Origin of the sequence: Streptomyces sp. NPDC059002 (assembly GCF_042740435.1) — a bacterium.
Lineage (GTDB): Bacteria > Actinomycetota > Actinomycetes > Streptomycetales > Streptomycetaceae > Streptomyces.
In genome coordinates, this window is sequence record NZ_JBHYJI010000015.1 from 56,049 (window position 1) to 112,529 (window position 56,481).

The following is a 56,481-nucleotide window of genomic DNA, read 5'->3' on the forward strand; positions in this document are numbered from 1 at the left end:
TGCGGTCGATCCTGCCCAACGCGGCGAACGAGATCATCTCCCTCTTCAAGGGCACCTCGATCGTCTCCGTGATGGCGATCGGCGAACTCTTCTACCAAGTGCAGGTCATCTACGGCCGCAACGGCCGTGTCGTACCGCTCCTGATGGTCGCCACCGTCTGGTACATCCTCCTGACCAGCGCGCTCTCCGTCCTCCAGCACTACGTCGAACGTCACTTCTCCAAGGGGGCCACGCGATGAACGCCATGGTCGAACTCCGTTCCGTACGCAAGTCCTTCGGGTCGCTGGAGGTGCTGAAGGGCGTCGACCTGGAGGTGCGCACCGGCGAGGTCACCGTCGTCCTCGGCCCCTCCGGATCCGGCAAGTCGACGCTCCTGCGCACCATCAACCACCTGGAGAAGGTCGACGGGGGCTGGGTCAGCGTCGACGGCTCGCTCGTCGGCTACCGGCGCTCCGGCGACAAACTGTACGAGCTGCGCGAGCGCGAGGTACTCAAGCAGCGCACGCAGATCGGCTTCGTCTTCCAGAACTTCAACCTCTTCCCGCACCTCACGGTCCTGGAGAACATCGTCGAGGCCCCCATCTCCGCGCTGAAGCGGCCCCGCAAGGAGGCCACGGCGAGCGCGCAGGCGCTGCTCGCCAGGGTCGGCCTCGCCGACAAGGCCGACGCCTACCCCAAGCAGCTCTCCGGCGGCCAGCAGCAGCGCGTCGCCATCGCCCGCGCGCTCGCCCTCGAACCGAAACTGCTCCTCTTCGACGAGCCGACCTCCGCGCTCGACCCGGAACTCGTCGGTGAAGTCCTCGACGTCATCAAGGACTTGGCGCGCCAGGGCACCACGATGATCGTCGTCACGCACGAGATCGGCTTCGCCCGCGAGGTCGCCGACACGGTCGTCTTCATGGACGACGGGCGGGTGGTCGAGCAGGGCGCTCCAGCCGACGTACTCGACAAGCCACAGCACGAGCGCACGCGCGCGTTCCTCTCCAAGGTCCTCTAGGAGCCCCTGAATGCATTCCCGACGCACCACCCTTGCCGCCGCCCTCGCCGTGCTGGTCGCCACGCCCCTGCTCGGTGCCTGCGGCGGCGACAGCGACGCCGCGACCGGCGGCGGCAGGCCCGGCATCAAGAAGGTCGGCGCCATCAACATCGGGCCCGAGCAGCACCGCGTACGCGGCAAGAAGGTCGCGGCGATCGCCGCGCTCGTCCCCGAACAGATCCGAAAACGCGGCACGTTGCGGCTCGGCGGCGGCGCCGACTCGACCGCGCCGCTCGGCTTCTACGCCACCGACGACAAGACCCGCATCGGCTCCGAGGTCGACCTCGCGATCCTGGTCGCCGACACGCTCGGCCTGAAGCCGCAGTTCTCGCAGGTCTCCTGGGAGAACCTCTTCGTCGGCCTGGACAGCGGGAAGTTCGACGGCGTCTTCAGCAATGTCACGGTGACCGAGGAGCGCAAGGAGAAGTACGACTTCGCCACCTACCGGCTCGACAACATCGCCTTCGAGGCGAGGAAGGACGCGGACTTCACGGTGAAGGGGCCCGCCGACGTGGCGGGCAAGTCCGTCGCCGTCTCCTCCGGCACCAACCAGGAGAAGATCCTCGTCGACTGGAGCAGGAAGAACGAGAAGGCCGGGCGCGAACCGGTCGACATCAAGTACTTCCAGAAGGACTCCGACTACTACCTGGCCCTCCAGTCCGGGCGCATCGACGCGTATCTCGGGCCCAGTCCTTCCGTGTCGTATCACGTGGCGTCCGCGGGCCAGACGAAGACCGTCGGGGTGCTGTCCGGCGGGGGTGCCGGGGTGCAGGGGGAGATCGCCGCTACCACGGCGAAGGGGAGCGGGCTTGTCGACGCGTATGCCGCGGCGCTCAATCACGTGATCGAGGACGGGAGTTACGCGAAGGTCCTGAAGCGGTGGGGGCTTTCTGGTGAGGCCGTCTCCAAGTCGCGGATCAATCCGCCGGGGTTGCCCAAGCCGTAGTCAGCCGTAGTCGTTCGGCTGCCGGTCCGCTGGGGCTTGTTGCGCAGTTCCCCGCGCCCCTGAAAGGGGGTGCCTTCCCCGCCAGAAAGGTTTAGTTGATGACCCACCATGTACCCGGCCGTGGCCCCCTTCATCTCGCCGCCGCCATGGATCACCCCGGTGCCTATGAAGCCGCCCCGTACGCCGAATTGGCGTTGCTCGCCGAGGGCGGGGCGTTGGACTTCGTGACGCTCGGGGACTCCTTCGCGCGGCCCGGACTCGACGCGCTCGCCGTGTTGGCGAGGGTCGCGCCCGCCACCGGTCGGATCGGGCTCGTGCCGACCGTGACGACCACGCATACCGAGCCGTTCCATGTGCAGGCCGCCGTGGCGACGCTGGACTGGGTCAGTCACGGGCGGGCCGGGTGGGCGGTCGACGTGTCGGCGACGGAGGCCGAGGCGCGGCTGTTCGGGCGGCGGAGTGCCGCGTCGCGCGACGAGTTGTGGCAGGAGGCGGCCGAGGTCGCCGATGTGGCCGCTCGGCTGTGGGACAGCTGGGAGGACGACGCGGAGATACGGGACGTGCCGACCGGGCGTTTCATCGACCGCGACAAACTGCACTACGTCGACTTCGAGGGGCGCGGCTTCTCGGTGCGCGGCCCCTCCATCGTGCCGCGGCCGCCGCAGGGCCACCCCGTGGTCGTCGTCGACGCCACCGAGCCGCGGGCCAGGGAGGCCGCGGCCCGGCACGCGGATGTCGCCCTGGTGCGGGCCGCGTCCGCCGCGCAGGCCGATGCCGCGCGGGCCGAACTGCGCGGGCTGGCGGCCCGGTTCGGGCGGGACCCGGACGCGCTGCGGGTGTTCGCCGCCCTCGTCGTCGACCTCGGCGGCGGGGAGTACGCCGCGGAGCCGGGGCACGGGGGAGGGCCGCTGCCCACCGCCGACGGGCCGGCCTACCGGGGCGGGCCCGTGGACCTCGCCGAGCTGATCGCCGACTGGCATCGCGCGGGGGCCGTCGACGGCTTCCACCTCGCGCCCGTCGAGCCGCGCCGTGACCTGGAGCGGCTCGTCAACGGCACCGTCGCGCTGCTCCAGCACCGCGGCCTGTTCCGCACCTTCTACCCGGGCAGCACGCTCCGGGAGCACCTGGGCCTCGCCAGGCCCGCCAACCGTTACGCCGCGCTCGCGGGGGAGCCCTCATGACCGAACGTACCCAGCACCGGCAGATCCATCTGGCCGCCCACTTCCCCGGCGTCAACAGCACCACCGTCTGGACCGACCCCAGGTCGCGCTCGCACATCGACTTCGCGTCCTTCGAGCACCTCGCCCGCACCGCCGAACGCGGCCTGTTCGACTTCTTCTTCCTCGCCGAGGGGCTGCGGCTGCGCGAGCACAAGGGGCGCATCCACGACCTGGACGTCGTCGGGCGGCCCGAGTCGCTGACCGTCCTGACCGCGCTCGCCGCCGTCACCGAGCGGCTCGGCCTCGCGGGCACGGTCAACGCGACCTTCAACGAACCCTATGAACTCGCCCGCAGGATCGCCTCGTTGGACCACCTCAGCGCGGGCCGCGCCGCCTGGAACGTGGTCACCACGTCGGACGCCTTCACCGGCGAGAACTTCCGGCGCGGCGGCTATCTGGACCGCGCAGACCGCTACACCCGGGCCGCCGAGTTCCTCGCGACGGCCCGCGAACTGTGGGACTCCTGGACGCCCGAAGGACGCCAGCGTTCCTTCGCGCACCACGGGGAACACTTCGCGATCGAGGGCGAGTTCACCGTCCCGCGCTCCCCGCAGGGCCACCCCGTCGTCATCCAGGCCGGGGACTCGCCGGAGGGACGCGAGTTCGCCGCGTCGGCCGCCGACATCATCTTCACGCGGCACGGCACGCTGGAGGCGGGGCGGGAGTTCTACGCCGACGTGAAGCGACGCCTGGCCGGGTACGGGCGGGAGCCCGACGACCTGAAGATCATGCCCGGGGTCAGCTACGTCCTCGGCGACACCGCGGCCGAGGCGCAGGAGAAGGCCACCGAGATCCGCCGCAAGCAGGTCTCCCCGCAGAACGCGATCCTCGCCCTGGAACAGGTCTGGGGCGTCGACCTCTCCGCGTACGACCCGGACGGGCCGCTGCCCGACATCGACCCGGACCCGGACTCGGAGCTGGTGCAGGGCCGCGTGAAGATCAAGGATCCCCTCGCCGTCGCCGCGAAGTGGCGGGCCCTGTCCGAGGCCAAGGGCCTGTCCATCCGGCAGACCGTCATCGAGACGACCGCCCGCCAGTCCTTCATCGGCACCCCGGACGCGGTCGCCGCCGACCTCACGGAGTTCGTGGCCACCGGTGCCGCCGACGGCTTCATCCTCGTCCCGCACCTCACGCCCGGCGGGCTCGACGACTTCGTCGACCGGGTGGTGCCGCTGCTCCAGGAGCGGGGCGTGTACCGCACGGAATACCAGGGCGCGACGCTGCGCTCCCACCTCGGGCTGCGCGAGCCCCTATGGAAGGGTTGATCACCATGAGCACCGAACACGACGCCGTCGCGGACGCCGACGCCGTACAGGACTGGAAGCAGTGGCACGAGCGGCGCACGGAGAGCGTGTCCGCCCCCTACGGGCCGCTCTCCCTCACCGGCACGCACTGGCTCGCGGACCATCCGGAGGGCAGGCTCCCTGGGCTGCCCGGGCAGTGGGCCGAGACGCCGGACGCGGTCGTCCTGACCGCGGGCGCCGACGACGGGCTGACCGTCGACGGGCGGCCCGTGACCGGGGAGGTCCGGCTGACCGCCGACAGCGGCCCTGTCCCGGACGCGCGCGTCGCGCACGGCGGGCACCGGCTCGTCGTGCTCCGGCGCGAAGGGCTCTGGGCGGTACGGGACTTCGACCCGGACGCCGCCGCGCGCCGCGCCTTCAAGGGCATCGAGGCCACGCCGTACGACGCGCGCTGGGCCGTGCCCGGGCGCTTCACGTCGTACGGCGAGGACCGCACCGTCACGGTCGGCAACGCGGACGGCAAGCGGCGTGGCCTCGGTCTGGGCGGTGAACTCTCCTTCCGCATCGGGGGAGTCGAGCACTCCTTGCAGGTGACCGTGGAGGCCGATGTTCCCCAAGCTCTCGGCTCCGCTCGAGCAGGGGAGGCCCCATTGCTGTGGGCTGTCTTCGCGGACACCACGAGCGGCACGTCGAGCTACCGCTTCCGCTTCCTGCGGCCCGCCGCGCCCGACGCCGAGGGGCGCACCACGGTGGACTTCAACCGGGCGCTGCTGCCGCCGTGCGCCTTCGCCGACCACTTCCTCTGCCCCTTCCCGCCGCCCGGCAACACCCTCGGCACCGAGATCGCGGCGGGGGAGCGGAACCTTCTCGACCGCTGAGACGTCAGACCGCAGGGACGCACGAACGGCGGCCCACGACGCACGGCCGATGACCCCAGCCCCGGTGGCGTACGACAGGTACGAACCCATCGGGGCCGGTCGACGTGTATCGGTCGGCGGCCGAAAGACGCCCTTGTGCGGCTTGTCCCGCCCCCCAATACTCCCGAGCAGCGCTTGTCAGGAGCACGGCGTATCCGGAATGAGGGCTTGCTCTTTGGCTGCGCCTCACGGGTCCTCAACCCACAAGGACCCACTGACTTCCCTCGGGAGGAACCAACGTGAGGATCAAGCGCACCATCCCCCGCAGTGGCATAGCGAGACGGACCTCCATGCTCGCCGTGGCCACCGGACTCGTGGCCGCCGGAGCGCTCGCCGTACCCGCGGCCAGCGCGCACGACGGCGTGGCGACCTTCAGCGCGGCGCAGCTGGAACAGGCCAGCGACGCCGTGCTCGACGCGGATGTCGCGGGCACCTCCTGGGGTGTCGACGCGAAGACCAAGCAGGTCGTCGTCACGGCCGACAGCACGGTCTCCAAGGCGGAGATCGCCGAACTGAAGGCGGCGGCGGGCAGCAACGCGGGCGCCCTGAAGATCGAGCGCACACCGGGCAAGTTCCAGAAGTACATCTCCGGCGGGGACGCCATCTACGCGTCCAGCTGGCGCTGTTCGCTCGGCTTCAACGTGCGGGACAGCAGTGGCGCCTACTACTTCCTGACCGCAGGGCACTGCACCGACGGTGCGGGCACCTGGTGGGCCAACTCGGCGAAGACCACCGTGCTCGGCACCACGTCGGGCTCCAGCTTCCCGACCAACGACTACGGCATCGTCAAGTACACCAACACCTCGATCACCAAGTCCGGCACCGTGGGCAGCCAGGACATCACGCGCGCGGCCGACGCCACGGTCGGGCAGAACGTCTCCCGGCGAGGCTCCACGACCGGTATACACACCGGGCGGGTCACCGCGCTGAACCAGACCGTCAACTACGGCGGCGGCGACGTCGTCTACGGCATGATCAAGACCACGGTCTGCGCCGAGCCCGGCGACAGCGGCGGCCCGCTGTACTCGGGTTCCACCGCACTGGGTCTGACCTCCGGCGGCAGCGGCAACTGCTCCTCGGGCGGCACGACCTTCTTCCAGCCGGTCACCGAGGCGCTGCGCGCGTACAACGTCAGCGTCTACTGAAACCGCTGAACCGAACGGCGCGCACGCACGCAGCCAGCAGCGGGTGAGCCCCCGTCCGGCCACCGGACGGGGGCTCACCCTTGCCTCCCGTCACCCTCTCCCTTTGTGTCCGTCACGGGGTTACCTTCGAAGAGCACGCCCAACACGCCCAATTCGGACCCTGGGGGGCCGGCATGGTCGAGGAGCTGGTGGCAGCGGGAGTGACCGCCGGGGCTGTCGGAGCGGTCTACGCGATGGCGGCGGCGCGCGTCGTCAAACAGTACGAACGCGGCGTGGTGCTGCGCCTCGGCAGGCTGCAACGGTCGGTGCGCGGACCGGGGTTCACCATGATCGTGCCGGTCGTCGACCGGCTCCGCAAGGTCAACATGCAGATCGTGACGATGCCGGTGCCCGCGCAGGACGGCATCACCCGCGACAACGTCACGGTCCGGGTGGACGCCGTCATCTACTTCAAGGTCGTCGACGCCGCCGAGGCGGTCGTGCAGGTGGAGGACTACCGCTTCGCGGTCTCGCAGATGGCGCAGACCTCGCTGCGCTCCATCATCGGCAAGAGCGATCTCGACGACCTGCTCTCCAACCGCGAAAAGCTCAACCAGGGCCTGGAGTTGATGATCGACTCCCCGGCGATCGGCTGGGGCGTGCAGATCGACCGCGTCGAGATCAAGGACGTCTCCCTTCCCGAGACCATGAAACGCTCCATGGCCCGCCAGGCCGAGGCCGACCGGGAACGCCGCGCCCGCGTCATCAACGCCGACGCCGAACTGCAGGCCTCCAAGAAGCTCGCCGAGGCCGCCCACGAGATGTCCGAGGAACCCGCCGCCCTCCAACTCCGCCTCCTGCAGACCGTGGTGGCCGTCGCCGCCGAGAAGAACTCCACCCTCGTCCTGCCCTTCCCCGTCGAACTCCTGCGCTTCCTCGAACGCGCCCAGCAGAACCCGCAGCAGCAGCCCCAGGGCGAGGCGCGGAGTGAGATGCAGGGTCCTTCGCAGGGCCCCGGGCGGCTGCCGGAATCCGGAGTGCGGGAGGCGGAAGTCGGAGAGCTCGGCCGCTCCACGGGGTCGAGAACCGGACAGGACTAGACGTCACAGGCTGGCGACCGCCCCCTCGCACGCGGTGTTTGCAACGGGAACCGACGTGGTGAGACAGAGATCGCTCAACGGCCCGGGGGCGCACGGCCGTTGTCGTGCGCGCGTCCTGAAGTAGACCTTGTGTGCTACCGGAGGGCATCGGGATAGTGGGCGAGGCCAATTTGGCATGGACGCGGCTTCTCCAGCGTGGAAATTCCGTGCCGCGTAAGCCCTGCGGCCCGTCAGGCCCCACACCGGACGGGTCGTTCCCCCCACAGGAGGTCGTGAGTTTTGAAGCACCGACGCATACCCAAGCGGCGTGCCGCCGTGGCAGGCGCGGGCATCGCCGCGCTGGTCGCCGCGGGAATCACCTTCCAGACTGCGAACGCGAGCGAGAACTCCCCGGAGCCCACGCCGGACACCCTCTCGGTGGCCAAGGCCGGAAAGCTCGCCTCGTCCCTGGGCAAGGAACTCGGCTCGGACGCCGCGGGCACGTACTACGACGCCAAGGCCAGGACGCTCGTGGTGAACGTCCTCAACGAGGGCGCGGCCAAGGCCGTCGAGTCGGCGGGCGGCAAGGCCAGAATCGTCGAGAACTCCCTGGCCGAGCTGAAGAGCGCCCGGGCGACCCTGGACGACAAGGCGGCCGTCCCCGGCACCTCGTGGGCGATGGACCCGGCCTCGAACAAGATCGTCGTCACGGCGGACCGCACGGTCAAGGGCGCGCGGCTCGACAAGGTCAGCTCGATCGTGAAGGGCCTCGGCGGCAAGGCCGAGCTCAAGCACAGCAAGGGCGAGTACAAGGCGTTCATCGCCGGCGGCGACGCGATCTGGGGGAGCGGCGCGCGCTGCTCGCTCGGCTTCAACGTGGTCAAGGGCGGCGAGCCCTACTTCCTGACGGCGGGCCACTGCGGCAACGCGGTGCAGAGCTGGTCGGACTCGCAGGGCGGCTCGGAGATCGGCACCACCGAGGAGTCGAGCTTCCCGGGCAACGACTACGCCATCGTCAAGTACACGGGCGACACCCCGCACCCGAGCGAGGTGAACCTCTACGGCGGCACCCAGGCGATCAGCAAGGCCGGGGACGCCACGGTCGGCGAGAAGGTGCAGCGCAGCGGCAGCACCACCCAGGTCCACGACGGTGAGGTCACCGCCCTCGACGCCACGGTCAACTACCAGGAGGGACAGGTCGACGGCCTGATCCAGACCACCGTCTGCGCCGAGCCCGGCGACAGCGGCGGCGCGCTCTTCGACGGCGAGACGGCGCTGGGTCTCACCTCGGGCGGCAGCGGCGACTGCTCCTCGGGCGGCGAGACCTTCTTCCAGCCGGTGCCGGAGGCCCTGTCGGCCTACGGAGCGGAAATCGGCTGAGCCTGCACGAAGCTTTATGCCCCGCCCTCGCAAAAGTGGGGGCGGGGCTTTTTTCGGATTACTTGTGAAAACTTTCACAAGCGCGCAAGGGTCCAAAGTCCCTGAAGATACGCGCAGGTCAAGACGGGTCCAGAAGGCCCCTCCGAGATTTCGGAGGGACCTTCTGCCCGGAGGGTGAGGCCCTTTTCGGCGCCTCGCCGGGTGCGCGCAGGTGTGGAATTGAGGAAGCAGAGAAAAGGTCTCAACGAAGGAGTACCTGCCATGCAGGCCAAGGAGATGGTGGACGGGCTCGTCCAGGGGGCCCTCGCGGCACTCGAGCGGTTCGAGTCGTACGACCAGGAACAGGTCGACCACATCGTCAAGAAGGCCTCCCTCGCCGCGCTGAGCCAGCACGGCGAGCTCGCGCGGCAGGCGGTCGAGGAGACGGGACGCGGCCTCTTCGAGGACAAGGCGGTCAAGAACCTCTTCGCCTGCGAGCACGTCGTCAACTCGATGCGCGGCCTGAAGACCGCGGGCGTCATCTCCCGCGACGAACTGAACGGCATCACCGAGATCGCCGAACCGGTCGGCGTCGTCTGCGCGATGACCCCGGTGACCAACCCGACGTCGACCACGATCTTCAAGGCGCTCATCGCCCTGAAGACCCGCAACCCGATCATCTTCGCCTTCCACCCCAGCGCCCAGAACTGCTCCGCCGAGGCCGCGAGGATCGTGCGCGACGCCGCGATCGAGGCCGGTGCGCCGGAGAACTGCGTGCAGTGGGTCGAGGAGCCCTCGATGGAGGCCACCGGCCTCCTCATGAACCACGAGGGCGTCTCCACCATCCTCGCCACCGGCGGCAACGCGATGGTCAAGGCCGCCTACTCCTGCGGCAAGCCCGCGCTCGGCGTCGGCGCGGGCAACGTCCCCGCGTATGTCGCACGCAGCGGCAAGCTGCAGCGGGCCGTGCACGACATCGTGCTCTCCAAGTCCTTCGACAACGGCATGATCTGCGCCTCGGAGCAGGCCGTCATCCTCGACAAGGAGATCTACGAGGAAGGGCTCGCGGAGTTCCAGCGGCTCGGCGCGTATGTCGTCTCGGCGGCCGAGAAGACCAAGCTGGAGGAGTTCGTCTTCGGCACCACCGCCTTCGCCAACAACTGCTCGGGCGCCAAGCTGAACGCCGCCGTCGTCGGCAAGTCGCCGCAGTGGATCGCCGAACAGGCCGGGTTCTCCGTCCCCGACGGCACCTCGGTCATCGTCGCCGAGTGCGCGGAGGTCGGCGAGGGCGAGCCGCTCACCCGCGAGAAGCTCTCCCCGATCCTGGCCGCGCTGAAGGCGGAGACGACCGGGCACGGCCTCGAACTGGCCGCCCAGATGGTGGAGTTCCACGGCCTCGGGCACAGCGCCGCCATCCACACCGAGGACGAGGAGCTCGCCGAGGAGTTCGGCAAGCGCGTCAAGGCGATCCGCGTCATCGTCAACGCGCCCTCCACCTTCGGCGGCATCGGCGACGTCTACAACTCCTTCCTCCCCTCGCTCACTCTCGGCTGCGGCTCCTACGGGCACAACTCGGTGTCCAACAACGTCTCCGCGGTCAACCTCGTCAACATCAAGCGGATCGGACGGCGCAACAACAACATGCAGTGGTTCAAGGTCCCGCCGAAGATCTACTTCGAGCGCAACTCCCTGCGGTACCTGGGGGAGATGGAGGGCATCAGGCGCGTCTCGATCGTCACCGACAAGACCATGTCGACGCTCGGGTTCGTCGCCCGCGTGACCGACATCCTCGCGGCGCGGCCCGAGGCCGTCACCGTCCAGGTCATCGACAACGTCGAGCCCAACCCGGAGCTTTCGACGGTGCGGGCGGGAGCCGCGCAGATGCGGGACTTCCAGCCGGACACGATCATCGGCCTCGGCGGCGGCTCGCCGATGGACGCGGCGAAGATCATGTGGCTGATGTACGAGCACCCGGAGATCGAGTTCGCGGACACCAAGGAGAAGTTCTTCGACATCCGCAAGCGGGCCTTCAAGTTCCCCGGGCTCGGCAAGAAGGCGCAGATGGTGGCCGTCCCGACCACCTCGGGCACCGGCAGCGAGGTCACCCCCTTCGCCGTCATCTCCGACCCGGAGGCCGCGCAGAAGTACCCCCTCGCCGACTACGCGCTCACCCCGAACGTCGCGATCGTCGACCCGGTCCTGCCGATGAAGCTCCCGGCGACCGTCACCGCCGACTCCGGCTTCGACGCGCTGACCCACGCCACCGAGGCGTACGTCTCCGCCTACTCGAACGACTACACCGACGGGCTCTGCCTCCAGGCCATCAAGCTCATCTTCGAGAACCTGGAGCGGTGCGTGGTGAACGGGGCGAAGGACCCCGAGGCGCGCGAGAAGATGCACAATGCCTCGACGGTCGCGGGGATGGCCTTCGCCAACGCCTTCCTCGGACTCGTCCACGCCATGGCGCACACCCTGGGCAACACGTTCCACGTCGCCCACGGCCGCACCAACGCGCTGCTGCTGCCGCACGTCATCCGGCACAACGGGACCGTCTCGGGCAAGGCGACCCCGTGGCCGAAGGCGGAGGTCTACCGGGCACCCGAGCGGTTCCAGGAGATCGCCCGGATGCTGGGCCTTGCGGCCGCGACGCCCGAGGAAGGGGTGGAGTCCTATGCCCGTGCGGTGGAGGAGCTGCGTACCAAGTGCGGGATCCCCGCGTCCTTCCAGGAGGAGGGTGTGGATGAGGCCGCCTTCATGGAGGCTCTGCCGCAGCAGGCGATGAACGCGTACGCCGATCAGTGCGCGCCGGCCAACCCCCGTATGCCGATGATCGACGAGATGCAGCAACTCATGCGGCAGGCGTACTACGGCGCGACCAGCCACTGACGAGCCGCAGGTTCAAACTCACCGTTTGGGCCAGTACCACAGAGGTTCGTCCAAGAGGCTCTCCCGGCCCGCCACCGTCGTTTGGCCCGACTCCTTGAGCAGTTCTATGGAGTTGACGTCGACACGGTGGCGGGCCGCGCCCTTGCCCACCGCTTCCGCGAGGGCGTCCGCGTGGGTCACCAGGACCACCTGCGTGTCCTTCGTCGCCGTGAGGATCAGGTCGGCCAGGGGGCGCAGGAGGTCGGGGTGGAGGCTCGTCTCCGGCTCGTTCAGGACGAGGAGGGACGGGGGACGGGGCGTGAGGAGTGCCGCGGTCCAGAGCAGATAGCGCAGCGTGCCGTCGGACAGCTCGGCGGGGCCCAGGGGGCGCAGGAGTCCGCGCTGGTGGAGCTGGAGCTCGAAGCGGCCGCCGTTGTCGACGACGCGGACCCGGCTGCCCGGGAAGGCGTCGTCCACCGCTTCGTCGAGCGCCGCGTCGTCGCCGATCTCGAGGATGGTCTGCAGGGCGGCGGCGAGGTCCGCGCCGTCGTGGCCGAGGACGGGGGTGCGGGTGCCGATGCGGGCGGCGCGGGCGGGCGCTTCGGCGTCGGTGCGCACATGGTCGTAGAACCGCCAGGAGCGGATCAGTTCGCGCAGCCTGAGCAGGTCGGGTGCCAGCTGCGGGTCGGCGAACTCGCTGAGCATGCTGTCGTACGGCCGGATGCCCTGGGTGCGGTGCCAGCCGCCGTCGGCCGTGCGGGTGCGCACGGCGGGGCCCGCGCGGTCGCAGAGCAGCGCCGCGGTCCGCAGGACGGGGCCCGCCCAGGTGGACTCGCGCTTGATCTCGGGGTCGAGGGCGAACATGGACGGCTCGCCGTGCGGTCCCGCGCCGTTGGACTGGGGGACGCCGAAGTCGACCGCGTACCCGAACTCGTCGCCCGCGAAGCCGAGGCGCAGGGTGGCGGGCTCCGCCTTGCGCTCGCCCGCCCACATCGCGGAGGGCAGGCCGCCCTCGCGGGCCAGGGCCGCGACGGCGCCGCCCGCGGCGGAGTCGGCGAGCAGGCGCAGGGCGCGGTACAGGCTGGACTTGCCCGTGCCGTTGGCGCCCGTGATCACGTTCAGCCGGTCCAGCGGGACGATCAGTTTGCGCAGGGAGCGGTAGTTCTCTACGGCGAGTGTGCGGATCATGCGTTCCAGCCTCGCACCCGGGTCTGACAATTCCCCTCGGGAAGCCCTCCGCTCATGTCTCCGGCTGTACGTCCGGGGCGTCCGGCGCGAGGAAGCGGCCCATCGGCAGGACCGGGCGGCCCCACGTGGACGCCATCACCTGGCCCGCGAGCAGGTAGAGCGCCCCGGCGCTCGCGCCGAGCCCGAACCAGCCCGCGACGCGGTTCCAGCCGACCGAGCCGGTGAAGCCGTTGCAGGTCATCGCCACGAACACGACGAGCACGCAGGTGAAGGTGAGCAGCAGCGCCAGATGGATGCGGAAGCTCGCGAGCCACAGCACGAAGACCACGAACACCCAGGGGAGCGTGAACAGGCCCATGGTGTCGCCGCGCAGCGAAGGGTCGAGGCCGGGAAGCACCCAGAGCAGCATCAGCGCCTTCGCCATCCAGAAGAGCCCGAAGCCGCCGAAGACCGTGGCGTGCCAGGTGTCGCCGCGCTGTGCCTGGAAGAGCCCCGCGAGCAGCTGGGCGAGGCCGCCGATGAAGAAGCCGACCAGGGGGACGACCGAGTGCAGGAGCTTCTCGGGGAAGACGCCCGCGTCGATGCCGGTGGCGATCATGGTGACCACGATGAAGCCGGTGAGCCCGAGCGGGCCCAGCTGGGCCTGTGCGGTGGGCTCCATGCGTTTGACGGAGACCGCCTGGGCCGCGGGGCCCGTGCGGTGCGGGAAGTTCACGCGATGCCCTTGCCGTAGCTCGTGCCGGTCAGGTCGATCGAGCCGTTGTTCTTGTTCTTGTTGCGGGCGGACAGGGCGAGGGTGACGACGACGCCGAGGACGGCCCAGGCGGAGAGGACGAGGAGCGGTCCGGTGACCGCGTTGCCCTCGAAGTACGCGATGGAGCGCGCCACCCAGGTGCCCGCGCCCGGCGGCAGCCAGGGCCCGATCGCCTCCCAGAAGGGCGGCAGCATCGGCAGCGGGAAGGCGCCGCCCGCGCTCGGGTTGCCCGCGATGACGACGAGCAGGACGGCGAGGCCGATGCCCACGATGCCGGTGAGCGACTGCAGGGCGAGCGTGATCGCGCCGACCCCGAAGATCACCAGGGCGCCGAGGCCCCACAGGCCCATGATGCTGCCGGGCAGGGCGCCGAGGATCGGCCCGATGATGATCGCGCCGCCGAGCCCGCCGACGATCGAGTAGAGCGCCATGGTGCCGAGCCTGATGACCGCGCGTGGCACGTTGGCGGCCCGGGAGCCCGCGCTGATCGCGAGGATCGACGCGCACAGATAGCCGCCGACGCACCAGCCGACGACCAGGTAGAAGGACGAGAGTCCGTTGAAGTCCTGGTTCGACGCCGGGGCCACGTCGATGGTCTTCACGGCGCGCTTCTCGGCCCCTTCGACCTTGGCGGTGAGCTCGGTCAGGGTCCTGGAGAGGGCGGTGCCGCCGCCGGAGGCGACCAGGAGGGTGTCGGTGGTGCCCCGCGGGTCGACGATCAGGGCGCCGTCGATGTCGCGGTTCATGATCTGGTGGCGGGCCGTGGCCTCGTCCTCGACCACGCGGGGGTCGAGCGGTTCGCCGGGGAGCTTCTTCAGCCCGTCGGCGGTCTGCTCGGCCGCGGGGCCCGGGGCGACCACTCCGAAGGGCACGTCCGTCGGTTTCGGGTTGTGCAGGGCTCCTACGTAGGAGGCGATGAACAGCAGTTGCAGGGCGAGTACGCCGATGACGAGCAGGGCTGCTCGCGGAGTGACGGCGCTCTTCAATTCGTCGGCGAACCTCATGCCCCCACGCTCGGGGGCGCGGGGCGTTCCCGCAGGTGGGATGGTCCGAACGGACGACAGGAGGGGGCCGGGGGCGCCTCCGGACAGTTAATCGAACACTCGTGTCGTACGTGAGTTCGAAACTGGTCTATGGTGGAGGCGGGGGATGCGAGATCGGATCGATTCAGGGTTACAGGAGGTGCGTGTGCCCGGGTTCACGCATCTGCACACCGTCTCCGGGTTCTCCCTGCGCTACGGCGCCTCGCACCCGGAGCGGCTCGCCGAACGCGCCGCCGAGCGGGGCATGGACGCCCTCGCGCTCACCGACAGGGACACCCTCGCGGGCACCGTCCGGTTCGCCAAGGCCTGCGCGAAGGCGGGGGTGCGGCCGCTGTTCGGGGCCGAACTGGCGGTGGGGGAGCCCGCCCCCGCACGGGACGAGCGGCGAAGGGCCCCCGTGCGCGGCGGTGCCTTCATCGACGAGTCGACCCCGCGCGTGACCTTCCTCGCCCGCGACGGCGCCACCGGCTGGGCCGCGCTCTGCCGCCTGGTCACCGCCGCGCACCGCGCGGCTGACGGGCAGCCCGTCCTGCCGTGGCGGGAGAACCACGGCGAGGGCCTGACCGTGCTGCTCGGGCCCGCCTCCGACGTGGGGCGCGCGCTCGCCGCGGGCCGCCCCGACCGGGCCGCCCGGCTCCTCGCCCCCTGGCGCGAGCGCTACGGCGACGCGCTGCGCCTGGAGTCCGTCTGGCACGGCCGCGAGGGCACGGGGCCCGGATCGCTGCGCCTCGCCGCGCGCACCGTCGGCTTCGCCGCCGAGCAGGGCGTACGCCCCGTCCTGAGCAACGCCGTGCGCTACGCCGACCCCGGACAGGGGCCCGTCGCCGACGTCCTGGACGCCGCGCGCCGCCTCGTCCCCGTCGACCCGACCAAGGAACTCGACGGCGGCGAGCGGTGGTTGAAGGGTGCGGGCGACATGCTGCGCGTCGCCGAGCGCGTCGTCGAGGCCGCGGGCTTCCGCCGCGACACCGCCCACCGCCTGATCGAACAGACCGGGGCGGCCGCCGCCGAGTGCCTCGTCGACGCCGAGGACGACATCGGCATCGGGTCCGTGCACTTCCCCGAGCCGCGCCTGGTCGGCGCGGGCCGCCGCACCGCGCAGCGCGTGCTCGCCTCGCGGGCGGCCGCGGGCATGGTGCGGCGCGGCTACGACCGTGCCGCGGGGGCCCGCGCGTACTGGGAGCGGATGCACCACGAGCTGGACATCATCGCCCACCACGGCTACGCCTCCTACTTCCTCACCGTGGCCCGGGTCGTCGACGACGTACGCGACCTGGGCATCCGGGTCGCGGCGCGCGGCTCGGGCGCCGGATCCCTGGTCAACCACCTCATCGGCATCGCGCACGCCGACCCCGTCGAGCACGGCCTTCTCATGGAGCGGTTCCTGTCCAAGCGGCGGCACGTCCTGCCGGACATCGACATCGACGTCGAGTCGGCCCGCCGCCTGGAGGTCTACCGCGCGATCATCGGCCGCTTCGGCACCGAACGGGTCGCCACGGTCGCCATGCCCGAGACCTACCGGGTGCGGCACGCCGTGCGCGACGTGGGCGCGGCCCTGTCCATGGACCCGGCCGACATCGACCGGATCGCCAAGGCCTTCCCGCACATCCGCGCCCGCGACGCCCGCGCGGCGATGGAGGAGCTGCCGGAACTGCAGCAGATCGCAGAGGAGTTGGGGGACCGCGACCGGCTGTGGGAGCTGGTCGAGGCGCTCGACGCACTGCCGCGCGGTGTCGCCATGCACCCGTGCGGGGTGCTGCTCTCCGACGCCTCGCTGCTCGCCCGTACGCCCGTCGTGCCGACCAGCGGCGAGGGCCTGCCCATGGCGCAGTTCGACAAGGAGGACGTGGAGGACCTCGGCCTGCTCAAGCTGGACGTGCTCGGCGTGCGGATGCAGTCGGCGATGGCGCACGCGGTGGCGGAGGTCGAGCGGGCCACGGGGGAACGGGTGGACGTGGACGCGGTGCCGCCGGGCGATCCGGCGACGTATCAACTCATCAGGTCCGCCGAGACGCTGGGGTGCTTCCAGATCGAGTCGCCCGGCCAGCGGGACCTGGTCGGGCGGCTGCAGCCGGCGACCTTCCACGACCTGGTGGTCGACATCTCCCTGTTCCGTCCCGGGCCCGTCGCCGCCGACATGGTGCGGCCCTTCATCGAGGCCAGGCACGGCCGCGCGCCGATCCGCTATCCGCACCCCGACCTCACGGAGCCGCTGAAGGAGACGTGCGGCGTCGTGGTCTTCCACGAGCAGATCATCGAGATCGTGGACATCATGACCGGCTGCGGGCGCGACGAGGCGGACCGGGTGCGGCGCGGGCTCTCGGACCCCGCGTCGCAGGGGCGGATCCGCTTCTGGTTCGCGCAGCACGCGGCGGCCAAGGGGTACGACGCCGAGACGATCGCCCGCACCTGGGAGATCGTCGAGGCCTTCGGTTCGTACGGCTTCTGCAAGGCGCACGCGGTGGCCTTCGCCGTGCCGACGTACCAGTCGGCGTGGCTGAAGGCCCATCATCCGGCCGCGTTCTACGCCGGGTTGCTCACGCACGACCCCGGGATGTACCCGAAGCGGCTGCTGCTCGCGGACGCGCGGCGGCGGGGGGTGTCGATCCTGCCGCTGGACGTGAACCGGTCGGCGGTCGCTCACCGTATCGAACTGGTGTCCGAGCCTCGGGGGGTCTGGGGTCTGCGGCTCGCCCTCTGCGACGTGCACGGCATCAGCGACGCCGAGGCCGCGCGGATCGCCGACGGGCAGCCCTACGCCTCGCTCGTCGACTTCTGGGAGCGGGCCAGGCCCTCGAAGCCGGTCGCGCAGCGGCTCGCACAGGTCGGCGCGCTCGACGCGTTCGGCGCCAACCGCCGTGATCTGCAACTCCACCTGGCCGAACTGCGGCGGGGCTCGCGCGGCGCGGCCGGGGGCCAGCTCCCCCTGGCGGGCGGGCGCAGGACCGCGCCCGCGGGCCTGCCCGACCTCGACGACACCGAACGGCTCAGCGCCGAACTCGGCGTGCTCGGCATGGACTCGTCCCGTCATCTCATGGGCGACCACGAGGAGTTCCTGCGGGAACTCGGCGCGCTCTCCGCGCGACGCCTGCGCGAGGCCGAACACGGCGCGACCGTCCTGGTCGCGGGTGCCAAGGCCGCCACGCAGACCCCGCCGATCCGCTCCGGCAAACGCGTCATCTTCACCACCCTGGACGACGGTACGGGCCTGGTCGACCTGGCCTTCTTCGACGACGCGCACGAACGGTGCGCGCACACCGTCTTCCACTCCTGGCTGCTGCTCGTACGCGGCGTGGTGCAGCGCCGCGGGCCGCGCAGCCTCAGCGTGGTCGGCTCCGCGGCGTGGAACCTCGCCGAACTGGTGGAGGTGCGCAGGGAAGGCGGCCTCGACGCGGTGGCGCTGCGCCTCGCGGAACCGGACCCGGCGCGGGGCCCCGCAGCGGGCGACCCGGTCGACGGGCGGCGCATCCGCATGGCCACGGGGTACGAGATGCACCCCTGGGCCGATCTGCGTCCGGCGGGCGAAGGGGCGTCGGCGACACGGAAGTTGTGGCATCAGAGTCCGGGGAGTGCGGGGTGAGTGCGGTGGGCTTCGGCGGAGGCGACGAGGTCGGGACGGACGCAGGAGTGAACGCCCTCCCTGCAGGGGTGAACCCGCTCCCTGCAGGAGTGGACACCCTCTACGTACGCTTCCTGCTGCCTCCCATGTACGAAGCCGTCCTGCCCCAGCTCCTCGGCCTGCTCGGCGAGTTCACCCCGAGGGTCGAGGCGCTGCCGCCCGACGCCGCGCTCGTCGACGTGCGCGGCGCGCGGCGGTACTTCGGGCGGGGTGCCGTCGAACTCGCCGCGCTGATCAGGGTGCGGGCACTCGCGCTGTACGGCGTGGAGTGCGCGATCGGCGCCGGGCCCGGGCCGATGCTGGCCCGGATGGCCGCGCGCGGTGCCGCCCCCGGCGTGACCCGCGCGGTGCCCGAAGGAGCGGACGGCGTACGGGAGTTCCTCGCGGAGCGGCCGGTCGGCGAGCTGCCCGGCATCGGTCGTGCCACCGCCCGCACCCTCTGCGAGTACGGCCTCGACTCCCTCGGCAAGGTCGCCGCCGCGCCCCTGTCCACCCTGCAGCGGCTCGTCGGCGCCCGCGCGGGCCGCGAACTGCGCGAGAAGGCCCGGGGCATCGACCGCACCCGGGTCGTACCGAACGCCGTGGCGCGCTCCCTCTCCGCCGAACGGCCCTTCCCCCGCGATGAGTTGGACCCCTTCCGGCACCGTCGCGCGCTGCTCTCGATCGCCGAGGAGATCGGTGCGGGGATACGCGGCGATGACCAGGTGTGCCGCGCGCTGACCCTCACCGTGCGGTACGCGGACCGGACCACCACCACCCGGACACGGACGCTGCCCGAGCCGACCGCGCACTCCGTCGCGCTGACCACCGCCGCGTACCGCATGTACGAGGCGCTCGGCCTGCAGCGGGCCCGGGTGCGTGCTGTCGCCCTGCGTGCGGAGGGGCTCGGGCCCGCGGAACGTGCCGCCCATCAGCTCACCTTCGATCCGGCGGACGAGAAGGCCCGCCGGATCGAGGAGGTCGCCGACCGGGCGCGGGAGAGGTTCGGGCCCGGTGCGATCGTGCCGGGGACGTTGAGCGCTTCGCTGGAAGGGCGGTATCGAAGCTGCGGGTCGGATGTGGCTGGTCGCGCAGTTCCCCGCGCCCCTTACGGGGCTCACACGTCCCTGCGCCGCACCACGACCACCGTCACCACCGCCGCGACCAGCGGCCACGTGGCGAAGACGGTCCATGCCTCCGCGATCGTCTCCGGGTAGCTGCCCTGGGGGTAGTCCATCGCGGGGTTCTCGACCAGTGCCGTCCACGCGGTGTGCGGCATCGCGTTGCCGATCTCCTTGACCCAGCGGTAGGTCTCGCCCCCGAAGAGCGCGGGCAGCAGCAACAGCGTCACCAGGGCCGTGACGACGGAGCCCGCCGCGTGCCGGACGAGGGAGCCGATCGCCATGCCGACCAGCGCGCACAGCGGGGCGAGCAGTGCGGAGGCCACGACGGCGCGCAGCGCGCCGGGGGCACCGATCGACAGGCCGATGGTGTCGCTCAGGACGGCCTGGGTCAGCCAGAAGGAGCCCGCCGCGGCGACCGCGCCGAGCGCGAGCATGACCGCCGTCACGACGGCGATCTTGGCGAGGACCACCGCGCGGCGGTCGGGGACGGCCGTGAACGTCGTACGGATCAGCCCGCTGGTGTACTCGCCGAAGACCGCGATGGCGCCGACGCTGCAGGCCACGACCATCAGGATCTGGTAGGCGGGGTCGACGAACGCGGTGTGCATCGGGTCGATCTGGAAGGCTCCGTCCGGGGACGTGGACGGCTGGCGTGCCAGCAGATCGGCGTTGGAGCGGGCGGAGTTGACGTTGATCCCGATGACCACGAGCGTGCCGACGCCGAGGATCCAGGGGGTCGAGCGCAACGACCACAGCTTGATCCACTCGGCGGCGACGAGGTCGGCGAAGCGGGCCCGCGTGCTCCGATCCCGCGTACTCATGGACGTATTCGTAGACGTGCTCATCGGGCTTCTCCTGCGGCGTACTCGACGCTGTCGGCGGTGAGTTCCATGAACGCCTCCTCCAAGGAGGCGGAACGGGGGGTGAGTTCGTGCAGCGGGACCCGGTGCGCGAAGGCGAGCTGGCCGATGCGGTCGGCGGGCAGCCCGGTGACCGTGAGGGCGTCCCCGGCCCCGTCCGCCGGCTCCACCGCGGCCCCCTCCGCGACGAGCACCGACGACAGGGCGGCCGCCTCGGGGCTGCGTACGCGCACGCTCAGGCGGGTGCCGCGCGCGGCGAACTCGGGGACGCTCTCCGCGGCGATCAGCCTGCCCCTGCCGATGACGACCAGCTGCTCGGCGGTGTGCTCCATCTCGCTCATCTGGTGGCTGGAGACGAAGACCGTGCGCCCCTCGGCCGCCAGGCGTGCGAAGAGCCCGCGCACCCACAACACCCCTTCCGGGTCGAGCCCGTTGAGCGGTTCGTCGAAGAGCAGCACCGGAGGGTCGCCGAGCAGCGCGGCGGCGATGCCGAGCCGCTGCTTCATGCCGAGCGAGAAGCCCCCGACGCGGCGCCCCGCCGCCCGGGCGAGCCCCACCTCGTCGAGCACCTCGGCCACCCGCCGCCGCGGGATGCCGTTGCCGCGGGCCAGCGCCGACAGATGTGCCCGCGCGGTGCGTCCGCCGTGCACGTCGCCCGCGTCGAGCAGCGCGCCGACGTGCCGCAGGCCGCGCGGGAGGTCATGGAACGGGCGGCCGTCGAAGGTGGCGGTGCCGCCGCTCGGTCCGACCAGGCCGAGGAGCATCCGCAGCGTGGTGGTCTTGCCCGCACCGTTCGGCCCGAGGAAGCCGGTGACGCGGCCCGGGTGCACGGTGAAGCTCAGGCGGTCCACCGCGGTGGTGTCGCCGTAGCGCTTGGTCAGTTCATTGACTTCGATCACCCGGCCCACGGTGCCCCGCACGGGGTGGCGGCGGCATCGGTCCCGTGGCCACAAACCGGCGGGCCAGGGGTAGCCCACGGGCGTACGTCCCCAGGCCAATACCCAGGTCAGGGGGTGTGCGCCTACGATTCAGGGCATGTATGCCAAGCCGGACACCCCACCGCAAGGGCACCGACTGCCGTACGCGTGGACGGTCGCGGCCTGGTGCGGGGCGCTCATGTACCCCGTCGCCCTCTACTTCGCGATGATCGGCGGGCGCAGCGGCTTCACCACGCTGACGGTCGTCCCGCTGATCGTCCTCACCGCCCTGACCGGCCTGCTGCTGCGCAGCAGCCCGCTGCCCGCGCTCGCGCTGCTGCTCCTGGGCTGGGCCGTCGCGCGGACGCAGATGCAGAACTCGGAGATCCTGTATCTCCAGGCGACCCTCGGCGACCTGGCCGTCGGCTGGATCGCGGCCACCCGCCCGCGCCGCATCTCGGTCGCCGCCGTGGTCCTGGCGTTCGGCGCGCAGCTCGCCACCAACTTCCCGTCCATGGGGCCGAGCCCGGAGCGGATCGCCCAGTTCGGCGGGCTCATCGGCCTTGCGGCGGGCACCGCGTGGCTGGCCGGTGACTCCGTGCGCGAGCGCAGGGAGCACGCCGCCGAGCTGAGCGCCCGCGCCGCCACGGAGGCCGTCACCGCCGAACGGCTGCGCATCGCACGGGAGTTGCACGACATGATCGCGCACAGCATCGGCGTCATCGCCATCCAGGCGGGCGTCGGGAGCCGTGTCATCGACACCCAGCCCGCCGAGGCGCGCAACGCGCTCAGCACCATCGAGGCCACCAGCAGGGAGACGCTCGCCGGACTGCGGCGCACGCTCGTCGCGCTGCGCGGCTCGTCCGAGCCGGACGCGCCGCTCGACCCGGCCCCCGGCCTCGCGGGCCTCGACCGCCTCGTCGCCTCCGCCCTGGACGCGGGTGTCCGCGCCGATGTGCGGCTGCGCGGCGAACGGCGGCCGCTGCCCGCCGACATCGACCTGGCCGCGTTCCGGATCCTGCAGGAGGCACTCACCAATGTCGTACGGCACGCGGGGACGGGGGAGTGCCGGGTGACCCTCGCGTACGGCACGGACGAGGTGCGCGTGGAGGTGGAGGACGACGGCGGCGGCGGGCTCTGCGCGGGCACGGGGTACGGCATCGTCGGCATGCGTGAACGCGTCGGCCTGCTGCACGGCAGCTTCACCGCGGGACCGCGCCCCGAGGGCGGCTTCCGTGTGGCGGCCCGGCTGCCCGCGCCCACGTCCGCGCACACGGTGGCGGAGGCCCGATGACCGGCGGTCCTGCGGCGGCCGACGGCACCGTCCGCGTGGTCCTCGCCGACGACCAGCCGCTGGTGCGCGCGGGCCTGCGCGTGCTGATGGCCGACACCCCGGACATCGAGGTCGTCGGGGAGGCGGGCACGGGAGCGGACGCCGTCCGACTGGCCGCGGACGTACGCCCCGACGTCGTCGTGATGGACATCCGCATGCCCGGCATGGACGGCATCGAGGCCACCCGGCTGATCAGAGGGGAGTCCGCGGGGCCGCGCGTGCTCGTCCTGACCACCTTCGACGACGACAGCTACGTCTACGGCGCGCTGCGGGCCGGGGCGAGCGGGTTCCTGGTCAAGGACATGGCACTGGAGGACATCCTCGCGGCGATCCGGGTGGTCGCGGCCGGGGACGGGCTGATCGCGCCGAGCGTCACACGGCGCCTGATCGCGGAGTTCGCGGCCCGCCCGGAACCGGGGCCGCCGCCGTCGGCGCGTCCGGTGGAGGGCATCACGGAGCGCGAACGCGAGGTCCTGACACTGGTCGGCCGCGGCCTGTCCAACGGCGAGATCTCCGCCGAGCTCTTCATCACCGTGGCGACGGTCAAGGCGCATGTCGCCCGGCTCTTCACCAAGCTGGACGCCCGGGACCGGGTCCAACTGGTCATCATCGCGTACGAGTTGGGTCTGGTGGCGGCGCCCCGGTGACGGGCGGCGGGGGGGGCTCTGAGGGGGTCTGCCGCGCCCTCGCGCGGGGGACCGTGCCAGCGATCGCTGGAACTTTTTACTGACGCGTAACTTCCCCCTGCAAGGGCCGCCCCCTAGCTTGGCATGCGCACGGCACATCCTCGTGATCCGGATCACAGGGCTCACACCCCCCGCAACTCCCTTGGGCCGCAAGGAGATCACACGATGCTGCCCTGGAGACGAGCGCTGCGCGCGCTCGCCGCCGCCCTTCTCGTCACGGGCGCGGTCACCCTCACCCCCGCCGCCACGGCCGCGGCCGACCCGGCGTCGTCCGCGTCGTCCGCTTCATCTGAGGTGTCGAGCGGCTGGAACGACTACGCCTGCAAGCCGTCCGCCGCCCACCCGCGCCCGGTCGTCCTCGTGCACGGCACCTTCGGCAACTCCGTCGACAACTGGCTCGTCCTCGCGCCCTACTTGGTCAAGCGCGGCTACTGCGTCTTCTCGCTCGACTACGGCCAGCTGCCCGGCGTGCCCTTCTTCCACGGGCTCGGCCCCATCGACAAGTCGGCCGAGCAGCTCGACGGCTTCGTCGACAAGGTGCTCGCCTCGACGGGCGCGAAGAAGGCGGACCTCGTCGGCCACTCGCAGGGCGGCATGATGCCCCGCCACTACCTCAAGTTCCTCGGCGGCGCCGACAAGGTGAACGCCCTCATAGGGCTCGCGCCGGACAACCACGGCACCACCCTGCTCGGCCTCACCAAGCTGCTTCCGTACTTCCCCGGTGTCGAGGACCTGCTCACCATGAAGACCCCGGGGCTCGCCGACCAGGTGGCGGGATCGGCGTTCCTGACCAAGCTCAACGAGGGCGGGGACACGGTGCCGGGCGTGCGCTACACCGTCATCTCCACCAAGTACGACGAGGTGGTCACCCCGTACCGCACCCAGTTCCTCGACGGCCCGAACGTCCGCAACGTAACCCTCCAGGACCTGTGCCCCGTCGACCTGTCGGAGCATGTGGCGACAGGCATCCTCGACCGCGTCGCCCACCACGAGGTGGCCAACGCGCTCGACCCGGAACACGCGACGCCGAGCACGTGCCTGTCGTAGCACGTGCCCGGCGCCGGGCCCGACTCAGCGGCCGTGGCGGCCCGCCGCGCGGCGGCGGGTCGTGGCGAACATCGCGGCGGCGCCGACGGCGAGGGCGGCCGCACCACCGATCGCGATGTACGGGGTGGTGCTGTCCCCGCCCGTCTCGGCGAGGTTGTCGTTCGCGGTGGTGACGGGCTTCTCGGCGCCGCCGTTCACCTCGGGCTCGTTGCCGGGCGCCGCGTCCGCGGGCGCGGCCGCGGTGGCCTCGGCGCCCGTCCCGGCGTCGGCGTCGCCGTGGCCGTGGTGCTCGACCGTGGACTTCTCGGCGCCCGCCGCGATGTCCTCGTCGGAGGGGGCGGAGGCGGCCGGGGCGGCAGCGGAACCCGAACCGCCGCTGTCCTTGCCGAAGACGACGTCCGAGCAGGTGTAGAAGGCCTCGGGGGAGTCCGAGCGCTGCCAGATCGAGTAGATGAGGTGACGGCCCGACTTCGCGGGGATCTTCCCGTCGAAGACGTAGTCGCCGTTCTCCATCTTCGGGTCGGTGACCTTGACGAAGGGCTTCGCCTCCAGGTCCGACCACTTCAGGGGCTTCGTCGGGTCGTACGAGTCCTTCGTGACGTACAGCTCGAAGGAGCCCTTGTGCGGGGCGGTGCCCTTGTAGCGGAAGGTGTGGTTGCCCGCGGCGAGCCTGGTCGAAGGCCAGTCGGCGCGCGGCAGGTCGAGGCCCTTGTACTTGTCGTTGCCCGCGCTGCAGAGCTTGCCGTCGGGGATGATCTCCTTCGACTTGCCCGCGGCGTTGGCGATGTTCACGCCGTTCCAGTCGTAGAACGCCTGCGCACCGCTGGCCGCGACGGCGGCCTTGCAGGCGGCCGACTTCGGGGACTCGGGCCCCTCCTGGAAACAGGCGGAGACCCGGCTCACCGGGTCCGTCATCGAGCCGTGCGCGGCGGCGGGCGTGACCGAGAGAGCGGTCAGGGCGAGCGGGGCGACGCCTGCGGCGGCGATGGCGGCGACCTTGCGGCGGCGAGCAGTCATGGGGTGGTTCTCCTCAGCGACGGTTCAGGGGGCGCCGGGGCCTGGGGGACCTCGTCGGCGACCAGAAAACTAGCCCCTGAAATCCGCGAAATCGCCTGCTGGGGGCGGGTGATGGAGATCCTTATGGTCGCTTTAAGGGAGGGCTAACCGGGGGCTCAGGCTGGGGCATGGGGTGCCCCTGTTTGACCAGTACGTGAGGTATGGGCCAGTCCATGGGAGTCCGTGGGATTCCGTGGGAGTCCGTGGAAATCCCTGGGAGTCCGGGGGAGTTCGCCGCCCCGCGCCGGGAGCGCGCCGCCTCGCGCGCCCCACGCGGCCCGCCTAGGCTGCTGGCGCCGGGCGGTGATCGCCGGGCGAGGGGAAGGGGAGAGGACGGGGCATGCCAGGGGGCGGGAGCGGGTTGGCCGTCGGCCGGGGGGTCGGGATGACTCCGCTCGGCGGTGGCCGGTGGCGCGTGACCCGGCCCTGGCCGGTCGGGCTGCGTCCGTATCTGCACAGTTACGCCGGTTACTGGGAGGCGAAGGTCTCGCCCTACCGGGTCCGGCTCGTGCCCACCGGCCGGGCCGTCGTGGTGATCAGCCTGGGGGTGCCGTTCGCCCAGATCCGCCGACTGCGGGAGGCGCACCCCGCGGCCGTGGTGGGGTCGCTGGTCACCGGTCTCGAGGACGGGCCCCGGGTGTGCGACCACCCCGGCGGCCAGGAAGCGATCCGGCTTGAGCTGACGCCGCTCGGGGCCTACCGTCTGTTCGCCGTGCCGATGCGGGAGTTGACCAACCAGGTGGTCGAGCTTCAGCACGTCCTCGGACCCCGGGCGGGCGAGCTGGTGGAGCGGCTCGCGGCCGCCGGCGACTGGGGAGCCCGGTTCGATCTGCTGGACGCCGCGCTCCTCGCCCGGCTCGCGCACGGCCCGGCCCCCGCACCCGAGGTGAGCCACGCCTGGCGGCTCCTCTCCCGGTCGGCAGGGGCGATCCCGGTCGCCGCGATCGCCGCCGAAGTGGGCTGGAGCCACGGCTACTTGGCCCGCCGCTTCACCGAACAGATCGGCCTGACGCCGAAGATGTCCGCGCGCGTGCTGCGCTTCCACCGCGCGGTGGGGCTGCTCTCCCGCGAGTCGATGGACCTCAACGCGGTGAGCGCCACCTGCGGTTTCTACGACCAGGCCCACCTCAACCGCGAGTTCCGCGCCCTGGCCGACATCACCCCGGGCCAGCTGGCGGCCGCGCGCGTGGCGGAGGGCGCCCTCCCTCTTTAGGGCTGTTTCAGGGCGGTGCGCGGCGAGGTCAAATTTGTCCAAGCCAGCCCGCCCGCGCGTCACTAGGGTCCCCGACAGTGATCTTCAGGCCGGAGGCCTGGGGCCAGTACTCCGGTGCATCGCACCGTCACGTCAGGGGGACCCCGATGTCGCAGCAGAATCAGCCCGCACGCCGCGGGCGTTGGGAGCGCTACAAGGTCACGGGCCCGTTCTCGCCCCAGGACCTGGCCGCGCTGTGGGGGGCCATCGCGGGCGTCGTGCTCCTTGCCGTGCTCCTCGGCTGGGCGCTCGACATGAAGGGCGGTGTGGTGATCGTCGCCGCGATCCCGTTCATCTCGTCCTGGTTCGACTCCAAGCGCATCCTGTTCCAGTTCGACGCCGCGGGCGCACGGGTCGGCAACGTCCTGCTGCCCTGGCGCGACGTCACCCAGTTCGTCGTCGCCATGCCTCCGAACGGCGAGCACGCCCTGATCGGCGCACGGCTGCGGCAGGACGCGATGCTGCCGGCCGGGGCGCAGGTCTCACCGGCGAACCCGGACATGCCCGCGCCGCTGTACGTGGCCGTCCAGCGGCACAAGTTCGACCTGACCAAGATGGTCACCAAGGCCCGCAAGTACGCACCGGCCCACATCCGGATCGTGGTCGCCGAGCCGTCCGGGGAGCGGGTCGCGTCCTGAGCCCGGACCGTTGCTGCGGCGTGGACCGCGCCTTCGACGTCGACCGCGCCTACGACGTCGACCGCACCGCCGAGATGTCGAACTGCAGACGGACCCTCTCGCTCACCATGGTGCCGCCCGCCTTCAGGCGCTGGTTGTAGACCAGGCCCCACTCGGTGCGGTCGATGGTGGTGGTGCCGTCGAAACCGGCCCGTTCGTAGCCGAAGGGGTCCAACACCGAGCCGAGATAGTCGAGTTGCAGGTCGACGGGGCGGGTGACGTCGCGGATGGTGAGGTCACCCGTCATGCGGAAGCTCTGCCCGCCCTCGTGGCGGGCGGAGGTGCTGCGGAACACCATCTCCGGGTAGCGGCGCGCGTCGAAGAAGTCGGCGCCGACGAGATGCGCGTCGCGCTGTTCCACGCCGGTGTCGACGCTCCCGACCCGGATGACGAGTTCGGCCCGCGACGCGGCGGGCCGGGCGCCGTCGAAGTACAGCGAGCTCTCGTAGTCGGCGAAGGCGCCGCGGACGGTCGTGACCATCGCGTGCCGTACGGAGAATCCGATGCGGCTGTGCGGGCGGTCGATGGTCCATGGCCCGGTCAGCGCGCGCAGCGCCGGGTCGAGCGCGTCGTCGGCGGTCCCGGCGTGCGCCGTCTCGACGGTGGCGGTCTGGCGACGGCTGAAGATGCCCACGAGGTCGTAACCCTCCTTCGGAAATGATCACTCACTGTTATCACGGTGGGCGCGGGAGCCACCCAGCGAGATGGGCGGCCTCGTCCGGGTTCCATGGCATCGACGGCAAGGATGCACAGGATCGACATGATGTGGAGGCACCCTCGGGCGGCCCGGCGTCACGCACGGTGACAGTCGTGCCGCGCTCGAAGCGGATCCGGAGTTCTCAGCCCAGCCACCGGTACCGCCGCTCAGGACGCCCCGTCCCCCCGTAGCGGAGCGACACCTCGGCCCGTCGCGTCTCCACGAAGAACTCCAGATAGCGTCGCGCGCTCACCCGCGACAGCGAGCCCGCCCGCGCGCACTCCGAGGCCGAGAGGCCGTCCGGATGCCTGCGCAGGGTCTGTTCCACCAGCTCGGCGGTGTGCGCCGCGAGGCCCTTCGGCAGTTCGCGCGAGCCCGGCGGGCGGGTGCCGAAGATCTGGTCGACGTCCTCCTGCCGAGCCTCCTCCAGGCCGTCCAGGCGCGCCCGGAGCGCCGCCACATGCCTCAACTGCTCCTGCAGCGCCGCCTGGTTGAAGGGCTTGATCAGATAGTGCAGGGCGCCCGCCCGCAGCGCGGCCCTGACGATCTCCGCGTCCCGCGCCGCCGTGATGAAGAGCGCGTCCACCGGCTGCCGCGACGGATCCCGCTCCTCCGCCGCCCGCAGCTCGCGCAGCACCGCGATCCCGTCCATGTCGGGCAGATACACGTCGAGGAGTACGAGATCGGGGCGCAGCCGCTCCACCGCGTCGACCGCGTCGGCGCCGCTGTGGGCGACGCCGACCACGGTGAATCCGGCCACCGAGGCGACATATCGACTGTGCAGCTTGGCGACCATGAAGTCGTCGTCCACGACCAGCACCCTTGTCATCGCGGCAGGGTATGGGCGCGACCACAACGACCACAACGTCCGTTGATTCCGGAAGAGAGACAGGTTGTTAACGCGCGGGCAACATGTGGGCCACTTCACACCCGACTACGTACCGACAGGTGGTGGCACACGTGCGCCTGCGCACACCCCTCGCCCTGCTCGGGGCCGCGCTCCTCGTGCTCGTGGCGCCGCCGCTGCTCACCACGGGCAGCGGCGCCGAGACCGGCACGCAGATCCCCGGCCTGCGCTTCATGGTCCCCAACACGCCGGGCGGCGGCTACGACATCACCGCCCGCACCGCCGCGAAGAACGCCGAGGACGCCGGACTCACCCACAACATCGAGGTGTTCAACCTGCCCGGCGCGGGCGGCACCGTCGGCCTGACCCGGCTCGTCGGCGAGCACGGCAACGGCAAGCTCGCCATGTCCATGGGCCTCGGCGTGGTGGGCGCCGCACGCTCCAACCACTCCCCGAAGACCCTCGCGGACACGACCCCCATCGCCCGGCTCACCGAGGAGCAGGACGTCGTCGTGGTCGCCAAGAACTCCCCGTACAAGACCATCGGGCAGCTCGTCGACGCCTGGAAGAAGAACCCGGGCAAGCTGCCCGTGGGCGGCGGCTCCTCGCCCGGCGGGCCCGACCACCTCGCGCCGATGCTGATGGCGCGCGCCGCGGGCATCGCCCCCAAGGAGGTCAACTACGTGCCCTTCGACGGCGGCGGCGAACTCCTCGCGTCGATCCTCGGCAGCAAGGTCGCCTTCGGCGTCTCCGGAGTCGGCGAATACCTGGACCAGATCAAGTCGGGCGAGCTGCGGCTGCTCGCCGTCACCGGGCCGAAGCGGGTGAAGGGCCTGGACGGGCCCACCCTCAAGGAGTCCGGCTACGACGTGAACTTCACCAACTGGCGCGGCATCGTCGCCCCGCCGGGACTCAGCGACGCCGAACGCAAGAAGCTCACCGGGCTGATCAGGAAGCTGCACGCCTCCAAGGAGTGGCGCGAGTCCCTGAAGAAGAACGGCTGGGACGACGCCTTCCTGACCGGCGACACGTTCGGCGACTTCCTGGCGGCCCAGGACCGGCGCGTGGTGTCCGTACTGAAGGAGCTGGGCCTGTGACCACCACCGGACTCCCCGAACAGGGAACGCGGAGCCGCCGCTCCTGGCTGCGCGAACACTCCGAACTCGGCGTGTGCGTCCTGCTGCTGGCCCTCGGCGCACTCGTCCTCACCGACGCGCTCACCATGGACGTCGAGATCGCCCAGCGCGGCCCGATCGGCCCCAAGACCGTGCCGATCGCGGTCGGCATCGGGCTGCTCGTCGTCGCCCTGCTGCTCGCCGTCGACGTGCTGCGCGGCGGGCGCGGCGAGGCCGAGGGCGGCGAGGACATCGACCTGTCCGAACCCGCCGACTGGCGCACCGTGCTGCTTCTCGCGGGCGTCTTCCTCGCCACCGCCGTCCTCATCGAACCGGTCGGCTTCCCCGTCGCGGGCGCCCTGCTCTTCTGGGGCTCCGCCTACGCGCTCGGCAGCCGCCACTTCGACCGCGATCCGCTCATCGCCGCCGCGCTCTCCGTCGTCACGTACGAAGTCTTCAACAACCTGCTCGGCGTGCCCCTGCCGGGCGGCCCCCTGATGGGAGTGCTGTGACATGAACGCCTTCAACTCCCTGATGGACGGCTTCGGTACGGCCCTCACCCCCATCAACCTCCTCTGGGCCGCCGTCGGCGTCCTCCTCGGCACCGCGATCGGCGTGCTGCCCGGCATCGGCCCCGCGATGGCGGTCGCCCTGCTGCTCCCCGTCACCTACGGACTCGAACCGACCGGCGCGTTCATCATGTTCGCGGGCATCTACTACGGAGCGATGTTCGGCGGCTCGACCACCTCGATCCTGCTCAATACGCCCGGTGAGAGCGCCGCCGTCGTCGCCGCCATGGAAGGCCATCCGATGGCCAGGTCCGGGCGCGGTGCACAGGCCCTCGCGGCCGCCGCCATCGGGCATTTCGCGGGCGGCATGATCGGCACGCTCCTCCTGGTCGCGCTCGCGCCGACCGTCGCCGACCTCGCCGTCGACATCGGCGCGCCCGACTACTTCGCCATCATGGTCCTCGCGTTCATCGCGGTCACCTCCGTGCTCGGCTCGTCCCGCATCCGCGGCCTCGCCTCGCTCCTGATCGGCCTCACCCTCGGCCTGGTCGGCCTGGACCAGATGACCGGCCAGCAGCGGCTGACCTTCGGATCCCTCCAACTCGCCGACGGCATCGACGTGGTGATCGTCGCGGTCGGCCTCTTCGCGATCGGCGAGGCCCTGTGGGTCGCCGCCCATCTGCGCCGTACCGGCGGCGACGCGATCCCCGTCGGCCGCCCCTGGCTGGCGAAGAAGGACGTGCGGCGCACCTGGAAGTCCTGGCTGCGCGGCCCCCTCATCGGCTTCCCGTTCGGCGCGATCCCCGCGGGCGGCGCGGAGATCCCGACCTTCCTCTCCTACGTCACCGAAAAACGCCTTTCGAAGCACAAGGACGAGTGGGGCAAGGGCGCCATCGAGGGCGTCGCGGGCCCAGAGTCGGCGTCCTCGGCCTCGGCGGCGGGCACCCTCGTCTCCATGCTGACGCTCGGCCTGCCCACGACGGCCGTCGCCGCCGTGATGCTCGCCGCCTTCCAGCAGTACGGCATCCAGCCGGGGCCGCTGCTCTTCGAACGCGAACCCGACCTGGTCTGGGGCCTGATCGCGTCCCTGTTCGTCGGCATGGTGCTGCTGCTCGCCCTCAACCTGCCGCTCGCCCCGGTCTGGGCGAAGCTCCTGCGCATTCCCAGGCCCTACCTCTACGCGGGCATCCTGTTCTTCGCGGCCGTGGGCGCCTACGCGGTCGGCGGTGAGCCGCTCGACCTGGTCATCCTGCTCGTCATCGGCCTGATCGGCTTCGGCATGCGGCGCTACGGACTGCCCATCCTGCCCGCCGTCATCGGCGTCATCCTCGGCCCGAACGCCGAGCAACAGCTGCGCCGCGCCCTGCAGATCAGCGACGGCAGCGTCCGCGGACTCGTCGACACGCCGTTCTCCGTGACGGTCTATGTCCTCATCGTCCTGATCGTCGCCTGGCCCCTGGTCAAGAAGGCAGTGGTGCGGGGTCGCCGCCGTGGCGTAGACGTAGACGCATGACCGACGACATCCGCCCCGCCACCGCCGCCGACGTCCCCGCCGTGCGGGCGGTGACCGACGCGGCGTACCACCACTACGTCGAGCGGATCGGGGTCGTGCCCGCGCCGATGGAGGCCGACCACGCCGCGGACGTGGCGGCGGGGCGGGTGTTCGTCACCGGGGATCCGGTAGCCGGTCTCCTGGTGCTCGTCCCCCGGCCGTACGAGGGGCGGCTGCTGCTCGAATCGATCGCGGTCCACCCCGATGCCGCGGGGCAGGGGGTGGGCCGACGGCTGCTCTCCTTCGTGGAGGCACACGCGCGTGCCCTCGGTTTCATCGAAGTCACGCTCTACACCAACGCGTTGATGTGGGAGAACCAGGAGATCTATGCCCGGCACGGGTACGAGGTCGTGGAGCGCCGCGTGGACGGGCCCTACGACCGGCTGCACTACCGCAAGCGCCTGTCCGGGCCGCCGGAGCTCCCGGAGGACTGACGGCTCACCCGTCGGGCCACCAGGTCCGCTGGATGTCCTTGCGGACCTCGGGCCTCTCGTGCGTCCTGGACTCGGCCTCCTGGCGTTCCCGCACCCGGCGCGTGACGGTGCGGCCGACGGGTTTGTGCGTGGTCACTCGGCGCATGGCTGCCTCCCTCTCCCTCTCCCTACCGATGTCCATTTCCGCGGTGGCGTAGACCTCCATGGACGCGCTTTCTGATCCGCGCACCGTGCGGACCGCGCTGCCGGGCCGATTGTCAGTGGCGGATGCCACGATCGGGACATGACGATCAACGACGGTTCCGGGCCCATCGACTGGGACGCGGCGGCGGCCGCGTTCGACGACGAACCGGACCACGGACTGCGCGACGGGGCGGTGCGGGCGGCCTGGGCCGGGCGGCTGCGCGACTGGCTGCCCGAGGCGCCGGGCGACGTGCTCGACCTGGGCTGCGGCACGGGCAGCCTCGCCCTGCTCGCCGCGGAGCACGGGCACCGCGTCACCGCCGTCGACCTCGCGCCGAACATGGTGGAGCTGGCCCGCGAGAAGCTGGCGGGCCACCCCGCCGATGTGCTGCTCGGCGACGCGGGACGGCCGCCGGTCGAGGGGCGGCGGTTCGACGCGATCATCGCCCGGCACGTGCTGTGGACGCTGCCCGACCCCGAGGCGACCCTGCGCCACTGGTGCGGGCTGCTGCGCCCCGGCGGCAGGCTGGTCCTCGTGGAGGGCGTGTGGGGGACGGTGAGCCCCGTCGGGCTTCCGATGGCCCGCCTCGTGGCGGCGCTGACCCCGCTCGTCCCGCACCTGCACTCCGAGCGGCTCTCGGGGGACGCGCGGCTGTGGGGCCGGCCGGTCGACGACGAGCGGTACGCACTGGTGGGTGTCCTGCCGACCCGGCCGCCCCGGCACGCGGAGATCGTCGACGTCCATCTGATCCTGCGCCGCGGCGACGAGGTGCTGCTCGCCCGCCGTGCCAACACCGGCTACGCGGACGGCTTGTGGCACCTTCCGTCGGGCCACCTGGAGGACGGCGAGGACGTCCGCGAGGCACTGATCCGCGAGACGCGCGAGGAGATCGGCCTCACCCTCGCCCCCGACGACGTCCGTGCGGAACTGGTCCTCCAGCACCGCGGCCCGTCCGGCACACCCCGCACGGGCTGGTTCTTCTCGGCCCGCTCAGGAACCGGCGGCGCCCCGTACAACGCCGAGCCCCACAAATGCGCCGAACTGGGCTGGCATCCCTTGTCCGCACTCCCGGACGACATGGTGGCGTACTGCAGAGCGGCCCTCGACACATGGCGGACGGGGTCCCGCTTCGCGCTGCACTGGCAGCGCCCCGGGAGCCCGTCGCGCACGACGGGACGCTCACCGCCGCGCCGGTGCGGCTGGGGCCGGAACCGGACGCGCGGTGAGCGGGCACGCCGTGCGCCGCGCCATGTTCCGTACGGCGTACGGCAGTTCAGAGCAGCGTGCCGAGACCCTCGCCGCGGGCGAGCGACTCCAGCGCGTCCAGGGCCCGTACGGCAGCGGTCGCCGCGGCGGGGTCCTTGTCGGTCAGACCGCTGGCCGCGAACTCGTCCTCGTCCAGGCGCAGGACCGTGCCGGAGTCCGCGGAGACCCACAGGTCCAGGTCCAGGTCCTCGACCGTGAGGAGGGGCCCGGTGCGGACGGCGGGGCGGGTGATGTCGCAGTACCAGCCCTTGAGCGTGCCGTCGGCGGCGTACACCTCCTTGACCGCGTACCAGCGGTCGCGCCAGTAGTGCTCGGTGAACACGTCACCGGGCTCGAAGCGCACGAAGCCGAAGTCCCTGACGTGCGGGGCCGCCCAGGGGGCCCGCACGGCGACCTTCGTGCCGTCGTCGTGGAGGAGTTCAGCCGGGTAGCGGATCTTCGTGCGGCCCGCCTTGACGAGGGCCACCTCCACGGTGGCGGGCGCTTCAGCCGAGGTCCCTGACATGCCGCACCTCCGTCCCGCAGATCTCGTAGCCGAACCACTTGTTGATCGCCAGCATCGGGGCGTTGCCCGTGTCGTTGCCGGTGAACGCCTCCGTGCAGCCTGCCGCGCGGGCCCGGTGCAGGGAGTCGTTCTTGGCGAGCTTGGCGAGCCCCCTGCCCCGGTGGGCCCGCGCCGTGCCGGTCATGCCGGACGAGTAGCGGCCCGCGCCGTCCGTGCGGGCCAGGCTGAACGCCGCGGGGCGCCCGTCCACCAGGGCCACCGTGGTGAGCTCCTGGCTGACCAGCGGGTGGTGCCAGGTCTCGGCGAGCCAGTGCCTGTAGTCCGTGAACTCCGCGGCCACGTCGCTCGGTTCGTCCGCGACCGTCTCCGCGTCGAGGTCGAACAGGGGCCGCGCGTCGTCCGTGTACACCGACCCCGCGACCAGCTCCACCCCGGCGGGCGGCTCTTGGCGGGGCGGCAGCGCGCCGTTCACCAGGTCGAGGCGGAGGAAGTGCGCGGAGCGGCTCGCGCGGTAGCCGCGGCGGGCGGCGAAGGCCAGGTTCGCGGGCTCGTCCATCACCCACGAGTAGACGGTGGTCGCGCCCTCGCCCGCCAGATACTCCTCGGCCGTGCGCAGCAGGAGCGTTCCCGCGCCCTCGCCGAGCCGGTCCGGGTGCACGTAGACGTTGGCGAAGCCCTGGCCGGGCTCCGGGCTGTCGTACGCAAGGCCCACCTGCGCCGTGCCGATGATCTCGCCGTCGGCCTCGGCGATCAACTGCCGGTATCCGGAGTCCGGATGGGCGTGCGCGCGGTCGAAGGCGACCGAGGCGGGGGTGGCGAGCATCGCGGGTACGCAGGCCCTGCGCACGGCGGCGAATCCCGCGGCGTCCCCCGGAAGCTCGGGGCTGAGGGCTCGGACGATCACTGTCATGAGGCCGCACGGTACGCGCGGGACGCGCCGGGGTGCCTCCCATTTTCGAATGGCCCCTCGCACCGGGACCGTGCGGGACAATCGTCGCGTGACTTTGAAGATCGACATCGACGCGGGCGCGAGCGAAGCGCCGTACGAGCAGGTGCGGGCCCAGATCGCCGGGCAGGCCAGGTCGGGGGCGCTGCCGGTCGGCTACAAGCTGCCCACGGTGCGGGGCCTCGCGGAGTCGCTCGGGCTCGCGGCCAACACGGTGGCCAAGGCGTACCGGGCACTTGAGGCCGACGGGGTCATCGAGACCCGGGGACGCAACGGGACGTTCGTCGCCGCCGCGGGGGATTCTGCTGCTCGGGTCGCCTCTGCCGAGGCGCAGGCCTTCGCCGAGCGGGCTCGGCGGCTCGGGCTCTCCGAGGCTGACGCGCTCGCCGCCGTGCGGGATGCACTGCGTGCGGCTTACGGGAGCTCTGGCTGAGCGCTCCGCTCGATGTGCCGCGTCATGCCGTTGGGCACCTGCGGGCGCGTGGTGGCTGGTCGCGCAGTTCCCCGCGCCCCTTCGGGGCGCGGAGCGCTACAGGTACAGCCCCGCGTCCGCGCCCTCCCGCTGCTCGGGGACCGACGTCGGGGCCGTGCCGCGGCGCAGGGCGAAGAGTTCGGCGAGGGTGGCGCCCTCGCGCGAGACGCCGTCCTCCGTGCCGAGCCACTCCACCGCCTCGGGGCGGGTCAGCGGGCCGACCTCGATGCGGGCCAGACAGCGGCCGGGCCGGACGACCGCGGGGTGCAGGCGCTCCAGGTCCTCGTTCGTGGTGACGCCGACCAGGACGTTGCGCCCCTGGCCCAGGAGGCCGTCCGTGAGGTTGAGCAGGCGCGAGAGCGCCTGACCCGCCGTGTGCTTGGCCTCGCCGCGGATCAGCTCGTCGCAGTCCTCCAGGAGCAGCAGCCGCCAGCGGCCCTTCGCCGTGCCGTCGTCCTCGCCGATCGCGATGTCCATGAGATAGCCGACGTCGCTGAACAGCCGCTCCGGGTCCAGGACGCAGTCCACCTGGCACCAGTCGCGCCAGGACCGCGCGAGCGTGCGCAGCGCCGACGTCTTGCCGGTGCCGGGCGGGCCGTGCAGGAGCAGGAGCCGGCCCGAGATGTCCTCGGGCGTGGTCTTCATCAGCTTGTCCATGGCGTCGGCGACCGGCGCCGTGTAGTTGGGCCGCACCTCGTCCCAGGTCCCGGCCGAGATCTGCCGCGTCGTGCGGTGCGGGCCGCGCCGGGGGGAGACGTACCAGAAGCCCATGGTCACGTTCTCCGGCTGGGGTTCGGGATCGTCCTGGGCGCCGTCGGTGGCCTGCTTCAGGACCTTCTCGGCGAGCTCGGCGGTGGTCGCCGTCACCGTGACGTCCGCGCCGCGGTTCCAGCGGGAGATGAGCAGCGTCCAGCCGTCGCCCTCGGCGAGCGTCGCACTGCGGTCGTCGTCGCGCGCGGCCCGCAGCACCGTCGCGCCGGGCGGCAGGAGCGTGGAACCGGACTTCACGCGGTCGATGTTGGCGCTGTGCGAGAAGGGCTGCTCGCCCGTCGCGAAGCGGCCGAGGAACAGGGCGTCCACGACATCCGACGGAGAGTCGCTGTCGTCGACGTTGAGCCGGATCGGCAGGGTGTCCTGAGGGTTCGCAGACATGCCGCCATGATCCGGCACTCATGCGCCCTCGTGCATCCGGTTTCCGTAGTGCGTCCCTTGTGTCCCGGTCCGGGCGTCGTTACACACCTGTCGACCGGAACCTGTCCTACCGGCAACTTGCCCCGATATTCTTGCTCCTGATGGGACGTCATGGGTGGGACTCGGGGGCACGACGGTGGCGACTCACCGCGCTGCTCGGCGTGGGCATGGCCGCACTGGCCCTGGTGATCACACTGATCAATACGCTGCCCGGCGACGAGGGCAGCACGCGCGGCACCACCGCCGACGGCGACAAGGTGCACGGCACCCCCGCGGTCCCGCCGGACGAGGCGAAGTCCGAGGTGGGCTGGGGCTTCACCCACACCCAGTACAGCGCGGACGAGGGCAACGCGGCCGCCACGGAGCGCGTCCGCGCCGAACTCGCCCGCCAGGGCCGGTCCGTCCCGCAGATCCAGCACATCATGGGCTGGGGCGCGGGCAATCCGGAACCGGTGAAGGGCCGCTTCGACTTCTCCGCGATGGACCGCAGGATGGACTTCATCCGGGCGAGTGACGGCACGCCCGTCGTCACGCTGTGCTGCGCACCCGACTGGATGAAGGGCGGCGAGTCCGGCACGGACAACACCGACTGGAGCCAGCAGTCCCTGGAGACCGCCCCGGACCGCGCGCACTACAAGGACTTCGCGAAGCTCGCGGCGACGGTCGCCAAGCGCTACCCCGACGTACGCCACTTCATCGTCTGGAACGAGTTCAAGGGCTTCTGGAACGACGAGAAGGCCCGCTGGGACTACGAGGGGTACACCGAGCTCTACAACCTCGTCTACAAGGAGCTCAAGAAGGTCAACAAGGACATCATGGTCGGCGGCCCCTACCTCGTGATGGACAGCCTCGACCCCCGCCAGACCCAGGGCACTTCGGCGAAGGTCAAGGGTGAGTGGGGGCGCATGGACCAGCGGCCCCTCGACGCCTTCGACTACTGGAACAAGAACAAGGCGGGCGCGGACTTCGTCGTCGTCGACGGCTCCAGCTACACCGAGGACGACGAGATGCTCCCCGACGAGTTCAAGGCCACCGACAAGTTCACGGCCGTCAGCAAGTGGGTGCGGGCGCGGACCGGCGGCCTGCCGCTGTGGTGGGCCGAGTACTACGTGGAGCCCGCCGACCGCAACGACGACCGCGACGACTGGTCCGAGACGCACCGCGTCGCCGTGCAGGCGTCGGGCCTGATGGCGATGGCCCGCGGCGGCGCCACCAGCGGCTTCTACTGGAACCCGCAGAAGCGCGGCGAGAAGTGCGCGGGCTGCCTGTGGACCGCCACACAACTGGACGACGGCGGCGGTGAGTTGCCCATGGCCGAGCTGATCGACCGGTTCGGCAAGGAGTTCGGTCCCGGCACGACGTACGAGAAGGTCTCCGTCGCCGCCGACGACCGGCCGAACGTCCGCGTCATCGCCGACGACAAGGTGGCGCTCGTGGTGAACACCCTCGACCGGCCGATCAGCGCGAAGATCGACGGGAAGCGGTTCGAGATGCAGGGATACGAGGTGAAGTGGCTCAAGCGGTAGACCGCACCGGCCACTTCACCGCCCGAAGGCCCGCTCACGCCATAAGCCCCGCTCACGCCATCGTCACGAACCGCTGGATCAGTGCCGCGAGCAGCACCGCGAGCAGGGGCAGCGAGAACCAGAAGCTGCTCTGCAGCCGGCGCTGCTGCCGCACGCTCGGCGCCGCGGCGACCCGCACCACCTCGCGCGCCGTCAGAAGCAGCACGAGCGCGACGGCGGCGAGCGCCCCCACCACCGACCACGGCGTCCAGGTCACCTGGGGCCCGATCGGCCCGGGAGCGGCCTTCGGGGCCTTCCCCTCCGGCTGTTCACGCAGCGTGTAGAGGGTCGCGTCGTCGTTGACGAGGACCTTCTTCAGCTCCTGGCGGTTGTCGAGATTGCGGATGAGCCGGGGCTCCCAGCTGGTCGCGTAGCCCGCGTCCAGCTGGAGGTAGACCGTCTGGCTGCGGTTGACCATCAGATACGAGTTGGGGCCCGCGTCCCTGAGCGCCTTCACCAGGCCCGACACCAGGACGGGATCGGCGGGCGCGAGCGTGGGCACGTACTCGACCTTCTCCATGTCGCGGGTGCCCCACGGCATCGCGGGCGTCACGTTGTTGACCGTGTCGTTGCTCATCCAGAGCAGCCGCACCGTCGGGTCGTCGTGCTCGTACACGTACTCCATGGCCGCGACCTCGCCCTGTCTGATGCGCTCGAAGGGCTCGTTGCCCCAGCGGGCCACCAGGAAGCCGCCCATCAGGACGAGCCCGGCCATCAGCGCGGCGAGCGGCGCGAGGCTCACCCGGTCCTTGTCCCGCTCCTCCGCGGTGATGCCCGCGCGCGGGAACAGCGCGAGGCCCGCGAGCAGCGCCGCGCCGGGCAGCGCGAACATGAAGACGCGCAGGGCCATCTCGCCGCCGTACGACTGCATGCCGAAGCCCAGGAACGGCACGAAGGCGAGGATGAGGAGCGAGCGTTCGCTGTACTTGTAGAAGCGCCGCCGCCACCAGCCCCAGCAGGCGAAGGCGAGGACGCCGCCGGCCATCGCCACGCGCGCGTACAGCACGAGCCGGTGCGTCGAACTGCCGCCCTCGATGCGTCCCGAGACGGACGAGGACACATTGCCGCCGACGCCGCCGACCCCGCCGAACAGTTCGTCGAAGTGCCCCGACCAGTACGGCTCGGCCAGGAAGCCCAGCCACACGGCGACAAGCACCGCGAACAGGATGGGCAGTCCGCGCAGTTCGGAGCGGCCGAACAGGACAAGGGCGGCCAGGACGCCGAGCATCACGAACGGCGTGAGCTGGTGCGCGGGGACCGTCGCGGCGAACAGCACGACGAGGACGAGGAGCAGCACCGCGCGCTCCCTGCGGCCCGTCGGCTCGACCTCGCACTCGCCGGGGCGCCGCTTGGCCCACAGCACGCGCGGCGCCCTGAACCAGACCAGGAGCACCGCGACGAAGACGATGTAGAGCAGATACGTGAAGCCCTGCGGGGAGAAGTAGTCCTGGCCGACCCAGCCGCTCAGGACGAAGATCCACAGTCCGGCCCACTTGGCGCGCCAGGACGCCCGCATGGAGCGCACGAGCAGGAGCATCGGGGCCAGATAGAGCAGTTGCATGGCCAGCGGCCACCAGCGGATCACCTCGGTCATGTCCGAGACGCCGCACGCCTCGGCGACGAAGGTGGCCGCGGCGAAGAAGCCCGGCCAGCTCCAGCGCGCGTCCAGGTCGGGCACCGCCGAGCCGGTCCTGTCGATGTACTCCATGAAGCCCAGGTGCTGCCAGGCGGTGGCGAACCGCGGCTCGTTCTCGATGACCGCGGGCAGCGCGTGCAGCGAGACGACCGTGGCGAGCAGGGTGGCCAGGAGCAGGCCCTTGATCGGCCGGTCCATCCAGAGCAGCGCGGCGAACACGACGATCAGGAGCGCGGCACCGATCAGGGTCGGCGCGGGCAGGATGGAGATCAGACCGAGGCCGCCCATGCGGTCCAGGTCCTGCTCGCCGAGGCCGAACACCGGCAGCCAGTACAGGAGCAGCGCGGCGGCAAGGAGCAGCGCCATGACGAGGATGCGACGGCGCGGGGTCCTCGTGGGGGCGGCGGGCTCTTCGGGGAGCGGTTCTTGGGGGAGTGCTTCTTCGGGCGGCGGGCCCGCGGGGAGCGGGCTCTCGGACGGCGGCGCGGGGACGTCGGGGGGCGCGCCCACGGCCGACGCCTGCGGGGTATCCGGTTCCTTCGCCGGTTCCTTCGCCGGTTCCTTCGGCGGAGCCGACTTCACCGAGGAGGACGGCCCTGGAACGGGGCTTCTGAGTGCCCATGTGGGCCGGTGGTCCATGGCGTCCCCCTCGCTCGTCACCGAGGGTGTACCCGCGGCGGGCGTTCCCGGCCCCGGCCGCATGTCCGGCCTGCGCTCCTGATGTTCGAAGTCGAGCTGTACGGCGAGGTGCAGGGTGTCCGAGTCGAGGGACTCGCGCAGCGCCCACGCGGGTCCGTGCCGCTCCCTGGCCCGGGCGGTGGCCCCGGCGGCCTCCGCCCGCACCTGCTCCAAGGGCGCCTCCGGCGTCCCCAGGTCGGCCAGGTCCCCGTCCGGAGCCGTGTCCTCGGCGGAGCGTGCCGAGGGAGCCGACCGTGCCACGCGGTACAGCTTCGGCGCCGCGATCGCCACGATCACGGAGAGGCTGCATATTTCCGCGACGCCCGCGCCCGTCAGGCCCATGCGCGGCAGCAGGATCAGCGTGAGGCCGAGGACGAGGAGGCACAACAGGCCCTGCAGCCAGGCGATTCCGGAGGTCTTGCTCTGGGCGCGCTGCACCGCGAAGTACGTCTCCATGACGACCCTGAGGAGCGCGCCCACCGCGAACCAGCGCAGCAGCGGAGTGGCGGCGTCCGCGTACCCCTGGCCGAACATGCTCAGTACGAAGGGGGCCGCGAGGAAGAGGATCCCGCACACCGGCAGCATGATCATCGCCATCCGGCGCAGCGCCGAGCGGGTGTTGGCCGCGAGCAGCGCCGGGTCGTGCGCGCCCTCGACGGTGAGCGAGGCGCCCATGTTGATGGCGAGGAGGTTGACGGTGCCGCCGATGGTGGTGGCGATGTAGAAGTACGCGTTGTCGACCGAGCTGACCTGAGAGGCGACGATCACCGGGACGAGATAGACCACGGCGAGCGAGAAGAGCGAGCCGGTGTAGTCGCCGGCGAGGAAGCGGCCGATCTCGCGCAGCGTCGGCGGATGCGCCTTGCCGTCGGTGGCCTTCACATGGCGGGGCACCAAACGCCGGAAGACCAGCCAGCCGAGCGGGATCACCGACACCAGGATCGAGGCCACCCAGGAGACGAAGACGCCCGCGGTGGGGATCGCGGCGGCCATCGCGATGAGCAGTCCGAGCTTGGCGACGGAGAAGACGGTGTTGCCGACGGGCACCCACAGCGCGCTGCGCAGCCCGGTCAGGACGCCGTCCTGGAGGGTCAGGACCGACCAGAAGACGACGGCGAGGATGAAGCCGATGCCGTGGACGGGGCCGTGCAGGAAGCGGTACGAGGGGCCCCAGAGGTTGAGCGTGAGCAGGAAGACCACCGCGGCGAGCGCCACGGCCGCCGAACTTCCCGCGTACGTACGGAAGATGAGCCGCCCCGTCGCGCGGCCCGCGACGGGGATGAAGCGCACGAGGGCGCCCGTGAGCGTCAGGGCGGTGAGGCCCGCGAGGAGCTTCATGGCCGCGATCGCCGCCGAGCCCTGGCCGACCGCCGACTCCGAGTAGTACCGGGCGGCGGCCAGCCAGAAGCCGACGCCGAGCACGCCGGAGATACCGGTGTTGAGCATCAGCGCGTAGGCGTTGCGGAACAGCGGGCTGCCGCCGCCGTCGCCTCTCCCGGGCAGGCGCATTCTGCGGGGCCTGCCGGACTTGCCGGACGGCTGCCGCGCCCCGGTGTGCGCGGACCCGGCGACGTCGGCCTGGGCGGTGCTCGTGTCAGACACGGGAACGAATGGCCTTCCGGCGGATCTGTCGGGCTCTGCGGACCATGGCGTACCCCTTGGTCAGGGCACGGTCCCTGGCGAAGTTACGCCCTATGGCGCGGCCTTCCACGAGACGCTCGAACTCCTCGTCCCCGGTGGAGCGGCGCACGGTGACGCGCCGCAGCGCGTAGGGGCCCTGGGCGCGCCGGGCCAGGGAGTTGCCGACGGCGAGCGACTGGGCGAAGCCCGTCTCGCGCACGTGTTCGCGCACCCGGCGGCTGGAGTAGCCGTACGGGTACGCGAGGGAGCGGGGCCGGGTGCCCAGCTCGGCGGTGATGATGTCCCGGCAGGACCGCAGCTCGAACCCGAGTCTGTCGTCGGGGAGTTGGTCGAGTTCGGGGTGCGTGTGGCTGTGTCCGCCGATCTCCGTGCCCGCGGCGGCGAGTTCACGCACCTGGTCCCAGTCGAGCATGCGGTCGAGGCCGCCCCCGGTGTCGTACTCCCCGCGGAGCCAGCCCGTGGCGACGAACATGGTGGAGGCGAAGCCGTGCTTGGTGAGCACGGGCAGCGCGTACCGGTGCACGCCCTCATAGCCGTCGTCGAAGGTGATCAGTATCGGGTGGTCGGGCAGGGTCCGGCCCGACGAGCGCCAGACGGCGGCCAGTTGATCGGTGGTGAGCGGGGTGAAGCCCCGCTCGCCGATCATCTCCATCTGGCGCGCGAACGCCTCGGGCGACACCGAAAGGTCGTGCGTCGCCTCGTTCGGGACGCAGGAGATCGCGTGGTACATCAGTATCGGCACGGGTCCTGTGCTCATGCCGGAGCCCCCTCGCCGCCCGTGCCTTCCCCGATCTCCACGACGGAGAACGTGGTGCCTCCCCTGCGCGCACGGACGCTTCCCACTACGTACCCCCCGGCCGCGGCGAACACTCCCGCCACGATGGCGCCCGCCCGGCCGGCGCCGCCCGGCCTGCCGAGCGCGGCGTCCCGCAGACCGCGGGCGATCCCGGCGGGCAGCACCCGGGTGGTGTAGCGCCGCTCGGACTCAAGTCCCTTGTCGGAACCGACACTTCGGGACACGAGGGCCTTCGAGAGGCCCTCGGCGTACGACCTCGTACGGAAGTAGTGGAACCGCTCCCGCGCCACGGGCACCCGGTGGTGGATCACCGCGCGGTCGTCCATGAGCAGGATCGCGTCCGGTCTGGCCCGGCCCAGGCGGATGCAGAACTCCGTCTCCTCGCAGCCGAGCGGCCGCTTGCCGCCGTCCCTGCCGATGCCGGTGGCGAAGCCGCCCGCCACATCGAAGGCGGAGCGGCGGAACGCGGCGTTCCCGCCGAGGACGTTGCGCACCCGCACACGGCCCCGGGGGTGCCCCTTGTAGAGGCAGCCGACCACCCAGTCGAACTCCTCGGGGAACCAGACGGGGCGGCGCCCTGACTCCCAGGCGGGCATGGTGCGGCCGCCGACGGCGAGGACCCGCGGGTCCTCGAACCCCTCGGCGAAGTGGCGCAGCCAGTCCCGCTCGGCGACGGCGTCGTCGTCGAGGAAGGCGATGATCTCGCCGCGGGCCGCGGCGATCCCGGTGTTGCGTCCGGCCGACAGACCGCGGGGGCCCGCGTTCGCGAGCACCCGCACCTCGCCGGTCTCCTTGTACTCCTTGGTCAGGCGGTCCAGGAGCGAGGGGTTGTGGTCGACCACGAGAAGGGTTTCCAGGGCCGTCAGTGACTGGGCGCGCACCGAGGAGACCGCCGCGAGGATGTCCTCCCAGCGGTCCTCGGTGTACACGCAGACGACAGCGGATATCGCTGCGCTCAAGACGCCTCTCCCTGGCCCGAACGGAAGGGGAGTCTGCGTGAACGCGCCTGCTGCCTGCGGCGGTTGGAGCGTTCGGCGAGGATCACCTTCAGCACGCGGATGCCGTCCCTGACGGCGCGCAGATTGCTGGCGCCGTGGATCCGCAGGTACTCGTGGCTGGGGATCTCCTGGACCTTGAGGCCGGCCTTGACGACCCGGATGTTCATCAGGGTCTCGACCTCGAAGCCGGTGCAGTCGAGCTCGATCTTGTCCAGGCAGTGCCGCCAGAAGGCGTTGTAGCCGTAGCACAAGTCGGTGTAGCGGGCGCCGAACTTGGCGTTCACGACGGAGCACAGGACGTGGTTGCCGAGCTTGCGGATGGGGGTCATGTCGTCCGTGCCGCCGCCGTTGGCGAACCGGGAGCCCTTGGCGAAGTCCGCGCCCGAGACCAGGGCGGAGACATAGGAGACGATCTCGCTGCCGTCGGCCGAGCCGTCGGCGTCGACCATCACGATGATGTCGCCCGTGCACGCGGCGAAGCCGGTGATCAGGGCGTCGCCCTTGCCCTTGCCGAGCTGGCTGACGACCTTGACGCCGGGCCACAGCTCGCGGGCGACGGCCACGGTGTCGTCGGTGGAATTGCCGTCCACGAGGACGACCTCGTGGATCCAGTCGGGAAGGGTCTTGAAGACGTAGGGAAGATTCTCCGCCTCGTTCATGGCCGGTATCACCACGCTGACCGGCGGCGTGATCGCCAAGTGGGTGGAGATCGGGCGGTAGTCCCTGGAGATCTTGTTTAACGGGTCTTCCTGTCCGGCGTCCGCCGGGCGCAGATAAGAACTCATGAGTCTGTTGGTCCCTCTCGTCCGGTGGACCGCCCGCCCCCGGGCGGTCCGGCAATTGATCCGGTTCGAAAGGGGGGTTCTCACTTACGCATGACGAAATCGATCTCCGTGCATGCCGAGTGAGCTGGCATTGCGCGGGACGTGACCCGGCTGAAGAGCGATCACCGGGCACGGCACCCCCCTACCGCGCCCCGCACGGGAACCGTCGCGACCTTGAGCCCTCCCCTAGATCGCATTGCATGACGGTCCGTATGCGGGTGGATGTACGACGGTATTGACGATTGAGACTGTATGGCAAGACCTGGAACGTGGCCTCACGTTTTTGATGATTTGGGCAATCTATGCGGTCACATTCGGACTGCCTTATTCGCGGCCCAATGATCGAATTTTGCCCATCCTCTTCAGCAATTTGTCGGCCGGTGCAAAGAGTTCCGGCCTCGACACCACGGTGTTGCGCAGTGCGCGCAGCGGGGCGCGGCGGGCCCTGTGTCCGAATGCCACCGGGTGGCGCAGCGCCACCCACCCCTCGGACACGGCGAGTTCGCGCGTCTTGAGGGAGTCCTTGTAGGCCTTCTGGCCACGGCCGAGATCGAGATGCGCGATGCCGTCGGCGGCGGCGGCCTCGGCCATGCGCAGATGCAGTCCGAGGCCGGGCGAATATTTCGCGTACGACGGGTCATACGCGGGAAACCAGTTGACGATGATGCGTTCGGTGCGCAAACCGAAGTGCGCGGCGACGGGCACGTCCGCGGCGTAGAGCACGGACAGGATCCCGGCGAACGAGTCGGATCTGGTGTGGAAGAGGCGGCGCACCAGCTGGGTGATCCAGGGGTGCGCGAAGCGGTCGCTGCGGCCCGTCCTGCGGTACTGCGCGGACTTCCAGCGCATCAGGGTGGTCAGGACCTCGGGGTCGCGCTCGTCGTGCACGTAGCGCACCGTGCCGTGGTCCCGGACGAGTCTTCGCTGTTTGGTGAGCGTCCGCCGGATGAACTTCGCGTGGTTCTCGTGCAGTTGGGCGAGGTAGGCCTCGTACCCCTGATCGAGGTCGATGACCGGGGAGGGGAAGGTGCCGGAGGCGCCCGCCCCGAACGGCTCCTGGCCGCTCGTCAGGTGGTCGAATTCCCAGACCGCGAGCCCGCAGGCCCGCAGCAGCTCCCGGGCGTCCCACGTGAAGCCGGGCCGGTGCACCAGGCCCTGGCAGTCGGAGAGGCCCAGGCCGATGGCCCGGCCGACGCCGGTGATGGTTCTCTGGAACGGGAAGAACGCCACCGGCTCGCCGTCCTCGCGCACCACGGCGATGTGCACCCCGCGCCGCGCCTGGCCCATCGCGAGTGCGAACTCCGGGGAGAGGAAGGGGTTGGCGAGCTCGGGGGATCCGTTGAGGTGCGCCTTGGACTGGAGGGCGGTCCACGCGAGCCGGTCGGCCGCGGTGAGTTCGCCCGGTCGGTGCACGGTGATGTTCACGTCAGGGGGACCGCCTTCTCGCCGTACGGCGGCGCGAGCGCCGTATCAGTACCAGCAGGAGGGTGAGCGAGCTGAGCACGGTGACGGCGGCGACCCCGCCGCGCACCGACCACATGTGCAGCGCGAGCATGGCCTGCGCCACGAGCAGGTTGACCGCGATCGCACCCGATGCGGAAGCCACGATCCGGCCCCATGGCGTGAGCCCCCGCAGCGCGGCCCCGATGGCCGCGGCGGGCGCGGCGAGCAGGAAGAAGAGCGTGAAGGGGCCGCGCAGCGGCGAGTCGAGGTCGATCAGCGCGAGCGTCGCGCCGACGCCGCCCACGGCGACCGCCACCCCTGTGAGCAGCGACAGCAGGTCATTTCCGGTGCCCTGCCCGGCCTGTCGCGCGGTGTCTGATGCCGGTGCCTTGATCCTGATGGTCTGCATTGGTGACTTTGCCCCCTGAAGCACCGGATGCCGGGCTTCAATGTCGCGCAGTCCCGGGCGGCCCGTCAAGATGCGGAGGGAGTGTGGAGATGTTCCTGTCAGGGGCCCTGTTCTGCGGATGAACTCCGCCTACGGGAAAGGGACTTGTTGACGAATTCATTGACATGCCCACTACCTGTTACCGGTGGTGCGTGCTATCACTGACGAGGCAGAAATCCTGCTAAGGGAGGTTCCATGAGATTGTCCCGAATCACGGCATACATGTCCTCGCTCCTCCTCGCCGTCGCCTTCGCCCTCACCGGGGCCGCAGCGGCTCAAGCGGACCAGTCGACCGACCAACGGGCCGCCGCCACCGGCTATGTGGCCCTCGGCGACTCCTACGCGTCGGGTGTCGGCGCCGGCAGTTACGACAGCGCGAGCGGCAACTGCAAGCGCAGCAAGGTCGCCTACCCCGTGCTGTGGGCGGCGGCCAACTCACCCGCCAGCTTCGACTTCACGGCCTGCACCGGCGCCCGTACGGGTGACGTCCTGGCCAACCAGCTCGGCCCGCTCGGCTCCGGCACGGGACTCGTGTCGATCTCGGTCGGCGGCAACGACGCGGGCTTCTCCGACGTCATGACGACCTGTGTGCTCCAGTCCGAGGCCAACTGCCTGGCACGGATCAACGAAGCACGTGCCTTCGTCGACTCGACGCTGCCCGGCAACCTCGACAAGGTCTACTCGGCGATCGACGCCAAGGCCCCCGCCGCCCACGTCGTGGTCCTCGGCTACCCCCGCTTCTACAAGCTCAACGGCACCTGCGCCGCCGGTCTCTCGGAGAAGGAGCGGTCCGCCATCAACGACGCGGCCGACTACCTGAACGCGGCCACCGCCAAGCGCGCCGCCGACCACGGCTTCACGTTCGCCGACGTCACGCCCGCCTTCACAGGACACGAGATCTGCTCGGGCAGCCCCTGGCTGCACAGCGTGGAATGGCTCAACCCCAGCGAGTCCTACCACCCCACGGCCCCCGGACACTCGGGCGCCTACCTCCCGGTGTTCACCGCGGCTGCCTGATCCCGCCCGGCTGCCCGTACGCACCCGGCTCATAGGAGGAGGCCCCGTCGGTCGGGGTCTCCTTCTCGCAGGTGACCGAGTACGCCACGGAGTTGGACGAGACGCTCACCGGGCTGCGCACCTCGACGCTGATCGAGTTCTCGTACGTCCCGCCCTCCTCGTCGTACGCCGTCTCGGTGTGGTTGACCTGCCGCGTCTTCCCGGTCCCCGAGGAGAAGGACAGCGTCTTCCAGCCCGGCTCGCCCGGCTCGCCCGACGCCGTGACCCAGCGGTACTCGACGGCGACCGGGACCCGTCCGACCGTGAACGTCGCGGTGAACGTGGGCGCTTGACCCGCGGCGGGCGGACAGGGCCCCTCGTACTGGGTGTTGACTCCGGAGACGTGCACCTTCACGGACTGCGCGGGCGTGGAGGTCCCTCCGTTGCCTCCGCTGCCCCCGGTGGTTCCGCCTCCGCCGTTCCCGCCGTTGTTCCCGCTCCCGCCGCCGGTCGAGCCGCCTCCGCCCGTGGAGCCGTTCGACCCGCCGCCGTTCCCGCCGTTCCCACTGCCGCCCCCGGTCTTGCCGCCGGACGTGCCCCCGCCGCTGTCGGCGCCGCCCGCACTGCCGCCGTTGCCCCCGCCGTCGTCGCGGTTCATCAGGGCGTACGTCAGTCCGCCGAGCGCGAGGGCGAGCGCGACGAGGCCCGCCACGAGGACGACGACCGTACGGCGGGAGCGCTGCGGCTCCGTCACCGCGGTGTCGGACGTGGCGGTCGGCGCGGGCTGGTACGAGACGACGGGCGGCGGTACCGAGGGCGTCGGCGTGGACGGCTCGCGTTCGGCCGTGACAGTCGGCGCGTACGGGACCGAGGTCTCGGTGCGCGGGGCGGCGCCCGACGCCACGAGCCGCAGATCGCGCTCGGCGTCCTCGGCGGACATCCGCTCGTCCGGGTCCTTGCGCAGCAGCCCCTCGATGACCGGCGTCAGCGGTCCCGCGTCGCGGGCGGGCGGCAGCTCCTCGTCCACGACCGCGCGCAGCGTGCTCAGCGGGGTGTCCTGGCGGAACGGCGAACTGCCCTCCACGGCGGCGTAGAGCAGCACGCCGAGCGACCACAGATCGGACGCGGGGCCCGGCCGCTGCCCCAACGCCCGCTCCGGGGCGAGGAATTCGGGCGAACCGACGACCTCACCCGTCATCGTCAGCGCGGAGCTGCCCTCCACCATGGCGATGCCGAAGTCGGTCAGGACGACGCGGCCGTCATTGGCGATCAGTACGTTGCCGGGCTTCACGTCGCGGTGCAGCACCCCCGCGTCGTGCGCGGCACGCAGCGCCGCGAGGACCTCCGTGCCGATGTGCGCGGCGCGCTGCGGGGGCATGGGGCCCTCGGCGTCGAGCACGTCGGACAGGGAGAGGCCCCGCACGATCTCCATCACGATCCACGGGCGCCCGCTCTCGTTCGCCACGTCGTAGACGGTGACCACATTGCGGTGCGGGATGCGGGCGGCGGCCCATGCCTCCCGCTCCAGGCGTGCGTACAGCCGCTCGATCTCACCGGCGGGCAGCCCGGCGGGCGCGCGCACCTCCTTGACGGCCACCTCGCGCCCGAGCACCTCGTCCCTGGCTCTCCAGACGGTGCCCATGCCGCCCTCGCCCAGCGGGGTCAGGAGGCGGTAACGCCCCGCGATCACGCGCTCTGCCTCGCTCACGGGCGCCCCCATTCGCAGCGGTGCGATTCAGCCCAAAGGTAGCTCAACCGAGCGCCGTTGCCGCCCCCTTGAACACCAATCCGCAGCCGAGGACGAACACCATGCAGGCCGAGCCGAGCGGCAGGAAACGAGCCGAGAGCCGCCGCAGCCCCGCGGGCACCGCACCGCCGAGCCGCCCGCCCGCGAAGGCGCCCGCGCGCACCACGAGGAACCCGGCCGCCGTCAGCGTCGCGGCGAGCCCCACGCCGTACGCCACCACGAGCAGCAGCCCGAACCAGGCCGCACCGAGCGCGGCGGCGCCGACGAGGACGACGACGGCGGAGGGACTGGGCACGAGCCCACCGGCGAAGCCGAGGAAGAGGGCGCCCCGGATGCTGGTGGCGCGGCGGGGTTCGCGGGGGTGACCGGAGGCGTGGGGGTGGGCGTGGCCGTGGGGGTGCGGATGGTCGTGGGTGTGCGGGTGGTCGTGGTGGTGCGTGTGTCCGGCCGCGCTCCGGTGCCTGCGCCGCCACGCCCTTCGTACGAGGAGCACGCCCGCGCCCGCGACGAGCAGCCCGCTGGTCACGCCGAGCCAGGCGACGACCGAGGGCGCCGCGGCCGAACCCCCGCTCACCAGGAGCCCCAGGGCGAGGACGCCCAGCGTGTGAGTGACCGTCACCGATGCGGCGAGGGGCAGCACGTCACGGGCGGACGCACGGCCCCGGGCGGCCGCGGTGGCGGCCATCAGCGTCTTGCCGTGCCCGGGCGCGAGGGCGTGCAGGGCGCCGAGGAGCACGGCCGTGCCGAGGGCGAGCGCGGCGAACCCCGGGGTGAGCTGATGCCTGCCGACGAGTCCGGTGAGCGCCCGCGTCCACCGGTCGGCGCCGCGGGGCAGCACGGAGGCGGCCTGCTCGGGGTCGGCCTCCTTGCCGATGGCGGGGCCGCCGGGGACGATCCGCAGCGTGGCGGACACGGTGGCGGGCGGGTCGGACTGAAGTCGCTTCGGATAGCTGGTGAGCCGCTGAGAAGGGGAGTCCTCGGGTACGTCGGAGCGGGCGAGGGTCATCCGGTCGCCGCGGGCGGTGATCTCCCGCCAGCCCGTGGAGTCGCTCGCGCCGCCACGGAAGCGGACCTCGACCGCGGTGTCCTTCGGCAGGGGAGCGGTCAGCGCGCACTCCACGCGCAGGGTGTCGAGCCCCGCCTGCCCCGGCCTGACCCGCACGCGGGCGTCCCGGACCCGCAGCGCCACCCGCCGCCCCGCCACACTGAGGCGCGCGTCCCCGGCGGCCGCACGGCACCGCTCCTTCGCCCAACGCCCCTGTCCCACCGCGCGGATCCGCGGCCTGGCCTGCGTCGCCGGGATCTCGGCGAGGTCCTCGACATGCTCGACCCGCAGCCGCCCCGGCGCGGCGACGATGCCGTCGTACCGGCTGACGGTGAAGTTCCCCAAGGGATGAGCCAGCGCCTCACCCCCGCCGATGCCCGCGAGCACGAGAACGAGGCCCGCGACGAGCCCCCACGGCCCCCACCGCCTGCCCCGCCTTCCCGCACCCCGCACCGTCCCGAACCTCATGGCTCAACCCCCCATTTCCCGTGCCGCGTCCCGTGCGTCGGCCGCCCCCAGCGGCGAGAACCCGGGATTCAGGCGCAGGGCCGCCCGCAGCGACCCGCGGGCCGCGGCCGTGTCGCCCGTGGCCCGCTCCACCACTCCCCGGTGGTAGAGGAAGGACGCCTCGCGGAAGCCGGTGGCCGTGGCGCGGCGCGTATAGGGCAGGGCCTCCTCGTCCCGGCCGTTGACGTGGAGCGCCCAGCCGAGGGCGTCGGCCGTGTGGACCGTCTGACGGCGTGCCCATTCGGCCCGGGCCGCCTTCAGGGCCGCCGCCTTGTCGCCGTGGTCCGCCGCGGCGAGGGCCGTGTCCAGGTCGGCGTTGACACCGTGCGCACGGGCGAGCGCGGTCCAGGCGTCCACGAGGCGGTACTGGTCCCGGGCCGGGCCCCGCTCGCCGCGTGCCTCGTAGAGTTCGCCGAGGGCAAGGACCGGGCCCGGCAGCGGCTGACGGGCCACGACCTCGCGGAGGTCGCTGATCGCCGCCGCCGTATCGCCGCGCCCTGCCCGGGCCCTGGCCCGGCACTCCAGCGCGGGCAGATACGCGGCGTCCGCCCGCAGCGCGGTTCCGCAGTGCCGCGCGGCGGTCGCGTACTCGCCCTGGCGCCAGGCCAGTTGGCCAAGGGCGGTCGCCACATACGCCACGTCGCCGGGTGCCGTGGCACCGGCGAGCGCCCGGTCCAGGACCCGCCGGGCCTCCTTGACGTCGCCGCGCAGCTCTCGTACGTACGCGTACCGCGTGAACACCGGCACCCCGGGCCGCCGGGCATCGGCCGTGTCGACGGCGCTGGCCGCGGCGGCGTAGCGGCCGAGCTCGACGAGGGCGTCCACGCGGGACGCCAGGGCCCGTTCGTTGTACGGGTTCTCGGCGAGGGCGGCCGACGCGTGCCGCAGCGCTCCGTGGAAGTCGTGCCGGGCGGCGGCCACCGCCGCGCGGCCCGCGAGGGCGGCGTCGTTGCCGGGGCGCAGCTTCAGGGAGCGGTCGAGGGCGCGGTCGGCCCCGTCGTAGAGCGCCGGGTCGCCGCGCGTGCGGGCCTGTTCCACGAGGGCCGTGCCGAGCGTGGCCCAGGAGGTGAAGTCCTTGGGCTGGGCGCGGAGATGGGCCCGCAGGGCGCTCACGCCCCGGTCCAGGTCGCCGCCGCCGAGCCAGGGGGCCGGCACGGCGGGCCCGGCGGCGACGGGCGGCCGTTCGGCCCCGTCGCCGCCGCCGAGCACGACGGCACCACCGGTGAGGGCGAGCGCCAGGGCCACCACGACCCCGGTGGTGCGCGCCGTGTCACGTGCCGTGCTCAAGTGGTCCGCCGCCTGCGCCACCACAGGAGCCCGAGCCCCAGCAGGAGCACGCCCGCGGCGCCCGCGCCCGCCGAGCCGATCAGCACCGCGTCGCTGGTGCCGCCGGACGAGGACGACTTCTCGACGGCCCCGCCGACGAGCGCGTCGCGCGCGGAGCTGCCGGAGGCGTCGCCCTTGCCCTTGCCCGCCAGCGGTCCCCGCGACCCGGCCGTGGGCAGCGCCAGGTAGGGGAAGGTCCCGCTGAACGCCTGGTCGTTGGCGTTCACCGCGTCGCCCAGGTCGTTCTTGTTGCCGACCAGTTCACCGGCGACGGCCTGCAGTTCGATGTCGACGACGTCGTCGGTGAGCCGCCGTCCGTTGGGGAACCCGGAGTTGTCGCCGTCCAGGACGCCGAGCCGCTTCGGGTCGGCGGCGGGCTTGACGGAGGTGTTGAGGCGCAGCTGCTCCGACGGCCGCACACCGGCCGGCTGGTTGAGGCCCTTCACACCGGTGAAGAAGACGGAGACCAGGTCCTTGCGCGGCTCGTCGGCCGCCTTGATCCCGTAGATCTTCTCCAGGAGCTTCGCCAGCTCGGGACGCTGCACGTACTTGAGGAAGTCGGCGTCCTTCCACGGCGCCGATGCGTTGAACTTGTCCTTGTCGCGCAGCGGCACGACCACCTCGTTGACCAGCGGGCTGCCGAGCCGCGAGACCTGCGTCCAGTCGCCCTTGGCGTTCTTGCGCTGGGTCGTCGACCAGACGCCGACGGTGGGCTGCTTCGCGGACTGGCGGATGTCGGCGCTGGGCACCTGAAGGGCGACGGTGTTCACGTTGTAGCCCTTGAGCGTGTCCCTGCCGACCTCCGAGAGGTCGCCGCCGTACAGCAGGTCGAAGACCCGCAGGTCGAGGAAGAAGGGGTCGTCGGCCTGCCCGACGTAGGAGGTGCCGCCGCCCGAGACCTGCCGCACGGCCTGGTCGCGCAGCTTCTTGTAGTCGGGCATCGACGCCTTGCCGACGTTCGACGGCGCGACCGGCAGGTCGTCGGCGATCTTCTTGGTGGAGACGACCTTCTGGTCGTCGAGCTTGAGCAGATCGATGTCGTACGTCTGCGTGATGTTGAGGTCGGGGTCGTCGAGGCTGGTCACCTGGTCCGTGTTGGAGAGGAAGGTGTCCTTGTTCTTGGTCTGGGTGTCGAAGGTCCACCGGTAGATCAGGTCGCCCTGCGCGTCGCCGTCGCTGTCGATGTGGATGTCGTACTGGGCGTCCTCGGGGAACAGGTAGAAGTTGGGCCCGCCGGCGGGTTCCTCGAAGGGGATCCAGTTCGCCACGAGCGTCGTGGTGTCCGGCTTGTCGGGGCTGACGAACGCGTACACGTCCGTGTTGTCGTACTGGGGCTGCCCCGAGATCAGCGGGGCCTCCCGGTGGCTTGAGGCATCCGCGGCCCCCGGTTGCAGTGCGCTCACCCCGGCGGCCGTGAGCCCCCCGGCGGCCAGCGCACCGCAGACGAGGGTGGCGAGCCCGCGGCGCCCCGTCCCGGTCCTGGCGATTGCTGTCATCGCGTCCGTCCTTGTGTACCTGTGCGGTGGTGCTGCGCGCGACCACCCGCGCCCGGTGCGCGGGGGCCGCCTGACACAGGCCATTCGGGGCGGCGGACCGGGCGGATTGGGGGCGCGCGGCAGGCACCGGCCTCCTGTCGTCCGCTCCGTGCGACAGGTGTACGGGCCGGGTACGACGGACGCGGCAGACGCCGCTCCTGGATCGGGCGCACGTGAGATAGGCCACGTCGGCGCCGCGGCCCCGGGACCTGGGGGATTGCGCGCCCGCCCGCCGTGCCCGCCCGGGCCGCCGCAAGGACGGGGCGGCGGCCTCGGCCGGACCGGGCGTCAGGAGGGATGTCCAACTCGCCCTGGAATCAGTTGTATTCGGAGAGTAATCGTCAACCTCCTTGTGGGGGAGGTGAATCCTGCGACCGGGATACACGCGTGTCATGACGGGGCGATAGGGTTAACCTGCCCTGGGCCGGGTGCCCTCGTACGGGTGGGGAGTGACATGGAACAGATAACGGTGCGCAGCAGGGCGCGTGTCCCTGCGATCACCTGTGGGAGCAGCGCGACCAGCTCGCGTCTCGACCGCCATCTCTCGGTGCTGGGCGGTCCCGCCGTCCCGCAGCGCGAGTCGCACGAGGCGACGCTGCTGATGCGTGAGCTCACCTCACGTGACGCCGCGCACGCCCGCAGCAGCAGGGGTGCCCGAGTGAGGCGTGTCTCGCTCTTCGCGCCGCTGCGGAGGCTGCGGCGCTCGCTGTTCGGAGGGCGTCGCTGATCTCTGGTGGTTGGGAGTACTGAACCGTCGCTTCGCGGCGGATTTACTCCCACCCTCCCGTACACCACTGCGTGCCGCACGGTTGGTCGCCCCACCCGTCCCGTAACACCCTTGTCATGCGCCCCTGTTGACGTCGCAGTGCCCCACGACGCTCCCCCCGGCCCTCGACCGCGCCCGGCTCACCGCCCGCCGCGCGCGTAGCGGCGGACGGCGAGCGGCACGCAGAGCGCGAGCAGGACCACGGACCAGACGAGCGACCCCGCCACCGGGTGCGCGACCGGCCAGGCGGCGTCCGTCGGCACCGGAGCGTTGCCGAACAGGTCGCGGACCGCCGTGGCGACCGCGCTGATCGGATTCCACTCGGCGACGGTCCGCAGCCAGCCGGGCAGGCCGTCGGTCGGGATGTAGGCGTTCGACAGGAGCGGCAGCATGAAGGTCGCGCTGCCCAGCTGTCCCGCCGCCTCCTCGCTCTGCGAGGCGAGCCCGAGCAGGATCCCGATCCAGGTGGTGGCGAACCGGAAGAGCAACAACAGGCCGAAGGCCCCGGTCGCTTCCAGCGCGCCGCCCTCGATCCGCCACCCCATCGCGAGCCCGACGAGCATCAGCGGCACGAGCCCCACGGCGGTCGTCACGAGGTCGGCGACGGCCTGCCCGAGCGGCACGGCGGTCCGGCTCATCGGCAGCGTCCGCAGCCGGTCCATCACCCCGCGGTGGGAGTCCTGGGCCGCCGCGAACATCCCGGTCATGATGCCGTTGGCGGCGGTCGCCACGAGCATGCCGGGCACGAGATACGCGCGGTAGTCGGAGCCCGGCATCGCGAGCGCGCTGCCGAAGACATAGCCGAAGAAGAGCAGAAAGACGATCGGCATCGTCTGGGTCATGACCAGGATCGCCGGGGCATGCCTGGCACGCTGCAGCTGCCGACCGAACATGGCCGCGCTGTCATGAACGACATCACTCATGGATCAGCCTTCCGGGGAGGGGAGTTGGGCGGGAGGGTGGGACGAATGCGCCGCGAAGTGGCGCTTGAGTTTCACGAGACGAGCCGCAGAAAAACCTCATCGAGCGTCGGGGCCCGCAGACTCGCATCGACAAGAGGCACCCCCGCGGCATCGAGCTCACGGACGATCCGAGGCAACGTGAGCCCGGGGTCGAGGGAGACGACCCCCACGGTCCGCGCACCCGCGTCGAGGGCGGGCTCGGCACCGGTCAATTGATCCAGGACGACCGCGGCCGCAGGCATCGCCGCGTCCGACGCCACGACGACCTCCGCGTAACTCCCGATCTGAGCCTTCAGCTCCGCCGGTGTGCCCCGGTGCGCGGCCCGCCCTCCGTCGATCAGGACGATGTCGTCGGCCAGTTGATCGGCCTCGTCCAGGTACTGGGTGGTGAGCAGCACCGTCGTGCCCTCGCCCGCCAGCTTCCGCACGGCGTCCCAGATGCCGTTCCTGCTGTGCGGGTCGAGGCCCGTGGTCGGCTCGTCCAGGAAGAGCACCTTGGGCCGGATCAGCAGGCTCGCCGCGAGA

The 56,481-nt window shown here is 71.5% G+C and carries 48 protein-coding genes and 2 pseudogenes (2 of these 50 running past the window's edge); 26 read left to right on the forward strand and 24 right to left on the reverse strand.

What is annotated here, in order from left to right; genetic code table 11:
• The 10 genes from ACFWZ2_RS16375 to adhE all read left to right on the forward strand — a co-directional run.
• Positions 1–239, forward strand: partial view of an amino acid ABC transporter permease gene (locus ACFWZ2_RS16375; RefSeq protein ID WP_384546066.1) — the 3' end only. The gene continues 658 nt to the left of window position 1, outside the view; the window shows 239 of its 897 coding nt (coding positions 659–897); its start codon lies beyond the left edge, outside the window; it ends in the stop codon at positions 237–239.
• The gene (locus tag ACFWZ2_RS16380) at positions 236–997 is read left to right on the forward strand and encodes an amino acid ABC transporter ATP-binding protein (RefSeq protein WP_384546067.1); all 762 of its coding nucleotides are present in this window, start codon (positions 236–238) and stop codon (positions 995–997) included. The genes ACFWZ2_RS16375 and ACFWZ2_RS16380 overlap by 4 nt, the downstream gene beginning before the upstream one ends.
• Before the next feature lie 10 nt (positions 998–1,007).
• Entirely contained in the window at positions 1,008–1,982 is a 975-nt protein-coding gene (locus tag ACFWZ2_RS16385; protein ID WP_384546069.1) for an ABC transporter substrate-binding protein, read from the forward strand.
• A gap of 98 nt (positions 1,983–2,080) precedes the next feature.
• Positions 2,081–3,163, forward strand: coding sequence for an LLM class flavin-dependent oxidoreductase (locus tag ACFWZ2_RS16390; protein WP_384546071.1), 1,083 nt, complete (start codon positions 2,081–2,083; stop codon positions 3,161–3,163).
• Complete coding sequence (locus ACFWZ2_RS16395) at positions 3,160–4,467, forward strand: NtaA/DmoA family FMN-dependent monooxygenase (RefSeq protein WP_384546073.1); 1,308 nt, start codon at positions 3,160–3,162, stop codon at positions 4,465–4,467. The genes ACFWZ2_RS16390 and ACFWZ2_RS16395 overlap by 4 nt, the downstream gene beginning before the upstream one ends.
• 5 nt (positions 4,468–4,472) lie before the next feature.
• On the forward strand, positions 4,473–5,324 hold the full coding sequence (locus ACFWZ2_RS16400; RefSeq protein ID WP_384546074.1) for a DUF1684 domain-containing protein: 852 nt from the start codon (positions 4,473–4,475) through the stop codon (positions 5,322–5,324).
• Between the two features lie 278 nt (positions 5,325–5,602).
• Positions 5,603–6,508, forward strand: a complete 906-nt coding sequence (locus tag ACFWZ2_RS16405) for a S1 family peptidase (RefSeq protein WP_384546076.1) — start codon at positions 5,603–5,605, stop codon at positions 6,506–6,508.
• 173 nt (positions 6,509–6,681) lie between these two features.
• On the forward strand, positions 6,682–7,587 hold the full coding sequence (locus ACFWZ2_RS16410; RefSeq protein WP_384546077.1) for a slipin family protein: 906 nt from the start codon (positions 6,682–6,684) through the stop codon (positions 7,585–7,587).
• Between the two features lie 279 nt (positions 7,588–7,866).
• Positions 7,867–8,946, forward strand: a complete 1,080-nt coding sequence (locus ACFWZ2_RS16415) for a S1 family peptidase (RefSeq protein ID WP_384546079.1) — start codon at positions 7,867–7,869, stop codon at positions 8,944–8,946.
• A 261-nt stretch (positions 8,947–9,207) separates the two neighbouring features.
• Positions 9,208–11,811 carry a bifunctional acetaldehyde-CoA/alcohol dehydrogenase gene (gene adhE / locus ACFWZ2_RS16420; RefSeq protein WP_384546081.1) on the forward strand — a complete coding sequence of 868 codons (2,604 nt, stop codon included), beginning with the start codon at positions 9,208–9,210 and terminating at the stop codon, positions 11,809–11,811.
• 18 nt (positions 11,812–11,829) lie between these two features.
• On the opposite strand, the gene ACFWZ2_RS16425 is transcribed toward adhE, so the two are convergent.
• The 3 genes from ACFWZ2_RS16425 to ACFWZ2_RS16435 are packed head-to-tail and all read right to left on the reverse strand — an operon-like array spanning position 11,830 to position 14,736.
• Positions 11,830–12,978 carry an AAA family ATPase gene (locus ACFWZ2_RS16425; RefSeq protein WP_384546082.1) on the reverse strand — a complete coding sequence of 383 codons (1,149 nt, stop codon included), beginning with the start codon at positions 12,976–12,978 and terminating at the stop codon, positions 11,830–11,832.
• A 52-nt stretch (positions 12,979–13,030) separates the two neighbouring features.
• On the reverse strand, positions 13,031–13,693 hold the full coding sequence (locus ACFWZ2_RS16430; protein ID WP_384546084.1) for an acetate uptake transporter: 663 nt from the start codon (positions 13,691–13,693) through the stop codon (positions 13,031–13,033).
• The gene (locus ACFWZ2_RS16435) at positions 13,690–14,736 is read right to left on the reverse strand and encodes a DUF3533 domain-containing protein (RefSeq protein ID WP_384546085.1); all 1,047 of its coding nucleotides are present in this window, start codon (positions 14,734–14,736) and stop codon (positions 13,690–13,692) included. Before ACFWZ2_RS16435 ends, ACFWZ2_RS16430 begins: the two co-directional genes overlap by 4 nt.
• 184 nt (positions 14,737–14,920) lie before the next feature.
• Here ACFWZ2_RS16435 and ACFWZ2_RS16440 point away from each other — a divergent pair, with 184 nt between their 5' ends.
• Positions 14,921–18,355 (forward strand): DNA polymerase III subunit alpha, encoded by a 3,435-nt coding sequence (locus ACFWZ2_RS16440; RefSeq protein WP_384546088.1) that lies wholly within the window; start codon positions 14,921–14,923, stop codon positions 18,353–18,355.
• 89 nt (positions 18,356–18,444) lie between these two features.
• A pseudogene (locus tag ACFWZ2_RS16445) lies at positions 18,445–19,416 on the forward strand (hypothetical protein); the annotation flags it as partial.
• A 74-nt stretch (positions 19,417–19,490) separates the two neighbouring features.
• Here ACFWZ2_RS16445 and ACFWZ2_RS16450 read toward each other — a convergent pair.
• Positions 19,491–20,318: an ABC transporter permease gene (locus ACFWZ2_RS16450; RefSeq protein WP_384546090.1), complete on the reverse strand. Its 828-nt coding sequence runs from the start codon at positions 20,316–20,318 to the stop codon at positions 19,491–19,493.
• A gap of 20 nt (positions 20,319–20,338) precedes the next feature.
• Complete coding sequence (locus ACFWZ2_RS16455) at positions 20,339–21,256, reverse strand: ABC transporter ATP-binding protein (protein WP_384546092.1); 918 nt, start codon at positions 21,254–21,256, stop codon at positions 20,339–20,341.
• Positions 21,257–21,392: 136 nt separating this feature from the next.
• On the opposite strand from ACFWZ2_RS16455, the gene ACFWZ2_RS16460 reads away from it, so the two are divergent.
• The 3 genes from ACFWZ2_RS16460 to ACFWZ2_RS16470 all read left to right on the forward strand — a co-directional run bounded on the left by ACFWZ2_RS16460 (position 21,393) and on the right by ACFWZ2_RS16470 (position 24,340).
• Complete coding sequence (locus tag ACFWZ2_RS16460; protein ID WP_384546094.1) at positions 21,393–22,568, forward strand: sensor histidine kinase; 1,176 nt, start codon at positions 21,393–21,395, stop codon at positions 22,566–22,568.
• Positions 22,565–23,254: a response regulator gene (locus ACFWZ2_RS16465; protein ID WP_384546096.1), complete on the forward strand. Its 690-nt coding sequence runs from the start codon at positions 22,565–22,567 to the stop codon at positions 23,252–23,254. Before ACFWZ2_RS16460 ends, ACFWZ2_RS16465 begins: the two co-directional genes overlap by 4 nt.
• 204 nt (positions 23,255–23,458) lie before the next feature.
• Entirely contained in the window at positions 23,459–24,340 is an 882-nt protein-coding gene (locus ACFWZ2_RS16470) for an esterase/lipase family protein (RefSeq protein ID WP_384546098.1), read from the forward strand.
• Positions 24,341–24,364: 24 nt separating this feature from the next.
• Here the strand turns inward: ACFWZ2_RS16470 and ACFWZ2_RS16475 are convergent, their stop codons facing one another.
• A complete protein-coding gene (locus ACFWZ2_RS16475; protein ID WP_384546100.1) occupies positions 24,365–25,357 on the reverse strand; it encodes a lytic polysaccharide monooxygenase in 993 nt (330 codons plus the stop codon).
• Between the two features lie 424 nt (positions 25,358–25,781).
• Between ACFWZ2_RS16475 and ACFWZ2_RS16480 the strand changes: the two genes are divergently transcribed.
• Both ACFWZ2_RS16480 and ACFWZ2_RS16485 read left to right on the forward strand, forming a co-directional pair.
• On the forward strand, positions 25,782–26,609 hold the full coding sequence (locus ACFWZ2_RS16480; protein WP_384546102.1) for a helix-turn-helix domain-containing protein: 828 nt from the start codon (positions 25,782–25,784) through the stop codon (positions 26,607–26,609).
• 146 nt (positions 26,610–26,755) lie between these two features.
• Positions 26,756–27,286: a hypothetical protein gene (locus tag ACFWZ2_RS16485; RefSeq protein WP_384546104.1), complete on the forward strand. Its 531-nt coding sequence runs from the start codon at positions 26,756–26,758 to the stop codon at positions 27,284–27,286.
• 49 nt (positions 27,287–27,335) lie between these two features.
• Here the strand turns inward: ACFWZ2_RS16485 and ACFWZ2_RS16490 are convergent, their stop codons facing one another.
• Positions 27,336–27,959 carry a YceI family protein gene (locus ACFWZ2_RS16490; protein WP_384546106.1) on the reverse strand — a complete coding sequence of 208 codons (624 nt, stop codon included), beginning with the start codon at positions 27,957–27,959 and terminating at the stop codon, positions 27,336–27,338.
• 205 nt (positions 27,960–28,164) lie between these two features.
• Positions 28,165–28,851: a response regulator gene (locus ACFWZ2_RS16495; RefSeq protein ID WP_384546109.1), complete on the reverse strand. Its 687-nt coding sequence runs from the start codon at positions 28,849–28,851 to the stop codon at positions 28,165–28,167.
• A 131-nt stretch (positions 28,852–28,982) separates the two neighbouring features.
• On the opposite strand from ACFWZ2_RS16495, the gene ACFWZ2_RS16500 reads away from it, so the two are divergent.
• From ACFWZ2_RS16500 to ACFWZ2_RS16515, 4 genes are read left to right on the forward strand one after another with little or no spacing between them, the layout of a single operon-like run.
• Positions 28,983–29,966, forward strand: coding sequence for a Bug family tripartite tricarboxylate transporter substrate binding protein (locus ACFWZ2_RS16500; protein ID WP_384546262.1), 984 nt, complete (start codon positions 28,983–28,985; stop codon positions 29,964–29,966).
• A complete protein-coding gene (locus tag ACFWZ2_RS16505) occupies positions 29,963–30,496 on the forward strand; it encodes a tripartite tricarboxylate transporter TctB family protein (protein ID WP_384546111.1) in 534 nt (177 codons plus the stop codon). Before ACFWZ2_RS16500 ends, ACFWZ2_RS16505 begins: the two co-directional genes overlap by 4 nt.
• A gap of 1 nt (position 30,497) precedes the next feature.
• Positions 30,498–32,006, forward strand: a complete 1,509-nt coding sequence (locus ACFWZ2_RS16510) for a tripartite tricarboxylate transporter permease (protein WP_384546113.1) — start codon at positions 30,498–30,500, stop codon at positions 32,004–32,006.
• Entirely contained in the window at positions 32,003–32,479 is a 477-nt protein-coding gene (locus ACFWZ2_RS16515; RefSeq protein ID WP_384546114.1) for a GNAT family N-acetyltransferase, read from the forward strand. The genes ACFWZ2_RS16510 and ACFWZ2_RS16515 overlap by 4 nt, the downstream gene beginning before the upstream one ends.
• A 4-nt stretch (positions 32,480–32,483) precedes the next feature.
• Here ACFWZ2_RS16515 and ACFWZ2_RS16520 read toward each other — a convergent pair whose 3' ends face one another.
• Positions 32,484–32,624: a hypothetical protein gene (locus ACFWZ2_RS16520; protein ID WP_384546116.1), complete on the reverse strand. Its 141-nt coding sequence runs from the start codon at positions 32,622–32,624 to the stop codon at positions 32,484–32,486.
• Positions 32,625–32,762: 138 nt separating this feature from the next.
• On the opposite strand from ACFWZ2_RS16520, the pseudogene ACFWZ2_RS16525 reads away from it, so the two are divergent.
• Positions 32,763–33,680: pseudogene (locus ACFWZ2_RS16525) on the forward strand (methyltransferase domain-containing protein); the annotation flags it as partial.
• Positions 33,681–33,936: 256 nt separating this feature from the next.
• On the opposite strand, the gene ACFWZ2_RS16530 reads toward ACFWZ2_RS16525, so the two are convergent.
• A complete protein-coding gene (locus ACFWZ2_RS16530) occupies positions 33,937–34,434 on the reverse strand; it encodes a DUF402 domain-containing protein (protein ID WP_384546118.1) in 498 nt (165 codons plus the stop codon).
• Entirely contained in the window at positions 34,415–35,344 is a 930-nt protein-coding gene (locus ACFWZ2_RS16535; RefSeq protein WP_384546120.1) for a GNAT family N-acetyltransferase, read from the reverse strand. Before ACFWZ2_RS16535 ends, ACFWZ2_RS16530 begins: the two co-directional genes overlap by 20 nt.
• Before the next feature lie 88 nt (positions 35,345–35,432).
• Between ACFWZ2_RS16535 and ACFWZ2_RS16540 the strand changes: the two genes are divergently transcribed.
• Positions 35,433–35,813, forward strand: coding sequence for a GntR family transcriptional regulator (locus ACFWZ2_RS16540; RefSeq protein WP_384546122.1), 381 nt, complete (start codon positions 35,433–35,435; stop codon positions 35,811–35,813).
• Between the two features lie 96 nt (positions 35,814–35,909).
• Here ACFWZ2_RS16540 and ACFWZ2_RS16545 read toward each other — a convergent pair whose 3' ends face one another.
• Positions 35,910–37,004: a DUF5925 domain-containing protein gene (locus ACFWZ2_RS16545; protein WP_384546124.1), complete on the reverse strand. Its 1,095-nt coding sequence runs from the start codon at positions 37,002–37,004 to the stop codon at positions 35,910–35,912.
• 140 nt (positions 37,005–37,144) lie between these two features.
• On the opposite strand from ACFWZ2_RS16545, the gene ACFWZ2_RS16550 reads away from it, so the two are divergent.
• The gene (locus ACFWZ2_RS16550; protein WP_384546126.1) at positions 37,145–38,569 is read left to right on the forward strand and encodes a xylan 1,4-beta-xylosidase; all 1,425 of its coding nucleotides are present in this window, start codon (positions 37,145–37,147) and stop codon (positions 38,567–38,569) included.
• Between the two features lie 52 nt (positions 38,570–38,621).
• Here ACFWZ2_RS16550 and ACFWZ2_RS16555 read toward each other — a convergent pair whose 3' ends face one another.
• The 6 genes from ACFWZ2_RS16555 to ACFWZ2_RS16580 all read right to left on the reverse strand — a co-directional run bounded on the left by ACFWZ2_RS16555 (position 38,622) and on the right by ACFWZ2_RS16580 (position 47,033).
• Positions 38,622–42,524, reverse strand: a complete 3,903-nt coding sequence (locus ACFWZ2_RS16555) for a lipopolysaccharide biosynthesis protein (protein ID WP_384546128.1) — start codon at positions 42,522–42,524, stop codon at positions 38,622–38,624.
• Positions 42,517–43,320 carry a polysaccharide deacetylase family protein gene (locus ACFWZ2_RS16560; RefSeq protein ID WP_384546130.1) on the reverse strand — a complete coding sequence of 268 codons (804 nt, stop codon included), beginning with the start codon at positions 43,318–43,320 and terminating at the stop codon, positions 42,517–42,519. The genes ACFWZ2_RS16555 and ACFWZ2_RS16560 overlap by 8 nt, the downstream gene beginning before the upstream one ends.
• Positions 43,317–44,318, reverse strand: coding sequence for a glycosyltransferase family 2 protein (locus tag ACFWZ2_RS16565; protein WP_384546131.1), 1,002 nt, complete (start codon positions 44,316–44,318; stop codon positions 43,317–43,319). The genes ACFWZ2_RS16560 and ACFWZ2_RS16565 overlap by 4 nt, the downstream gene beginning before the upstream one ends.
• The gene (locus ACFWZ2_RS16570) at positions 44,315–45,142 is read right to left on the reverse strand and encodes a glycosyltransferase family 2 protein (protein WP_384546133.1); all 828 of its coding nucleotides are present in this window, start codon (positions 45,140–45,142) and stop codon (positions 44,315–44,317) included. Before ACFWZ2_RS16570 ends, ACFWZ2_RS16565 begins: the two co-directional genes overlap by 4 nt.
• 363 nt (positions 45,143–45,505) lie before the next feature.
• Entirely contained in the window at positions 45,506–46,606 is a 1,101-nt protein-coding gene (locus ACFWZ2_RS16575; RefSeq protein WP_384546135.1) for a GNAT family N-acetyltransferase, read from the reverse strand.
• Position 46,607: 1 nt separating this feature from the next.
• On the reverse strand, positions 46,608–47,033 hold the full coding sequence (locus tag ACFWZ2_RS16580; protein WP_384546137.1) for a hypothetical protein: 426 nt from the start codon (positions 47,031–47,033) through the stop codon (positions 46,608–46,610).
• Between the two features lie 234 nt (positions 47,034–47,267).
• On the opposite strand from ACFWZ2_RS16580, the gene ACFWZ2_RS16585 reads away from it, so the two are divergent.
• Positions 47,268–48,089, forward strand: coding sequence for an SGNH/GDSL hydrolase family protein (locus tag ACFWZ2_RS16585; protein ID WP_384546139.1), 822 nt, complete (start codon positions 47,268–47,270; stop codon positions 48,087–48,089).
• On the opposite strand, the gene ACFWZ2_RS16590 is transcribed toward ACFWZ2_RS16585, so the two are convergent.
• From ACFWZ2_RS16590 to ACFWZ2_RS16605, 4 genes are read right to left on the reverse strand one after another with little or no spacing between them, the layout of a single operon-like run.
• Positions 48,073–49,788, reverse strand: a complete 1,716-nt coding sequence (locus ACFWZ2_RS16590) for a serine/threonine-protein kinase (protein WP_384546141.1) — start codon at positions 49,786–49,788, stop codon at positions 48,073–48,075. The genes ACFWZ2_RS16585 and ACFWZ2_RS16590 overlap by 17 nt on opposite strands.
• A gap of 31 nt (positions 49,789–49,819) precedes the next feature.
• Positions 49,820–51,328 (reverse strand): nickel transporter, encoded by a 1,509-nt coding sequence (locus ACFWZ2_RS16595; protein ID WP_384546143.1) that lies wholly within the window; start codon positions 51,326–51,328, stop codon positions 49,820–49,822.
• Positions 51,329–51,331: 3 nt separating this feature from the next.
• Positions 51,332–52,654 carry a tetratricopeptide repeat protein gene (locus tag ACFWZ2_RS16600; RefSeq protein WP_384546145.1) on the reverse strand — a complete coding sequence of 441 codons (1,323 nt, stop codon included), beginning with the start codon at positions 52,652–52,654 and terminating at the stop codon, positions 51,332–51,334.
• The gene (locus ACFWZ2_RS16605; RefSeq protein WP_384546146.1) at positions 52,651–54,189 is read right to left on the reverse strand and encodes a DUF4331 domain-containing protein; all 1,539 of its coding nucleotides are present in this window, start codon (positions 54,187–54,189) and stop codon (positions 52,651–52,653) included. The genes ACFWZ2_RS16600 and ACFWZ2_RS16605 overlap by 4 nt, the downstream gene beginning before the upstream one ends.
• A 493-nt stretch (positions 54,190–54,682) precedes the next feature.
• On the opposite strand from ACFWZ2_RS16605, the gene ACFWZ2_RS16610 reads away from it, so the two are divergent.
• Entirely contained in the window at positions 54,683–54,955 is a 273-nt protein-coding gene (locus tag ACFWZ2_RS16610; RefSeq protein WP_079044039.1) for a hypothetical protein, read from the forward strand.
• A gap of 179 nt (positions 54,956–55,134) precedes the next feature.
• On the opposite strand, the gene ACFWZ2_RS16615 is transcribed toward ACFWZ2_RS16610, so the two are convergent.
• The gene (locus ACFWZ2_RS16615; RefSeq protein WP_384546148.1) at positions 55,135–55,917 is read right to left on the reverse strand and encodes an ABC transporter permease; all 783 of its coding nucleotides are present in this window, start codon (positions 55,915–55,917) and stop codon (positions 55,135–55,137) included.
• A 71-nt stretch (positions 55,918–55,988) separates the two neighbouring features.
• A protein-coding gene (locus ACFWZ2_RS16620; protein WP_384546150.1) for an ATP-binding cassette domain-containing protein crosses the window boundary here: on the reverse strand, positions 55,989–56,481 show its 3' portion. 440 nt of this gene lie beyond the right edge of the window; the window shows 493 of its 933 coding nt (coding positions 441–933); the start codon falls outside the window, past its right edge; its stop codon occupies positions 55,989–55,991.

What these genes read in the sequence shown, in the direction of transcription:
- ACFWZ2_RS16605 (WP_384546146.1), bottom strand. Translation starts at nt 54,189, where the DNA reads ATGACAGCAATCGCCAGGACCGGGACGGGGCGCCGCGGGCTCGCCACC.
- adhE (WP_384546081.1), top strand. Translation starts at nt 9,208, where the DNA reads ATGCAGGCCAAGGAGATGGTGGACGGGCTCGTCCAGGGGGCCCTCGCG.
- ACFWZ2_RS16545 (WP_384546124.1), bottom strand. Translation starts at nt 37,004, where the DNA reads ATGTCTGCGAACCCTCAGGACACCCTGCCGATCCGGCTCAACGTCGAC.
- ACFWZ2_RS16615 (WP_384546148.1), bottom strand. Translation starts at nt 55,917, where the DNA reads ATGAGTGATGTCGTTCATGACAGCGCGGCCATGTTCGGTCGGCAGCTG.
- ACFWZ2_RS16560 (WP_384546130.1), bottom strand. Translation starts at nt 43,320, where the DNA reads ATGAGCACAGGACCCGTGCCGATACTGATGTACCACGCGATCTCCTGC.
- ACFWZ2_RS16590 (WP_384546141.1), bottom strand. Translation starts at nt 49,788, where the DNA reads ATGGGGGCGCCCGTGAGCGAGGCAGAGCGCGTGATCGCGGGGCGTTAC.
- ACFWZ2_RS16495 (WP_384546109.1), bottom strand. Translation starts at nt 28,851, where the DNA reads ATGACAAGGGTGCTGGTCGTGGACGACGACTTCATGGTCGCCAAGCTG.
- ACFWZ2_RS16470 (WP_384546098.1), top strand. Translation starts at nt 23,459, where the DNA reads ATGCTGCCCTGGAGACGAGCGCTGCGCGCGCTCGCCGCCGCCCTTCTC.
- ACFWZ2_RS16410 (WP_384546077.1), top strand. Translation starts at nt 6,682, where the DNA reads ATGGTCGAGGAGCTGGTGGCAGCGGGAGTGACCGCCGGGGCTGTCGGA.
- ACFWZ2_RS16515 (WP_384546114.1), top strand. Translation starts at nt 32,003, where the DNA reads ATGACCGACGACATCCGCCCCGCCACCGCCGCCGACGTCCCCGCCGTG.
- ACFWZ2_RS16585 (WP_384546139.1), top strand. Translation starts at nt 47,268, where the DNA reads ATGAGATTGTCCCGAATCACGGCATACATGTCCTCGCTCCTCCTCGCC.
- ACFWZ2_RS16475 (WP_384546100.1), bottom strand. Translation starts at nt 25,357, where the DNA reads ATGACTGCTCGCCGCCGCAAGGTCGCCGCCATCGCCGCCGCAGGCGTC.
- ACFWZ2_RS16385 (WP_384546069.1), top strand. Translation starts at nt 1,008, where the DNA reads ATGCATTCCCGACGCACCACCCTTGCCGCCGCCCTCGCCGTGCTGGTC.
- ACFWZ2_RS16595 (WP_384546143.1), bottom strand. Translation starts at nt 51,328, where the DNA reads ATGAGGTTCGGGACGGTGCGGGGTGCGGGAAGGCGGGGCAGGCGGTGG.
- ACFWZ2_RS16520 (WP_384546116.1), bottom strand. Translation starts at nt 32,624, where the DNA reads ATGCGCCGAGTGACCACGCACAAACCCGTCGGCCGCACCGTCACGCGC.
- ACFWZ2_RS16450 (WP_384546090.1), bottom strand. Translation starts at nt 20,318, where the DNA reads ATGAGTACGCGGGATCGGAGCACGCGGGCCCGCTTCGCCGACCTCGTC.
- ACFWZ2_RS16480 (WP_384546102.1), top strand. Translation starts at nt 25,782, where the DNA reads ATGACTCCGCTCGGCGGTGGCCGGTGGCGCGTGACCCGGCCCTGGCCG.
- ACFWZ2_RS16535 (WP_384546120.1), bottom strand. Translation starts at nt 35,344, where the DNA reads ATGACAGTGATCGTCCGAGCCCTCAGCCCCGAGCTTCCGGGGGACGCC.
- ACFWZ2_RS16485 (WP_384546104.1), top strand. Translation starts at nt 26,756, where the DNA reads ATGTCGCAGCAGAATCAGCCCGCACGCCGCGGGCGTTGGGAGCGCTAC.
- ACFWZ2_RS16580 (WP_384546137.1), bottom strand. Translation starts at nt 47,033, where the DNA reads ATGCAGACCATCAGGATCAAGGCACCGGCATCAGACACCGCGCGACAG.
- ACFWZ2_RS16465 (WP_384546096.1), top strand. Translation starts at nt 22,565, where the DNA reads ATGACCGGCGGTCCTGCGGCGGCCGACGGCACCGTCCGCGTGGTCCTC.
- ACFWZ2_RS16435 (WP_384546085.1), bottom strand. Translation starts at nt 14,736, where the DNA reads ATGAGGTTCGCCGACGAATTGAAGAGCGCCGTCACTCCGCGAGCAGCC.
- ACFWZ2_RS16550 (WP_384546126.1), top strand. Translation starts at nt 37,145, where the DNA reads ATGGGACGTCATGGGTGGGACTCGGGGGCACGACGGTGGCGACTCACC.
- ACFWZ2_RS16610 (WP_079044039.1), top strand. Translation starts at nt 54,683, where the DNA reads ATGGAACAGATAACGGTGCGCAGCAGGGCGCGTGTCCCTGCGATCACC.
- ACFWZ2_RS16400 (WP_384546074.1), top strand. Translation starts at nt 4,473, where the DNA reads ATGAGCACCGAACACGACGCCGTCGCGGACGCCGACGCCGTACAGGAC.
- ACFWZ2_RS16380 (WP_384546067.1), top strand. Translation starts at nt 236, where the DNA reads ATGAACGCCATGGTCGAACTCCGTTCCGTACGCAAGTCCTTCGGGTCG.
- ACFWZ2_RS16530 (WP_384546118.1), bottom strand. Translation starts at nt 34,434, where the DNA reads ATGTCAGGGACCTCGGCTGAAGCGCCCGCCACCGTGGAGGTGGCCCTC.
- ACFWZ2_RS16425 (WP_384546082.1), bottom strand. Translation starts at nt 12,978, where the DNA reads ATGATCCGCACACTCGCCGTAGAGAACTACCGCTCCCTGCGCAAACTG.
- ACFWZ2_RS16390 (WP_384546071.1), top strand. Translation starts at nt 2,081, where the DNA reads ATGACCCACCATGTACCCGGCCGTGGCCCCCTTCATCTCGCCGCCGCC.
- ACFWZ2_RS16395 (WP_384546073.1), top strand. Translation starts at nt 3,160, where the DNA reads ATGACCGAACGTACCCAGCACCGGCAGATCCATCTGGCCGCCCACTTC.
- ACFWZ2_RS16460 (WP_384546094.1), top strand. Translation starts at nt 21,393, where the DNA reads ATGTATGCCAAGCCGGACACCCCACCGCAAGGGCACCGACTGCCGTAC.
- ACFWZ2_RS16510 (WP_384546113.1), top strand. Translation starts at nt 30,498, where the DNA reads ATGAACGCCTTCAACTCCCTGATGGACGGCTTCGGTACGGCCCTCACC.
- ACFWZ2_RS16570 (WP_384546133.1), bottom strand. Translation starts at nt 45,142, where the DNA reads ATGAGTTCTTATCTGCGCCCGGCGGACGCCGGACAGGAAGACCCGTTA.